Origin of the sequence: Maridesulfovibrio pacificus (SeqCode) (genome assembly GCF_048612815.1) — a bacterium.
GTDB classification, from domain to species: domain Bacteria; phylum Desulfobacterota; class Desulfovibrionia; order Desulfovibrionales; family Desulfovibrionaceae; genus Maridesulfovibrio; species Maridesulfovibrio pacificus.
Window position 1 is genome coordinate 1,525,172 of record NZ_JBLZNE010000001.1, and the last position, 57,671, is coordinate 1,582,842.

The window sequence follows — 57,671 nt, forward strand, 5'->3', positions numbered from 1 at the left end:
GAAGGATTTGACGTTCCCTTCTGCTTCGATGCCCTCAGCTTCCTCGCTGAAGGTGCAACCGAAAATGTCTGCATTGTCGCTCAGGACGGCAAGCTGTATACCCCTAAATTTACCAATTCTCTGGCAGGCACAACCATTGCCCGCGCCCTTCAGCTCATTGAAGACGAAATTGAAGTTGATTTCAGGGCCATCTCAGAAGAAGACATCCTGCTGGCCCGTGAGGTCATCATCTGCGGCACATCAATCGATGCCGTAGGGGTTGTTCGCTACAATAAAAAACCCATCCACGATGTCCGCCCCGGTCCCATCTGCAAACGCATGCGCGAATTGCTGCAAAAAGACCTACAGGAAACAGGGACACCGATTATTAAGAGCTAAGAAAAACAGGCCGTGAATCTCGATGGATTCACGGCCTGTTATTTTTTAAATATAAACATTACTACTTACGCGCAGTCAGCAGCATAAGTGAAAGATAGTTCGTTTTTTCAGGAACCTCATTGATATCCAGATAAATGGCCTCGCCATCCAGCCCCAGACGGGTGTAAAATTTTACGTCCATCTTATCCATTTCCTTAACGGTATCGCGCAGTTCAGGGAAGTTGCGATAGGCTTTGAGAATCACGGCATTATCCACATTATCCAAAGACTTGGCGAACTTTTCAGGATCGGCAACCCCGGATGTAAGAAGTAGGTTTTGACCAGACTCAACCAGCACCTGCTGCGATCTTGCTGCAGCGGCCTGATACGAAGTAATGCCCGGCACAACCTCAAATTCCACATCAGGACACAGCTGCTTCATGGTCTGCATCATGTAGCCGAAAGTGGAATAAATCAGGGGATCACCAAGGGTCAAAAAGGCCGCTGTTTTACCACCTTTGAGCATATCGCAGGCGATACGGCAGTTTTCTTCCCATGCCTCGCTCAGAACATCCTTATCGCGAGTCATTGGGTAACCAAGCTTAACCACCTCACAATCATCGCGCACAAATTCAGAGGCAATTTCAAGGGAATGGGAATACTCGTTTTTAGTGGAAGAAGCAGCGAAAACCACATCAACTTTCTCAAGTACCCGCACCGCCCTAACGGTCAGCAGATCAGAATCACCGGGACCGACCCCGATACCATATATTTTTCCAGAATTACTCATTTACTTCTCTTTGTTATTAAAGAGGAAGTCCGCAAGAATCTCCACGGCTTCCACATTTCTGGGACCGGGCCGGGAAAAGACCGACTCGTCCACCTTTAAAATTCGTTCATTACGCACCGCATCAATTAACTTAAAATGACTGCGTTCATCTGGCCTGACCGGAGAAGGATTCATCCGTCCGCTCTGATAAACATAAGTTCGCGGGTTAAGCCTCATCAGCTCTTCCTCGCCCATACGCACAATCTTTTTATGATTGCTGATGCAGTTAATTCCTCCGGCATGGCGGATTATGTCATTAACTATCGATCCCTGCCCTGCTGCCAGCAGATTGGGATAACGTATTTCAAAAAAAACTGACGGCAGCGCGGATGAAGTAACGTTCTTTTGCAACACCGCATCCAGCCTCGCATTCATGGACTCAACTAAACCAGAAGCTGACTCGGGTTCCCCGGTAAGCATACCGAGTCTACGTACCATAGAAAACATTTCCTCAAACGAGGCAACCTTGAACATAGCGCAAGGAATGCCCCTTGTTTTAAGCGGTTCGAGAGCTGTTGCCGCCTGAGACCTTCCGGCCATCTGCAAAACAAGATCAGGCTTCAGGGCTACGATCAGTTCCGGGTTAGGCCGCATGTGCGTACCTATGGACGGCAGCGACGCAATCTGCTCCGGGTAATGGTCTGCAGCTGTCCGGGCCACCAGCCTATCCCCAAGGTCCATAGCGTACAAAATCTCATTGAATGAGCCGTAAAGGGCCACAATACGCTTTGCCGGAGCCTGCAAGGTCACCTCATTACCGAAATCATCAGTAATGGAAAGCGCTGCCTGCCCCGCGGACGCAGTTCCTGCTAAACTAATCAGTAGCAGGAGAAAAAAGAACCTGCGGAACGCCGAGACGCGGATGCTCAACAACCGCCACAGATGTTTCATAAACATTTGAAATATTATCCTCTGTCATAACTTCCGCAGGCGAACCGTCCAATACCAAATTTCCCTTACGCAGAAAGACAAGACGGTCAAAATACAGAGCTGCGAGATTAAGATCATGGATCACGCAGGCGATTGTTGCGCCATCGCGGTTCATACTTTTCAGCAGATCAAAAAGCTCGATTTTCCCAGCGACGTCCACACCTGATGAAGCTTCATCCAGCACCATAATCCGGGCCTGCTGCGCTACAGTGCGAGCCATGAGCACCCGCTGAAATTCACCTCCGGAAAGCTCGGCAACCGAACGCTCAACCAAATGACTTATACCGACTCGCTTTATGGCCTCGACGCAAATACTTTCGTCTTCGGCATCATAACCGAAAAAGCCGGAACCGTGAGCATAACGCCCCATCATGACCATGGACTTCACGGTCAGCCCGAAAGCGGGGTCCACCCTTTGCGGGAGTACAGCCATGATACCGGCCAGTTCTCGTGGGCGGTATTCGTTGACCTCCCGTCTCTCAATCTCAATCCGGCCCTCCAGTGGAGAAAGCACCCCGGAAATAGATGAAACAAGAGTCGTCTTGCCGCTACCGTTGGGTCCAAGGATGGCGGTCATGGAACCAGTGGGCAAATCGAGGTTTATCCCGTGCAGGACTTCACGCCCTGCATATCCGGCTTTCAGATCCGTGATCCTGATCATGCGCTGCCTCCTTTAAAACCGGAACGCAGTACAATGCAGAAAAACGGCCCGCCGAGCAACGCAGTTACAACGCCCACCGGAAGTTCTTCACCACCGGAAAGCAGCGAACGGGCAATGACATCAGACCAGACCAAAAGTAATCCGCCCAAAAGGGAAGAAGAAATCAGCAACGGCCTGTGCTCCGCGCCCTGAAACATACGCACCAGATGGGGCACAATCAGTCCCACAAACCCGATGATCCCTGAAACAGCCACCGCCGCCCCGGTCAATAGACCTGAACCGATCAGCAGAGCCATACGCACCTTGGAAACATCCATGCCAAGATGGCGGGCCTGAGTCTCACCTAGTGAGAGGATATCCAGCTCGCGGGAATAATAAACCAGCGGAATCATGCCAGCGATAAAGTACGGCAGAAACAGCTGCAAGTGATCCCAGCCACGCCCCTGAAAGCTGCCCATGATCCAAAAAACAATAGAGGTAACGGACTCTTCATCAAGGGACTTAAGCAGGGAAATTAGCGCAGAAAGAAAAGTCGCCACCACAATCCCGGCAAGGACCATGGTTTCCCGGCGAAGCCTTCCACCGATGCGCCCGAGCATGAGCACCGCACCGAGTGCAGCCATCGCTCCGGCAAGAGCTGCCAGCGGCAGGAAAAGATTCCCGAATCTGGTCCAAAGCTCCGCACCCAGCATGGTCGAGCCGGAAAAAATCGCCAGACTGGCCCCGAAAGCCGCCCCACTGCTCACCCCAAGAGTAAACGGGTCAGCCAACGGGTTACGCAGGATTCCCTGATAGACAGTCCCGGCTACAGCCAAAGACATGCCCACCAGAAACGACAGACAAACCCGGCTCAAGCGTAAATCAATAATAATAAAAGAAAGGGCCTGATCTACCTTTTGTGCGCCGATTCCAAGAACGGATTTGAATACCGCAAGCACCTGCGTCGGCTCAGTCCCGTAGGCCCCGAAAAGACAGGCGGCAAAGATGGAAATCGGCACAAGAAATGACAGCACACAAACTGCCAGTGCTCTTCTATTGCCTGAAAAAACCATCTTCACCGCCCGATTTAATTAGTGGTCACCAAGGTGCTTGAAAGCAACCTTGAGGTGGTCAACCCAGATATCCAGAACCTGCGGGAATTCGGCTGTCCCCTTGAGTACGGGAACGCACTTATAGCCCAGCTTGGACAATTCGGATTTCCATGAGTCAGCTTCATCACCAGCCATATCGTTACGGGCATGGTCACCGGCAACAGACATGTAGGGCATGAGATAGACTTTCTTAGCCTTGCTCTTCTTGAGCAAAACTTTCACATCATCAAGAGAAGGAGCACCTTCAACAGTGCCTACAAAAATCTTGGGATCAACTTTGGAGAAGTAATCCTGAGAAGCGGGATAGTAGATGTTGGCAGCATGGTGGGTGCCATGCCCCATCAGCACAACAGCATCCTTGGCCTTACGATCCTTGGGGATGTTGGCGATAATGGCTTTTACGGTACGCTGCATGTCTTCGTCAGAATAAAGAAGCGGCTTACCAACAGTCACTTTGGTCATGCCTTTAGGCATACCTTCGAACCTTTTTACAGTGTCGTAGATACCTTCAAATTCTTCACCGGGGATGGTGTGCAGGGACTGCACTGCCACATGAGTAAAACCTTCATCCATCATTCTGGTCATGGCCATTACCGGAGAATCAACTCCACGGCCTTCTTTAGACAGAATGTTCCTGATAATCGCGGAAGAATATGCCCAACGCACAGGCACGCCGGGAAAAGTCTCTTTCACAGCCTTATCAATGGCATCAAATGCAGGCTTGGTTTCAGGCATGCTGGAACCGAAAGCTGCAATCAAAATACCTTTTTTAACAGGCTTTGCATCGCCATGTCCGGCCATGGCAAATGAAGGGATTAACAGAAAACAAACCAGAAGAAATGCGGGGATGAACTTGAATTTGTCCCCAAAACGGTACTGCATAACAGTCTCCTCAAATTTGGGGGGCTTAAAAATAGCGGCACCGCACACATAAAATTGCGCAGTGATTTCTGACAGGTAAAAGCCCCGTTATCCGTCAGAATGATCGTGATTTGCACCCGGGCAGGTCTTCCGACTCGTCCCATTTCACCCGGCCTTCCCGAAAATTTATTCAGTGGCACACAGGACCGGATTTATTCCGGCCACACGGGGTAAAACCGTTAAGGACTCACGGCGGCGGGTCCGTTCCCGACTTTAACGGGATTCCCTATTAAGCTCGTGAGAGCGCCTCAGGCAAAAGCTAAATATGATTGTTCACTTAGTATGTCAATATCAGCGTACAGCTAGCGGCCCATCACCGATTCCGGGCCAGATGCGGATCATCCCAAGCAAAGCGCGCAGTGTGGTCCATAATCCGGCCACAATCCAAATCCAAAACAACATCTGCTGCGGATGAATCCAATCTACCACAAAAAGAACCGTCGCACTCATCAATACTGCCGTAAGCATGGCATTACGCAGATAGCGAAAATCTCCTGTTCCCAGATGAATTCCGTCCGTGGCAAAAGAAAGCGCATTAATGGGCTGCAGGAATGTAACCGCCAGCCATGCCGGTCCAAAAACCGCAGCAGCTTCTTCCGGTACCAGCAACCAGGCCACAGGCTCTTGACCCAGATACATACCGATAGTCAGCAACACACCGGTCCCAAAACTCCATTTGCAAACCAGAGAGGCAACTTTACGCGCTGTAGCCCGATCAGCACGGCCCACAAAATAGCCTACCAGCGACTGCCCGCTGATGGCGAAAGCATCCAGAAAAAGGGCCAGAAAAACGAAGAACTGGCGAATAGCCTGATGCGCGGCCCCGGATTCCGCTCCGGCTTTGGTGGCAAAGCGGGTACAAAGCAGCAGGAACAGACAAACGCAGCCAGTGCGAACGAACATATCTCCGCCGATAACAAAAAGCCTGCGGGCATCCGCAAGGCTGAATCCGGTATTAAAGCCGTAATGCTTGCGCACTACCAGCACAGCCCAGACCGCTCCGATCCACTGGCTGATGGCACTTGCCAGCGCAGCACCACCGACTCCCATAACCGGAAACGGCCCCTTGCCGAAAACAAGGCACCAATCCAGTACAACGTTGATGGCATTCATACCCAGCGCAATCCACAGCGGAGAGCGCATATCCTGATAACCGCGCAAAGATCCAAAACAGGAAAGCACCACCAGTACCGCCGGAGCCCCCAGCAGACGGTAGCTCATATAATCCACGGCCAGATCGCGGACAGCACCTTCACCGCCCATCAATCCGGAAATGCTCCCTAAAAATGGAAAGACTGCAAGCATCAACACCAGCCCAATTACGGCAGAAAGGCCCGCCGCCATCCAGCCAAGGGATGAAGCTCTTTCCAGATCGCCCTTACCAAGGGCATGCGAAACCTCGGTCTGGGTGCCGATTCCAAGAAACCCGAAAACCCAGAATACGGACGAGAAGACAATGGTCCCGATACCAAGTGCAGACAACGCTTCAGGTCCTAACTTGGCAACAAATGCAGTATCCACCAGACCGGTCAAAGGCTCAGCGACCATAGAGAAAAGAACCGGAATTGCCAGTGTCAGCAATGTCCGGTTCGGTTTAATTTCAAATGGATGTTGTTTCTTTGTCATTACTTTTTAATATTCTCTTCAAACCAAGCTTCAAAAAGATCCATTGCTCGTTTGCCATACAGTTCCTTGCGGACGCGCTTAGGTGCACGTTTTTTAAGTGCAGGCATAAGTCCGAACTGAACGTTGGAAGGCTGAAAATTCTTCTTGGCTTCGCGCAGATGCCCGAGCAGTGCTCCCATGGAAGTTTCCGGCGGAGGTGCGGGAAGTTCGTTGCCCTTGGACTGCTCGGCGAGCATACGCCCTACCCAGAGACCACAGGCTGCGGATTCAAGGTAGCCTTCAACCCCGGTAATCTGTCCGGCAAGATGAATACGCGGGTCAGCTTTGAGGGCCAGCTTTTCGTCCAGAACTTCAGGGGCATTGACGTAAGTGTTACGGTGAATGGAGCCCATGCGCAGGAATTCAACATCTTCAAGACCGGGAATCATACGAAAAATGCGTTTCTGTTCCGGGTACTTGAGCTTGGTCTGGAAGCCAACAAGGTTGAAGGCGGTCTTATCCTTGTTTTCTGCACGAAGCTGAACCACAGCGTAAGCCTGCTCTTCAGTACGAGGATCAATAAGACCTACGGGCTTGAGCGGTCCAAAAGAGAGGGTCTGTTCGCCACGGTCAGCCATTTCTTCAATGGGCAGACAGCCTTCGAAATGGATTTCCTTCTCGAATTCGCGGGGAACAACGCGCTCGCCTTCTTTCAGTTCCTTAATGAAAGAGTAATACTGCTCCTCGGTCATGGGACAGTTCAGATAGTCATCATCTTCAGGCTTGTAGCGGGATCCGAAAAAAGCCACATCCATGTTAACGGAATCACGGCTCACGATAGGCGCGATGGCATCATAAAAGTAAAGACGCTGTTCGCCGATTTTTGCGATCAAGCTCTCGGTCAGCCCTTCAGAAGCCAGCGGCCCTGCGCAAACAATTATTTTGGAAAAGTCAGCAAGTTCAGGATCATCAAGGGATGCAATTTCCTTACGGACTACGGTGATGAATTCATTCTGCTCGATTTCTTCAGTGACCAGCTTGGAGAATACCTCACGATCCACAGCCAAGGCGGAACCTGCGGGAACACGGGCCTGCATTGCAGCTTTCATGAGTACGGAATCAAGAGCTTCCATTTCCTTCTTGAGAACGCCGATAGCAGTATTCAGCTCGCCGGAACGCAAAGAGTTGGAACAGACCAATTCAGCCAGACCGGGCAGATGATGGGCCTCGGAATATTTATCGGGCTTCATTTCATAAAGAACAACCTGAATTTCAGCCTTTGCCAGCTGCATTGCACATTCACACCCAGCCAGTCCGCCACCGATTACAGCAATTTTATCCACGTATATTACTCCAAAGTCGATTGTATTTTTCAGTTATCTCAATTAATAAATGATAGATGTGTTTCGCGATCCTGCAAAATTATATCTAACTCACCATTTATGACCGCACCAATCTTAAAAATCAAGAATCTGACCACATCTTTCGCCACTCCGGGCGGAATCATTAAAGCTGTGGATAATGCCAGTCTGGACTTAGGGCAAGGAGAAACTTTAGCCATTGTCGGTGAATCCGGCTGCGGAAAGACCGTCCTATCCCTCTCGGTAATGGGCCTTATCCCAGATCCTCCGGGACGAATCACCGCAGGACAAGTGCTCTATCGCGATCAAGACCTTGTACAACTATCTGAACGGGAAATGCAAAAAGTCCGCGGCAACAAACTTTCAATGGTTTTTCAGGAACCCATGACATCGCTCAACCCGGTTTTCAAAATCGGAGACCAAATCGGCGAAACTCTGCGGTTGCACAAAGGGATGGATAAACATCAGGCCGCCGAAGCAGCAGTGGAAGCCCTCAAGCTGGTCGGAATTCCTAATCCCCATAAACGGATCAGCAACTTTCCGCATGAACTGAGCGGAGGGATGCGTCAGCGGGTCATGATCGCCATGGCGCTGGTCTGCTCACCGGAAATCCTGATTGCCGACGAACCAACCACCGCACTGGATGTGACCATCCAATCCCAGATTCTACGACTGCTGGATAACCTTAAGAACAAAATGAACGGCTCGCTCATGCTCATTACCCACGATCTCGGAGTGGTAGCACGGGTAGCCACCCGGGTTGCGGTTATGTATGCCGGACAGATTGTGGAATCCGCGTCCATCTCGGATACTTTTAAGGAACCTCTTCATCCATACACACAGGGACTGCTTAATTCAGTGCCACGGCTTGGCTGCCGCACTGCACTGACTCCCATTCCCGGTAACGTCCCTGCCCTGCTGGACTTGCCAAAGGGATGCCGTTTCCATCCCCGATGTGACCGGGCTTTTGATCTTTGCCGGGAGCAGGAACCTCAACTTTTAAATAAAGACGGCAGACAGGTGCGCTGCTGGCTGCATACATAGCATAATGAATGAAAACATACTGGAAATAAAAGATATTAAACGCCACTATCCCGTCAGTAACGGACTTTTCTCCCTGTCCAAATCTACGGTGAAAGCTGTTAACGGCATTACCCTTGAAGTAAAAAAAGGAGAAACCCTCGGTCTTGTAGGCGAATCAGGATGCGGCAAATCCACCCTTGCCCGATTACTCACCGGGCTGGAAAAGCCGGATCAGGGCAGCATAAATTTCAAAGGCCGCAGGCTTGACGAATGGACCGCAACTGAGCGCAGTACCATGCTTCAAATGGTCTTTCAGGACCCGTACTCTTCGCTCAATCCCCGCCAGAGAATCGGAAAGATTATATCCGAGTCCATGCGCATCCATAAATCAGGTAGCAAGGATGAAATCCAGCAACGGGTCGAAGAATTGCTGGTACAGGTAGGATTAAGACCTGAACACCACAAACGTTACCCCCACGAATTTTCCGGCGGCCAGCGCCAACGTGTGGCAATCGCACGGGCCATTGCCATGAACCCGGACCTGATCATCTGTGATGAACCAGTATCCGCGCTGGATGTGTCAGTGCAGGCGCAGGTCCTCAACCTGCTAAAATCAATTCAGCGGGAATTCGGCCTGAGTTATGTTTTCATTTCCCACGACCTTTCGGTAGTCAGCCACATCAGTGACCGGGTGGCGGTCATGTATCTTGGGCAGCTCATGGAGATTGCTACAGCCGAAGAGCTTTATCACAATCCCCAGCACCCATACACCCAAATCCTCCTCGAGGCTGTCCCGGTTCCTGATCCGGCAGTTCAAGGGGAAGATGTAATCATAACGGGTGATATGCCCAGCCCTATATCACCACCTACAGGCTGCCCCTTTCATACCCGCTGCCCCAAGGCCATGGATATCTGCTCGCAGACCCAGCCGGAGCTGAAAGAAACTGCAAGCGCACACAAAGTTTCCTGCCACCTGTATTAAAGAACAAAGGCCGGAGCATTTGCCCCGGCCTTTCGTATTAAATTTATATCACTTGCAGTTACTTGGAATTAGAACGTTCATTATAAGCTTTTGCCAGTCCGCCAGTTGAAGTTTCGCGGTAAAGGCTTGGCAGGTCATGTCCTGTTTTCTTCATAACTTCCACGACTTCATCAAAAGGAATGCGATGAGAGCCATCGGAAAGAATGGACATCTGAGCACGTGCAAGCGCACGGGTGGAAGCGCAGGCATTACGTTCAATGCAAGGGATCTGCACCAATCCGTCCACGGGATCACAGGTCAGGCCCAAGTGATGCTCAAGACCCATTTCCGCAGCATATTCAATCTGGCGCAATGTTCCGCCCATAAGCTGTGTTGCTGCAGCTGAAGCCATAGCACATGCAGAACCGACCTCACCCTGACAGCCGACTTCTGCCCCGGAAATGGATGCATTAGTCTTAATAACATTGCCGAACAGTCCGGCAGTAGCCAGTGCACGGAGCAGATCATTCTCTTTAAGATGCTCCTGAGTATCTTTAAGATAGCGTAAAGTTGCCGGAACAATACCGCATGATCCGCAAGTAGGAGCAGTTACGATTTCACCACCGCCTGCATTTTCTTCGGAAACAGCAAGGGCATAGGCAGTGGTCATACCGGTCAGCTGCATATCAGGACCGGCGTGTTTAGTGCGGCGATAATAAGATTTAGCCTGCCTGCGAAGTCCGATAGACCCGGGCAATACGCCCTCGGCTTCAAGACCGCGCTCAAGAGAAGCTTCCATTACTTCCCAAACTCCTCGCAGAAAATCCCAAATTTCAGGACCTTCACACTGTTCTACATATTCCCAGTAGGTAATACCCTTGTCTTCACAGTGAGCCATAATCTCAGTAATAGTGATCAAACCGTAGACGGGATCTGCGCTGGATGATGCAGCACCTTCTTCACGGATGGCCCCACCACCGACACTGTAAACTTTCCAAATATCGATTACAGCACCGGAACTATCCAAAGCTTCAAACTGCATTCCATTCGGATGCTCTGGCATTTTCTCTTCAGCTTTCCAGATCAGCTCAGTTTTATCATCACCAAGAACACTAAGAATCGCCCAGTCGGTAAGGTGCCCCTTACCTGTAGCGGCAAGACTTTCAAAAAGCGTTACCCTGAATCGAGATGCATCAGAATGTTTCTCCAGAAACCTTTCCGCAGCCATACGCGGTCCCATTGTATGACTTGAAGAAGGGCCCACTCCAATACGGTACAACTCTCTTAAAGACTCCATCTCTCCTGCCGCCTTGTAAAAATTTATAATTCATCCCCTGAAAACGCATTGTGTTTACCACAATCAGAAACGCTTATATTACGCAATAGCTAAAATTGACAACCAAAAAATACTGATTACGTGATCAATAGACCGTCAAACAGATTAAAAAGGATACAATTCATATAGTTCAACGAAAACAGACCTTAAAATACATGGTTATCATAAAACACGATACCCAAAAAAAAGCCCCCGGTCATGAGACCGAAGGCTTATACTACATAAAAGCAGAGATCGTTAATCAATCAACCCCTCAGGCAGGGTCTCAACAAATCTCCTGATTTCATCGCGGACTTTCCGAAAACTATCAAGCTGCTCTTCATTAGAACCGCCCCGCTCCGCGATTTCTTTTGCCATTTTCGGCGGGTCATCAAAGCCGACATGAACAACTTTGCTGCCGCCGGGAAAATAGGGACAAGTCTCATGGGCATGATTGCAGACAGTGACCACGATATCAATGGGAACATCTCTAAGTTCATCAATATGGGTAGATTTATGCCCGGAAATATCAACCCCTGCTTCAGCCATAACCTTGACAGCCGATGGATTAAGCCCATGTGTTTCAATGCCCGCAGAATAAGCATTGATTTGATCTGATTTCAAATGTCGAGCCCATCCCTCAGCCATCTGGCTTCGGCAGGAATTGCCTGTACACAAAAACAAAAGATTTATCTTGTTGTTCATTCTTTCACCTGTTTGGATATTTTGCCAAAGAGGAAAACTCAATAAAAAACCATTCCATTTGAGTCAAGCGGACATAAAAGTTGTAACTAAATTGGCACAATCCGAATTACTATTCGCGCATACGAGCCTGTTTTCTTATATAATGAGGCAATCTGATCTTCCATCGATCCAACTCATATTGACTGAAAACAAACTCTCCCTGAGCCGGAATAACGGGAGAAATAGAAGTAACAGGAGTGCCGCCAAGAATCTTCATTACGATCTCACCGGCAGCACGCCCTTGCACCTCACCACTTAAGACCATTCCCCCAACGGCCTTATCTTTACCCACACTCATTTCCCAGAATGCAAAAACAGGAACCGGAGAATTTTCTGAAGTCCATGTCAATACTTCCTCCCCATCAACATTGATCCCTTCATCAAAAAGACTATGGTATAAACCAATCACAATAGCGTCATATCCATTTTTGCCGGAGTTTATCACGGCCTTACTCCATTTGCCGTAATCTGAATAAGAATTTACATCCGCCTTAATTCCACTAATCTCCATGCTCTGTTGATCATGAAACACAGACGACCTGAAAACTTCCGAAGTAGTTCCCTTATCAAGCAAAATCAAAACTTTCTTGCTGTTAAAAAGAATCAATTCCTTTAAATATCTTATTGTTCTCTTATAAAGAGGACGCTCAAGCACTCCGGTAACATTTCCCCCCAACGGGCCATAATTACGGGGGTTATTGTTAATACCCATATAAACTACAGGAGTATCAGTTTTTAAAAATCGCTGTTCAAGAAGCATCAGGGCGTTATCATCTGAAATCACGACAACGTCCGGCTTGACTTCCAAATAATATTGCCATGCTAAATCAGCCTTTTCCTGATACCGAGACGGAGCAACCCGCTTGGTATCCATCTGAAAATTATATAACTCAACCTGATCCTTAAATATGGACTCAAGTCCAGCTCTTTGCTCCTGATCCCATGCATATCCATCATGATAACTCTCAATATAAAGAACCTTGGGCTTCGCATGCGCAGTAGCAGCACAAATGAACATTAAGATCATCATAAGTGCACTGATTTGTTTTAACATACCGCTCCCGGACTAAAACACATAATTGTTTCCATTAATTAACAACCCAGACGGTGCACCCTACAGCAGACTGAACAACTTTAGTTGAAACGGAACCGAACAGGAACTCCTCCGCTTTGCTAACTCCGCGCCTCCCGATGACAATAGTTCCATACTCGCCTTCTTCACGGATACGCAAAATATCCATTCCTATGCTGCGTCCGATAGAACAGATGTCTGTTTCATGAAACGGAGATTTGCAACTGGCAAAGTACTCTATTTTGACTTCTTCAGGATTTACTCCCATTGACACGAGATTCTTCTCGGCCTCTGCCAATTTCACCATCATAGCCTGTTCATTTTCGCCGCACTGTTTTTCCCAGGCCGCGTCATCGGGAAAAATATCTTTATCCGGCAGTCTTTCAACATATAGCAGTACGATTTCTTCACCTGAACAATTACGGGCAATATTCCCGACATATTCCACCGCCTTGAATGAATTTTCAGAACCGTCAAAGGCAATCAGCATCTTCATGGCTTTCATAATGATTTCCCCTCTGCAGATTTAAACTGCACAATTCTGCCTACAAATTACGTATTTCCTTCAAACTGTTATTCATATCCAGCATCAATTCATCAACACTCTCATAAAAAACTGAGCTGGAAGATGAAAAATGCATGAGTATATTATTTAATGACTGAGGAATGTAATCATAAATTTTTTTCAAATTTACGACGCGATTCCCGATAACCACCGAATAGTCCCCCGGAGCTATGGATGAAAGCATAGACGGATCAATGTTATGATCCTTCATGGTCTGCGGTATTATATTAGCTTTTCCCGCCAGGTAAATGAGGATACTTCCAAGTCCGAAGACATCAAGGCCAAATGGATTTTCATAAAGTTCAAAAGCGTAATCGAAATCTATCCACCTGTAATCTCCGGTATCATACTCGACCCAGAGATGATCACGACGAATATCACCGTGCTTTTCATCATTATCGTGCAAAAACTTAATGGCTTCACAGGCCCCGATATACTTCTCCAAAATATCCGGAAAATGCTCATGAAAATACGTTTTATGATCCACCGGGATATTATGTACCCAGACATCAAGGCGCTTACCGCGGATAATATCCAGCACCCGCACATTATTTCCCGCAGAGTCCTCTGCCGAATATCCCTGCATGAAACGCATATCGCCCTTAACCAATTCAAGAATACGCGCTTCCTTACGCGGACTTCGAAAACACTCAATCTTGAACGGCCCGATATTCATGGGAAATTTTTCATAAAACGCCAGCTTCAAAATCTGGGGCTGCTTATCTTCCAGCCGCTTGCATCTCTTGACCCAATACTTGGGATCATCAAGACCAAACCTGCGTTCCATTTCATTTTTAGAGACAAGAAAATGCTCATTACCAAGCTGGATAACATCACTGAAATCAATATTCATGAATTCAGAGGTATCAGTATACAGTTTCCCGAAACGGGAGCTGCTGTAGTCAGGCAGATGCGTCTTGATCAGATCCCGGACTTCCTTGCTCATATCCACTCCCACGATTCAAGCTGTTAGGCTAAATCCACTTCTGTCCTTACTGTGAATTTAACACACCACCATCAGTAATGAAAGGAAAACAGAAAATAGAAGAGGATGATTATTCAGAAGCAACGGGAATTTATGGGACTCCGCCCCTTGCCTGTTATCCATTTGTACTTTAAGTTGTATGATTCAGATAAACACTTCAACCACAACATTCTCAACAGAGGATTTCTTGAACGAAAAACACTATTCACTGGATGAATTGGGCTGGAAGGACTGCTTCAAGGACCAATTGGATACTGATGACTTTGAAATGATTCCCGCTCGGGTTACAATGACTCACAAGGGACATCTGGTTGTCTCCACCGGACATTCCGAACTACTGCTGAAAATAGCAGGCAAAGGCATAGGCAGCTTAAACGAACAACCCACGGTAGGTGACTGGCTGCTTATGGACCGCGAAACCATGGTCCCGGTAAAAATTCTTGAACGCACCAGCTTGCTTCAACGCATGGCTCCCGGTCAGGAAGTTAAGTTACAACCCATTGCCGCCAATATCGATACACTTTTCATTGTCTCCTCCTGCAATACCGAGTTCAACCTGAACCGCATTGAGCGCTACATCTGTCTGGCCCTAGAGGCCGGGGTAAATTTCGTGCTTGTGCTGACTAAGGAAGACCTTACAGAAGAAGCGCAGGAATACCGCGAGCAAGCCAAACATCTTTTCGAATCCATGCCGATTGTGACTATTAACGGCAAGGACCCGCAAAGCGTGCAGAGTCTTCAGAAATGGTTCAAACCCGGTGAAACAGTGGCCCTGCTCGGCTCGTCCGGTGTGGGCAAAACAACTTTGCTCAACACCATAAACGGCACCGAAAAAGAAAAAACCGGAGCCATCCGCCACGGGGACGACAAGGGCCGCCACACAACAACCACCCGCTCATTACATGTAATGCCAAGCGGTGCCCTGCTTATTGACGTCCCCGGCATTCGCGAGTTGCAACTGCATGACTGCCATGCCGGTATTGACCGGGCCTTCAGTGAAATTGTGGAAGCCGAAGAAATGTGCCGCTTTTCCGATTGCAGCCATGAACGTGAACCGGGCTGCGGAGTACGCGATGCACTTGAGAGCGAGACTATCACCCGGCGCAGGCTTGAAAATTATCTGAAATTAAAAGAAGAAGCCGAAAAAAATACTACAGAGATTGCAGAACGGGCCAAACGGAAATCCGGAAAGAAGAAAATGTATTCTCGCAAATGGAAAAAATGAAACCAAAAGGGCAACCAATCAGGTTGCCCTTTCGCTATCCAAACAAAAACACTGTGTTTAAGACAATACTTCCCGCAAGGCCTCATCTGCATCGGGAAAATTAAACGTGAATCCGGCAGAAATCAGTTTTACAGGCATTACAAATTGTCCGCTCAAAAGAACCTCCTCAGCCATTTGGCCAAGAACAAGCTTGAGCACAAAACCGGGAGCACGAAACCAGACCCGTTTACCAAGTACACTGCCGAGAGTGTCAGCAAACTTATTAAAGGTCAGTGGACGAATGGAGCTGAGATTGAAAATGCCCTTGCATTTCTCATTTTCAATCAGAAAAATAATGGCCCGGACTTCATCTTTAATATGAATCCACGATACTCCCTGATGCCCTGCACCAAGATAACTGCCCAATCCCGCCTTAAAAGGACCTACCATCTTAGCCAGCGCACCGCCGTTTCCAAGAACCATAGCCGTACGGATAATTGCCCGCCTCACCCCGTGATCTTCAACCGAAGCTGTGCTCGCTTCCCATTTTTCAACTACATCGGAAAGAAACAGGCTACCTTTTGAAGACTCTTCATTCACAGGCTCTGGCCCGCAATCACCATAGTATCCAATGGCAGAACCCTGAATGACAACTTTCGGCTTATTCTGCACCTTTGCAACAGCTTCACTTACCGCTTCGCCTGCATCTACACGGCTACCAAGAATGGATTTTTTCTTAGCTGCAGACCAGCGCCCGGAAGCGATATTGTCTCCGGCAAGATTAACTATGGCATCCGCACCGTCTGCATATTCCAGCCAACCAGCTGAAGTTTTACCATCCCAGACAACGTTACGAACTCCGGAAATTTCAGAAGGACGACTGGAACGGGTCAAACAAATAACCTGATAGCCCTTTGCAACTAATTCCTGACTTAACCTTTTTCCGATAAATCCGGTTCCACCGGTAATCACGACTCGCATGGTTCCTCCTTGCCGAAATCAGCACAATCCATCTAATATGAAGCACTCTTCTGTAATATTATTAATAAACCATCTCCAACTATTTTTGTCCAGAATTACAAAGAATACTTCCCCTTAAAAACAAAAATCCCGGACAGCAAAAGCTGTCCGGGATATAATAAAACAGAGTTGCAGCAATAAAGCTAGGCAGCTTTAAGAGCTCTGCTGATAAAATTCAAGATTTCCTTATAAAGACTGGGAGGACTGTACGGAGTAAGCAGATTGGTCCTAACCGCACCAACAAGGTTACACTGTACAACCGCTGCTGTTTCCGAGACAGGCAGATTGGGGATGGAACCGTCCCGAACACCTCGGGCAACACAGTTTTCAAGCAGGACTGGAATCTGGACAAACTTATGAACCATTGCGTCCCGATCTTCCCCGGTTTTCAAATCACTGTACGGTGAACATCTGATCAGCACCAGAAAATCCTCATCAGGATCAACGGAAAATTCAAGATAGCGACGGGCAAATCTATATACGGCATCGAAACCGTTCTCTGCCTGCACCACTTCATCCTGCAAAGCGAGGGTCAAACGTTCAGCAACGTCAAAGCCAGCCGCACGGAAAAGCTTTTCCTTGTTCCCATAATGATGAGAAAGCAATCCCACTGCAACACCGGCACGGTCTGCGATCTTCTTGAATGTAGTACCACTATATCCAAGTTCCCCGAAAAGCTCTTTAGCCGCCTTTAAAACTGTATCCTTTTTGGTCATTATAAAGTCTCGTTATTTCAATTTGTTGAAATTTATCGACACAGAAAAATCTTTACACGTAAAATCAAGTAAAGGTCAACTCAGAAAGTGAACACACCCCTAGCAACAACTTTAAGTATTTAATCCCTATTCTCCAAAATACTTACCACTAACCTTTGCCAGAAAGAACAAAAGCCCCTCCGGTGGGGGAGGGGCCTATGCTTTAAGGAATGGAAACGGAAGGTGTTTTACTAAGCTGATCTATAAAAACCTGACATCCGAAACATGTCCGCACGTCATGGGTTTTTATCTTGATCAATGCCGATGTCCATCAGACTCGGGGAGAGATGCGGGCTTCCCCCCGTGTTGTGTCAAAGTAACTCTTACAATTTGCTGCTGCGGTTGAATCGTCATCCAACTTTATCAGGTGAAGCTTTCAAACTTTCTCCCTAAGACCCCTACAGTCGCCGGAAGCAGGAAACTTACTAAACCTGAAGGCTACATCAGCCTCTTGCAGACATCTACCCTGAACTCGTTTTCAGAGCGACATCAACTGAAAACAGTATCTACGTTCAGTTATGCGTCCTGTCAACATTTTTTTTAGAACTTTTTGATTTTCCAATCAGCTTTTCATATAACTGTCTGTTTTATTGGTATTTTTTAAAATAAATATTGACTAAGACAGCTCTCTACATTCATAATTAATGACATAATATACTGAAAAAACACCACTGATCGAACATTCAATCAGCCTTAAGCTGACAATTTCGTCCATAAATATTTCCGCTTGTTGCAGCAACTGCCCGCTTCAAGTATTATCCTCTAAACATCCATAGAAGGAGAACAGACATGATTTTTACCAAGATATTAATTCCCGTTGACGATTCCAAACACTCTGAAAATGCTATCAGCTATGGAGCTTCCCTCGCGGAAATGTCTGGCGGCAAGCTTATTGTTCTTCACTGCCACCGCCCTGTTCCTACCGGACTCGGTGAACCAAATTTCCAAAAGGCCATCGACGATGCAACCCGTGAATCCTACGCAATCCTTGAACAAAAGACCGCCCCCCTGAAAGACAGGGACATCAATCATGAAGAAAAAATAATCGGCGGGTCCATAGCAAAATCAATCAAGACTGTTGCAGATACAGAAAAATGCGACCTGATTATTATGGGCTCAAAAGGAAAGTCTGATCTTGAAGGACTGGTTGTCGGCAGCGTAACCCATAAAGTCCTGCACACTGCCGAGATCCCTGTTCTGGTCATTAAGTAGGCAGGCGGAAAAATTCAACGAAACTACAATCTATAATTAAAATGAGATTGTAATTAAAACTATTTTCAATTAAGTATTTCAAAAAAATATTCGTGTAATTTTATTATTCCCAGCATACGGAGAGTTTAATGCGGCTTTTGACACGATCAGACTTTGACGGCCTTGCCTGCGCTGTCCTGCTCAAAGAAATTGGAATCATGGATAACTGGATGTTTGTCCATCCCAAGGATGTTCAGGACGGACGCTACCCCGGTGACCCCAACGACATCGTTGCCAACGTTCCTTATATCGAAGGTTGCGGATACTGGTTTGACCACCACTCCAGTGAGGACGAACGCCTCAATATGAAACTGGACTACAAGGGAATGTCTAAACCGGCCAAAAGTGCAGCCCGTGTCATCTGGGAATACTTCGGCGGTCATGAAAAGTTCGCTGATAAATTCGATGAAATGCTCCACTATGTAGATAAAGTGGACAGCGGAGACATCACTGCCGAGGAAGTAGCCAACCCCAAAGGCTGGATACTGCTCGGCTTTATTATGGACCCGCGCACCGGACTTGGTAGATACAGACACTTCAACGTCAGCAACTACCAGTTAATGGAACACCTCATCGACTACTGCCGAGAATTACCTATCGATGAAATTCTCAATCTGCCCGATGTCAAAGAACGCGTAGACCTTTATTTTGAAAGGGACAAACAGTTCCGTGGAATGCTGAAAGACCGGACAGAGATGTTCGGCAATGTCGCTATTCTCGACCTGCGTGAACAGGAAGAAATCTACCCCGGCAACAGATTCACCCTCTACTCCATGTTCCCGGAATGCAACATAAGCATCCAGATCATTTGGGGCAAAATGAAGCAGAACACCGTATTTTCCGTAGGTCACAGCATCCTTAACCGCACCAGCAAAGTCGATGTAGGTAGCGTAATGCTTCAATTCGGCGGCGGCGGACACAAGCAGGTCGGAACCTGTCAGGTACCCCATGATGAAGCCGATGCTGTTCTCGGCCAGATGGTCGCTATGTTCATGGATAAGAAATAACCATCAGGAACCTGATCGCTGCGATCAGGTTCTTTTTTCGGTATATTGTTTATCTAAGATTGACATGAATACAAAAAAGTCAATACAAGATAAACATGAAACAACCTTTTATCGAAATATTCGCACCTGAGGCCGCAAACAAAATTGAACTGCCGTTGCTCCTATCAGAGGTAATCGCAGGATTCCCCTCCCCTGCTGACGACTACATTGATAAAAAGATGGATCTCAATGAGCACCTGATCAGTAACAAGGCGGCAACATTTCTCATCCGGGCCTACGGGGACTCCATGATCGATGCCAATATCAAAGAGGGGGACATACTTGTTGTCGACCGCTCCATGGACGCTCATAACAACTCCATCATCATAGCCACCTTCAACGGAGAGCTCACTGTAAAACGGATCAAGCAAAGAGAAGGAAGGCTCTTCCTTATCCCGGAAAATCCGGACTACCCTCTGCTGGAAATAACCGAAGAGACTTCTTTTGAAGTTTGGGGAGTCGTAACCTACATCATCCACAAGGCTGTGTAATGAGAATCTTTGCACTGGTGGATTGCAACAATTTCTATGTTTCCTGTGAAAGACTCTTCCGACCGGAAATCAAACACCGTCCGGTTGTGGTTCTTTCTAATAATGATGGCTGTGTAATTTCCCGGTCACAGGAGGCAAAAGACATAGGCGTGCCCATGGGTGCCCCGGCATATAAATATCAATCATTTTTTCTACAGAATCATGTTGAGATATTTTCATCTAATTACGCTCTTTACGGCGACCTCTCGCAACGAGTGACTGCTACCTTAGCTTCCCTCACTCCAGACCTTGAGGTCTACTCCATCGACGAATCTTTCCTTGAATTTCCGCCCTGCATGCTTCGCGAACTACCATCTATCGGCAAAGAGATCAGAACCAGAATTCTCAAATGGACCGGAATCCCGGTCTCTGTCGGATTTGGCTCCACCAAAACTCTGGCCAAGATTGCCAGCCGATTTGCCAAAAAGTATCCACAAACAGAAGGAACTTTCAGTCTTTGCGCCAGAAATGATCTGGACCGCCTGCTGGACAAAGTTCCGGTAACTGATGTCTGGGGCATAGGCAGACGGCACGGGAAAAGATTAATCACGCGAGGAGTAGGTACAGCCAGAGCCTTTAAAGACCTTCCGAACCTCTGGCTTAAAAAAAACATGTCCATTACCGGATTGCATACGGCCTTTGAACTGCGCGGAACCCCCTGCTTTGAATTGGACAATTCACCGAAGTCCAAAAAAACTATTTCCTCATCCCGTTCTTTCGGACGCCCTGTTTCGAACCTGTCCGACCTTGAAGAATCCGTTGCAGCCTATGTTGCCCGGGCCGGGGAAAAACTGCGAGAGCAGCAATCCCTCACCAACGGAGTCATGGTTTACCTGACCACCAACCGTTTCAACAATCTGCCACAATACTCCAACTCCGCCACCCGCATGCTGCCCATTGCCACGGACTACACCCCGGAACTGATCAACACCGGACTGCAATGCATCCGTTCCATATATAAGGAAGGATTCAGCTATAAAAAGACAGGGGTAGTTCTGCTCGACCTTTGTGGAAAGTACAACCGCCAGTGCAATTTACTGGAACTGGATCACAAAGCCGAATCAACCAAGAAAGAAGCAATTATGGACCTCCTTGACTCAGCTAACACGCGTTTCGGCAGACGCACCCTGAGCTATGCTTCCGAAGGCCTCGAACAACCGTGGCAGATGAACAGGAAGCATAAATCCCCCGCCTACACTACCAACTGGGACGAACTGCCAAAGATTGGCTAGACACCAGAAATCAAGGAACGACAATGATTCCTGAACGGAGAACAAATCTTCAGCTTCCCGAAAATTCGAAAATGTTCTCCCGATCCTGCTTGCCCATTCGAAAACTTTAGGGCATTAAACGAAGTGAAAGTAAAACTCAAAAGCCCGTAGTTGGGAACAAACAGAATTACTGTCTACAAAACTATGAATAAAACATTTACCAGCATCAGGACCAAGGCTACCTTGATCGGACTGCCCCTGATCATCGCAGCCCTGCTTACCGGCTGCGGCACAAAAAACGAAGCCGCAGGGCTCCATCAGACAGGAACCGTCGCCTTCATGCTTAACAAGGACAAGGCTGCCTCTGTCTACTTTGAAAAGGCAATCGATGCCAATCCGGAATACGGTCCCAGCTACATCATGCTCGGCGACTGCTACCTCCGTGAAGGCAAATACAAAGAAGCTGTTGAAGTCATCAGCAAAGGACTCAACCTTGAACTGGATCAGGGCCACATCAGGCTTGCCCACAGGAAACTGGCACGGGCCTACAAAGAGCTCGGAAATTCAGACAAGGCACTTGAGCACATAACAATCTATACCCGCATGTCTGTCTGGCAGGAGAAATTCACTCCGCAGAAAATCTCTGAAACAGAAACTTTTGTCGCGGACTTAAATCTCCCGGATGAGCAAAAGAAACTTGCGGTAGACAAAATTATGGAAGAATCCACAAAAGCAAAAGCCGGACCTGCTACTGAAGAAAGTCAGGAAGAAGAAACCGACATTCTAAACATGATCAGCTTTGGGCTTATTTAGTTTTTTGCGCAAGAGCACCTTAAATCCCGCATTTTATAGTATAAGATGCGGGATTTTCTTTTTAAAAGTATTAATGACTGAGCATATTCGTAATTTGACGAAATGCACGTGTTTGTTTTATCAGGGCAAGCTGAAATGAATTCTGGCGGAGTTCATGATTAAAAAAACTGAAGCAGTCCTTTAAGGTCAACTTTCAACAAAACCACCAACCTAACTCCGCTTACTGGTTATAATTTTGTCCTAAAAATCAGAGCGGGCCCTATTATACCTACGTAAGTGTTAGTTATATTTAACTTGACAGAAGCCTTATTTGGCTTAAAACGGTTGCGTATTTTTTTGAAAAAAAAGTTTTAACAAACATAATATAGAATTAACCAGAAAGACTCAGGAGAGTCATTTTGAATCCCAAAACAGATAAAGTACTTATTGCTAACCGAGGCGAGATCGCTGTGCGTATCATGCAGGCATGTAAAGATCTCGGACTCAGTTTTGTCAGCGTATACACGGCAGAGGACAAGGATTCCGGGCACGTAACCCTCGCAAGGCAGCTCGGAGGCGAAGAAGCGATCTACATGATCAGATCCTACAACGATGCAGGAGATATCCTCTCTGTTGCAGATGAAACCATGTGTACCGCTGTACACCCGGGCTACGGCTTCTTCTCTGAAAACTTTCGTTTTGCCCGCAGGGTAACCGAAAGGGATCGTCCCATGACCTTCATCGGGCCTTCCTGGTGGGTAATTCGCGACCTCGGTGACAAAATCAACACCAAACGTCTGGCTAGAAAGCTCGACGTTCCCACCATCCCCGGCTCTGACAGAGCTATTTACGATGAACTGGAAGCGGAAGAAATCGCATCCAACCTGTTTAAATTTCAGGCAGAACAGGGTGTACGTAATCCCGTTGTTCTCGTAAAGGCTTCCGCAGGCGGCGGTGGTATGGGTATTGACGAAGTTTACTCCATCGAGGAATTCCGTCAGGTGTACCGCCGTATCAGAAACTACTCCCTGCGTACCTTCAACGACGAAGGCGTACTTATCGAGCAGCGGATCTTCGACTTCAACCATATTGAAGTTCAGATAGTTTCCGAACGCTCCGGCAAAAAACACGTTCACTTCGGCACCCGTAACTGCTCCGTGCAGAGCCCGGGCCGCCAGAAAAGAATTGAGGTTGCCCCCGGATTCTGCCCCGACAGCATAGCCTACTCTTTTGATGCTAAAAAAGTTCTCAAAGACGTTGTGGAACACTCCCTGAGCATGGCCCGTGAAATCAACTATGACAACGTGGGAACATGGGAATGGATTGTAACCCCCAAAGGTGACCCCTTTCTCATGGAAGTAAACACACGTATTCAGGTTGAAAACGGTGTTTCCGCCGCCATTTCACGCATCAAGGGCAACCCGGACGTAAACCTGATCAAAGAACAGATCAGACTCGCCCTCGGGGATGAACTGGGCTACACTCAGGACGACATCACCTTCGAAGGTGTGGGAATCGAATACAGAATTATTGCCGAAGACACAGACGACAAATTCGCTCCGTGGGCAGGCGAAATCGAGAACCTCCGCTGGGATGACCATGATTGGCTCAGAATGCACACCCACATCCCCAAAGAACTGCCCTACCAGATTCCCACAGAATTTGACCCCAACCTGGCTCTGGCCATCATCTGGGGCAAGGACCTTGAGGAATCCAAGAAACGCGGACTCGAATTCCTTGATGAATTCGTTCTGGAAGGCAAGGACAGAAAGGAAGTTTCCCTGAAGTCCAACCTTAAGTTTCTGGCCAAGAAAACAACAAACATACTGGAATTCTAATAATACATTATGGATATTGAAAAGAAACTGGACGGGTTGGTCAAGAGAGTCCAGTATGCGCGTGACATTCTCGGTGATGCCGAGGACAGACGCCTTACTGCATTCGCAAACAAGCTTGATGCCTTCCTTGAAACCAGCATAAATAAGACTCAGGAAGAACTGTGGGACAAGCTCAACACTTACGATGAGAGCCTCGCAGTACTGGAAAAAGACATCGACAAAACCCTGTCCGCCATGGACAAGGTCCGTATCGTACGTCATTCCGAAAGAATCTGCCTCGAAGACATCCTTGAGAACGTCTACGACAACTACACTGTCGTAGGTGGTAAGGATGACATGAGCATTGACCCCGGCATGGTTATCGCCCGTGCCTACATCACCCGCCGCGTGGGCAAAAAAGTCCACAACCAGCCGGTTATGGTCGTAGGTCAGGAAAAAGGCCACGGTCAGGAATTCCGTAACGGCGGCTGCATCAAGCCGTGGGGTAATGCCAACGCCCTGCGCTACATGAAAGTTGCTGCACGTGAGAATATTCCCATTCACACCTACGTATTCACCCCCGGCTCCTATCCGGTGGAAGATTACCCCGGTGCAGCTCAGCAGATCGCGGAAAACATCTATGAAATGTGCGGCCTTGATGTGCCCGTCATTTCCGTTATTTCCGAAGGCGGCTCCGGCGGTGCGGAAGCAATCGCCATGGCCGATAAGCGCCTCATGCTTTCCCACGGTTACTATTCCGTTATCTCCCCCGAAGGTGCAGCTGCAATTGAAGGCCGTATCCGCGGCGGAGAACGTGCTCCTTCCGAGCTGATCGAAACTTGCGCCAAGTCCCAGTGCATCACTGCGGATGACAACCTGCGTTTCGGTTACATCGACGGAATCATCCGTGAACCCGCACTTGGTGCGCGTCCCGAACATTTTGATTTCTACAAGATGGTCCGCTCTGAAGTAATTCGGGCTACCGATGAAGTGGTTCTGAGCGTTAAAGGCCTGCGCCTGTTCAGTAAGGCCGCCATCAAGAACCGCAATAAAAAAGATCTCACCGACGAATCCGTATTCGTCCGCTGGCAGATCAGCCCCAACGCCAAAGACAGGCTGCTCTGGAAGCGTTACAAAAAATACCGCCGCATGGCACAGGATGCTTTCGACGACAAACGTTCCTTCCTTGAAAAGCTCAACTCCGCAAAAGTTGATGCCATGGCTGCAGCGTACTCCACAGTTCGCTACGACATGATCAGGAAGTACCAGTCCAAGATTCAGGCCCTTGCAGATGAAGCCAAGGACGAAATGCATGTTGTGACCAACAAATTCGACAAGCTCAAGCACATGCTCCTCGGCAAGATGGGCGCAAGCACCAAGAGCGTGTCTGAAGTTGAAGCGGCCCTGACCAAGCTTTCCGTTGATGCGGAACCGGATATTCCGCCGTCTGATTACCGTCACTACATCAGCCCCCGCGCCAGCGAAGACAAGGAAATCACCTGTCCCAACGCTGAGAAGAACGGCTGCCTCGAAATCTGGTCCCGCGACCTTTTCGATGAATTCGCCGGAGTATGCCCCACCTGCGGACACCATTTCCCTATGGAATACCGCTGGTACATGGCTAACCTCTTCGACTGGGGCACAGTGCGTGAATTCAACAAATCCATCTGCTCAGCCAACCCCACCGGCTTCCCTAACTTTCAGGAAAGGCTGGACGGCGCAAAAGCAAAAACCGGACTGCAGTCCGGCTGCATCACCTTTGAAGGTGCCATCAAGCACACCAAGGTGACCTGCGCTACCCTCGTAGCCCCCTTCCGTGGCGGTTCCGTAGGTGCAGCAGAAGGTGAAAAATTCATCCGCGCCCTTGAGCTGGCCGGTAAGAAGCGTTACCCCTTCCTCGCATACGTTCACGGTACTGCCGGTATCCGTATTCAGGAAGGAACCAACGGTCTTATCCAGATGCCGCGTGTAACCATGGCTGTACGCCGCTACATCGAGTCCGGCGGACTCTACATTGTTCTTTACGATACCAACTCCTACGCCGGTCCGGTGGCAAGTTTCCTCGGATGCTCCCCTTACCAGTACGCTGTGCGCTCTTCACGCGTCGGTTTCGCCGGTCCTGGTGTTATCAAGGAAACCACCGGTATGGACATCCCGCCGGATTACCATTCCGCATACAACGCGCTTTCCAGAGGTCACATTCAGGACATCTGGGATCGCCGCGACATCCGCCGCAACCTGCATCAGGCATTCCTGACCGTAGGTGGCCGCAACCTCTATTACAGATAGAGCCACTACACTCTATTCCTCATACCCCAAACACCCCCTGTTCCTTATGGAGCAGGGGGTGTTCTAGTTTGTAGCTGTCATAAATCATGGGAGTGGTGTATAAATAAATGAAGAATGAACCTTTTAAGCAGGAGGCAGCAAATGAAATTTGCAATAAAACTATTTATTCTGACACTTTTGGCAGCCTTCCTACTCCCTCAGATTTCCATCGCCCAAAACATGGCCGACGGCCTGCAATGCCCTTCCGGATGGCAAAGATCCAAAAGGATGCCTCCGCTGTGGGACGTCAACAACCTTCTCAAACAATGCTATCCACCGACAAATGATGCTGTAATTCAATTATACTCAAAGGTAACCTCAGCTTCGCTGACTACAGAACTTAATAAATGGACTCTGTATTTAAGAAGCAAAGGCTTGCCTTACCAACGACTTTTAAACGAACAGCCGGGGCACGTATCCGGCTATCCGGCAGTACTCAGATTTTTTTCAGGCTATGACCGTGACGGAAAATGGTACGACTCTTACCTTGTGGTTTCACGCTATAAGGGAGTGAACTATATTTTCATAGGCTACGCAATGAAAGGGCATGACCGGGTTAGAATTCAGATGAGAAATGCCATGAACGCATGGCATTATCCCGGAGTTTCAGGGCCTACGAATTCAGGTTATTTCAGCACGAACAACAATCAGCAGAACCTTCCCAATTACGGCCCGAATATCAGTCAAAATAACAATGCCAACGTGAACATCAATCCGACAGTCAACGTTAACAGACCGGGATGTACACGGCAGACCAGTCAGAGTTCCACTTACACAAACACAAACACAAACAATGACTCCGGCAACTCATACTCAAACAGTCAAGACACAAACTATTCCAACTCAGGAAACACATATCAAAACAAACAGGACACTAAGCCGGACAATCCTCCCGCCAACTCAAACAACAATAATAACCAGAACTCCGACCGACCCAGTGACAATAAATATCTGGATTATATTCTGGATTAAACACCGCATTTACAGCAAAAAACACCCCCTGCTCCATATGGAGCAGGGGGTGTTTAAATCGAATCAATTAAATTCTGTCTATTCTACTTGCTGCTACCGCCACCAACATTTGAAACAGTTGCAGAAACTTCACCGGATGTATCAACGGTTTTGCATGCTACACACGAAAGGCAAAGCAACAAACCAAGAGCAAGAACAGGTAATTTTGTTTTTATAAAATTAAGACAATTAAACATCATATTCTCCTGAACAAAGTAAGAAGTTCTTACTTCTTACCTTTCTTCTCCTGAGCAATGCGCTCCATATCTTCGTCATAAGAAGCTACATTCCAAGGAAATGATTTACGGGCGGTCATGACCGCAAAATTCTCAACTTCCTGTACCCACTGGCGATAATCTTCAAGAACCCTTTCACCCAGCGGTGTGAGGCTACAGCCTTTGCGGCCACGGGTTTTAAGGACCAGAGAATCCCCGAGGACTTCCTCGGTGTTTTTGAGCCTTCCCCATGCTGCACGGTAAGACATTCCGAGCGCCTTAGCTGCTTTATTCAACGAGCCCTGTTTTTCAATCTGTTCCAACAGTTGCGCCCTTCCAAGGCCGAAAAGCATACCTTCTTCTGTTTCCAGCCATAAGTTCAATCGCACTCTAGGACAGAAATTTTCATCGCTCGCCATTATTCAGCCTCCTTATATTTACATTCGCTTTCTGTTTACTTTTTTTGATAACATAAACAAAGCAGCGCACAAAGTACATGCCTCAAACCAATGAGAATAAATCTATAACCTGCGCAATCAACTGCAAGAGCAAAAATAATATTATAGCTGTTCAACTCTTGCTTTTCCTGAAACTGTAACTAAACTCCTAGCTCCGCAGCCAAATCCGCCTTTCCTCTGATTTTTTTACGCCGGATCTGCTATATAAGGCTGACTACGTTTGAATTTATACGGAGTTTTTCCCGCTTATGAATATGACCACCGCAGACATGACCAACTCTCCATACAAAACCATATGGAATCTGTCATGGCCTCAGATACTGATGATGCTCTTCCACTTGATGATCGGTCTTGTGGATGTCTGGGTTGCGTCCAAACTGGGCCGTGAAATTCAAGCCTCAATGGGCATGATCAGCCAGTCGCTTTTCTTCTTTCTGGTCATCGCCATGGCCACTGCCAACGGATCAGTAGCGGCAATCAGCCAGTCCATCGGTGCTGGCATGATGCTGAGGGCTAAGCGATACGTTGGTCTGTGCTTCATCATCGGAGCCATATTAGGACTGATAATTTTCACTATAGGTTTTCCATACAGAAACGGAATCCTGACAATTTTGCAAGTCCCCGATGAAATGCGCCATGTGATGGAATATTTCATTGAAGTATTCCTTTACCTCGTGCCCATCTATTACATGCTGATCATTACCAACGCGGTCTTCCGGGCCCAGAAAAAGGTAATGCTGCCCCTGTACAGCATGATTATCGTCACTACAACCAACACCATCGGTGACTTGGGACTGGGAATGGGCATGTGGGGTTTCCCCAATCTCGGATACAAGGGACTGGCTTGGGCAACCTTCGGTTCGATAACCATGGGCGCCATATTCAACGTCATCGTGCTCATCAAATCAGGCGACCTGCGGCGCAAATGCATCGCTCCGTTACGCTGGATGAAAAGCGCTTTTCCCTACCTTTTCAAGGTAGCGTGGCCTAGCGGTCTGATGCAGTTGGTCTGGCATTCCGGATACATGGTACTCTACTCCATCACTGCCAGTCTGCCTGAAAACAACGTCATCGCACTGGCAGGCATGACTGCGGGTATCCGCATTGAGTCTATCCTGTTCCTGCCCGCATTTGCTTTCAACATGACAGCTTCGATCATTATCGGACACTACCTTGGTGAAGGCAAAGCTGACGAGGCAAAGAAATTCGGGTATAGGATATTGTTTCTGGCTATCGGATTCCTGAGCATTACAGCACTGCTGCTTTGGCAGGTAATTTATCCGGTAACCGCCATCATCGCCCCGGAACAGGTGGTCCTTGATGAAGCTGTAAACTATCTCTATTATAACATGCTCGCTATCCCGTTTACCCTGACCTCAATGATCATGGCCGGAGCCTTAAACGGAGCTGGAGCGACCCTCTACAACCTGTTCATTTTCGCCATCACAGTCTGGGGATGCAGACTGCCGCTGGCCTATTTTCTGGGGCACGAAGTACTGCATTCAGCCACCGGAATCTGGATGGCCATGCTCATCTCGCAAGGAGTACAGGCATCCATAATTTTTTACACATTCTCATGTAGAAACTGGCAGAAGTTCAGCATGATCAAGAAAAACAATAAAAGGACCAGTAATGAATAACGAATTCAAGCCCATCACCCTTGAATGCCAAGATGAATTTGAAAAAGCTCTTGCAGCCTGCCCGCAACGAACCTCTGATTTCACCTTTGCCAACATCTGGGGCTGGACCGAACATTACGGTCTTGAACTGAGTTGCGGAAAATCAGGGCTCATCCACGTACGCCAGACCAAACCTGAAGTAATCAACTGGGCACCCATTGGAGACTGGTTCAGCGCGGATTGGGAAAAGTGTGAGCTAATGAACACCCCCGGAACCAAATTCACACGTGTACCGGAAAAGCTGGCCCTGCATCTCAAGAAAATTTTCGGTGATAAAATCGAAATCACAGAAAACCGCGACCATTTTGATTACATCTATTCCGTTCAAGAACTGATTGAACTCCGCGGCAACCGTTTCCACAAAAAGAAAAACCTCTACCGCCAGTTCATGAAAAAGTACGACTACGAATACCGTGAAATCACCCCTGATTGCGTGGAAGAAGTGCTGGAAATGCAGCTGGAATGGTATCGTTGGCAGGAAGAAAAGAACTTCTCGCCCGCCCTTGTCGCCGAGAATGAAGCCATTGCCAAAGTTCTAAAGGAAATGGACACCATCAAACATCTCACCGGCGGAACCCTGCGAATCGAAAACCGCATCATCGCGTACACCATTGCCGAGCCTTTAGGTGAAGACACCATCGTGATCCATTTTGAAAAAGGAAACACCTATTTCAAAGGCGTCTATCAGGCCATCAACCAGATGTTCCTCGAAAACAACGCCAGCGACAAAAAATTCGTTAACCGTGAGCAGGATCTCGGCGAACCCGGACTGCGCAAAGCAAAAGAATCATACAATCCAGTACATTTTATGAAGAAGTATGAGCTTGTAGTTTTGTAGTTTGATTTGATACGCTTTTTTATGAAAAGACTTTTGCCTCCGGCGGCTTAAACCCTTTGAAAAGGGTTTAAGAATCCCAAACTTTTTTAGTATGGCTTCGCCGCTTCGTTATATTCTATTGTCACTTGATTTAATATGCTTTTTAATCAAACTGAACGAAAAAGATTCGTAGTATTGGGGCTGGATGGACTTCCGGCCTCTCTTGCTTTGAAGTGGTCGAAAAGGCTGCCGAATCTAAGCCGTATTGCAGGAAAATGCGAGCCAATCAACGCCGAATTACCGGAACTTTCCCCGGTAAACTGGACATCATTCTTTACTGCCCAAAAGCCGGAAAAACACGGACTTTACGGATTCACATCCATTGATCCACAAACCTACACCCTTTCCATCAATAACTTCGAGCAGGTGCTTTGCCCGACAATTTTTGATGCACTTGGCAAAAACGGATTAATCAGCAAGGTCATCAACCTGCCCAACACCTACCCCGCCAAGCCGCTGCGGGGTATGCTCATTTCCGGCTTTGTTGCCGATTCTTTTAAGCAAGCAGTTCAACCTCCCTTCCTGCTCGGCCCACTTCGCGAAGCAGGCTATCAGCTCGAAGCAGACACCAGCCGGGGAATAATGGACCCGGATTATCTTTTTGATCAGGTAGCACACACTCTTGAAGGCCGTTTAAAAGCGCTTGAATTACTTTGGAATGATCTTGCATGGGATTTATTCACCATTGTCTTTACGGAGACTGACCGCCTGTTTCATTTTTTCTATCCCGCTTTCGAAGACGACAACCATCCCCTAGCCTCCAAGGCTGCTGAATTTATGCATAAGTGGGACCATGCTATCGGTATAGTACTGGATAAATTCGAAGCTCTTCCGGGAGATAAAAAGCTTATCAGTTTTGCGGATCATGGCTTCGCTGCCCTTGAAACAGAAGTAGATCTGAACACCTTTCTATTGCAACAAGGCTATCTCGAGTGCGCGCAGCCCGCAAAGGACCAGTGGGATTCCACAATAATTGCGCCGAGCAGCAAAGCATTTGCCCTTGATCCCGGAAGAATATATATCCATACCTCTGATTTTACGCGTGGTCATATCGATCCGGCACAGGCAGATAAAATCGCTGCTGAAATAGCTAACAAACTCATGAAGCTTGAGTTTAACGGACAAAAGGTAATGGAGCAGGTTATCACCAAACATGAGGCATACGGCGACAACCCCATCGGCTACCCTCCGCACCTTATCTGCACCGCAAAACCCGGATTCGATCTTAAGGCTAAATTTGATCGCGCTGAAATATTCGGTTTCCATGGCAGAACCGGAACTCATACGGTGCAGGACGCATTTTTCTACAGCTCCGATGGACAGCAGATAAGCACCATGCACCAGACCGGACAAATCATACTTGACTGGTTTAATATTACTCTGCCAGATTGACAAATTCACAACTAACTTCCATACGAAGCGGCAAGACCTATTAAAAAGTTTACCTTCCCCAGCCGCCGGAGGCATACATACATCATGATAGATTTCAAAAGCGAATTGAACCCGGCACAATACGAAGCAGCTACACACCCTCAGGGTCCCGTGCTGGTAATTGCTGGTGCAGGCAGCGGCAAAACCCGTACAATTGTATACCGTCTGGCATGGCTGGTAGAACAAGGTATCCCGCCGGAATCCATCCTGCTGATGACCTTCACCCGCAAGGCCGCGCAGGAAATGCTTCAGCGTACCGAACTGATTCTGGGCAGAAATCTGCACGGCACTCAAGGCGGAACTTTCCACGCTTTCGCTTATTCCGTACTGCGTCAAAACGCGGCTGAAATCGGCTTTCCCAACGGCATCACACTTATGGACCGCAGTGACTCTGAAGCCGCAGTCAAAGAAGTAAAAGACCAGCTTAAATTCGGTAAAGGCGACCGCTCATATCCCAAGAAATCCACCTTGCTGGATATGATCAGTAAATCTCGTAACAAAGAACTTTCCATTGATACGCTGGTCAATTCCGAAGCTTTCCATCTGGCAACCTACGCTTCCGAAATGGAACAAATCTCCAAGGGCTACGCTGTTTATAAAAAACAGCACGGTTTGATGGATTATGACGACCTGCTTTTTTATCTTGAAGAACTGCTGACAAAGGACAAATTCCTGCGCAACTCCCTGCGTTCACGCTACCAGTACATCATGGTCGATGAATATCAGGATACCAACCTTGTGCAGGCCCGCATTGTCGGTTTACTGGCCGGGAAGAACGGGAACGTCATGGCTGTTGGTGATGATGCCCAGTCCATCTATTCCTTTCGTGGCGCAGATGTAACCAACATCCTTAAATTTCCTGAAATTTTCGAAGACGTAAAAATTGTACGTCTGGAACAGAACTACCGTTCCACCCAGCCCATCCTTGATCTGACCAACGCTATTCTGGACGGTGCTGAAACAAAATTTGATAAGAAACTTTTCACTGAACAGACTTGGGGCGACAAGCCGCAACTCATGGTTCCGCTCAGCGATTTCAGCCAGTCAAACCGCGTGCTGGACCGGATCATTGAATTACAAAAAAAACATGGTCCCGAAGAAGTTGCTGTACTTTTCCGCGCCGGATACCAGAGTTACGGGCTGGAAGTTGCCCTGAAACGGTTGGGCGTAGGCTTCAAAAAATACGGCGGCCTGAAATTCAACGAAGCCGCACACATCAAAGATGTTCTCGCTTTCATGCGTCTGGTCAGCAACCCGGCTGATATCATCGCATGGCAACGCACTCTTGGCCATATCAAGGGAGTCGGCCCTAAAACCGCCACTAAAATAGCACAGGCTGTTATTTCTGCAGACCAAAAGGCACTCGGTAAATATACGAAGAAATACCAGTTACTGCAGGATATCCTGCGTGACCTTGATGGCTTGCGAAAGAAGAACTCTTCTCCGGCAACCTGCCTTGAGATCATAGTGCCGCTCTACAGGCCGTTACTGGTGGCTCAGTACCCGGACGATTACCCGCGCCGCGAAGCTGGAATCGAGCAGCTCAGCCAGATTGCGTCCAACTACGATGATCTGGAATTCTTCCTGACCGACCTCTGCCTTGATCCTGATCAACACAACGAGGAAGAAAAAAAAGAAGATGTGGTTACTCTCTCCACCATCCATTCCGCCAAGGGGCTGGAGTGGAATGCGGTCATCATCATTGACCTTGTGGAAGACCGTTTCCCTTCCCGTAAATCCATGCAAAAGCCTCAGGAATACGAGGAAGAACGCCGTTTGCTTTACGTGGCCTGTACCCGAGCACGCAAGGAACTGATCATGTGTGCCCCGGCATCCATCAACCGCAAAAACACCGATTTCTCCGAACCTGCGGTGCCCAGCCCGTTTCTGCGTGAGCTTGATACCGATCTTTTCGAAGATTTGCAGGAATCATATTCCGGCGGCATGAATGTAAAGAAGAATACTCCAGTGCAGCCTGATCCCTACTCAGCTCCTTCGGTGACTACCACCAAAAAGCCCTCGCCCATGAAACTTGGCCATTGCAAGCACAAGATATTCGGACGCGGCAAGATCATCGAACGCATCGAGCCCAACAAGCTGCGCATCAACTTCCCCGGCTTCGGCCCAAAGGTCATTGTCGAAGATTTTGTGGAGATGTTGTAAGTAATGACAAAATTAAATTCAGAACAGGATTTCCTGACCCTGATCGACAAATATTTTCCATCCGAAAACGGGCATGTCACACTTGGACGCGGGGATGACTGCTCTATCCTTCGTTCCGGCACAGACCTGTGCATCAGTAAAGATCTGTTTCTGGAAGATGTGCATTTCAGACGCTCGTACTTCTCTCCGGCAGACATCGGCTACAAATCACTTGCGGTGAATATCAGTGATATTGCTGCAATGGGAGGACAGCCATGCGGATTTGCACTGGGTTTAATTATCCCACCCAGCCTGGAAAGCGAATTCTGGGAACCCTTCTTTCAATCTATGTCCGCCCTTGCACAGCTGCACGGATTGATCCTGGCTGGCGGCGACCTTTCCGGCGGTCAGTATCTTGGAATTTCAGTTACTGTCTGGGGAGAAGCTGCGGGAGGACGTTTTATTTCTCGTGGTAATGCCGTGCCGGGAGATGTTTTATTCCTGCATGGCCCGTCAGGTATGGCCCGCACCGGACTGCTGGCACTTGAAGAATCAAACGCAAAAGCTGCTGATTTTTACCCTGAATGTGTGCAAGCGCATCTGCGCCCGCCCATGCGTGTAGCAGCCGGCATCAAACTGGCTGAGTCGGAACACGTAAAAGGACTGATGGACCTCTCGGATGGTCTGGCCCGTGACCTGCCCCGTTTTCTGGGCTGCTGTGAAGGTAATTTGGGCGCTGAAATTTCACTTGATGAATCGCAGTTGCACGAAGAAATCATCCGCTACACTGAATCAAAATCAATTTCCGCTACGGAACACGCTTTTCTCGGCGGAGAGGATTATGCCTTGTTCGGGGCTGCATCAGCTGATGGATTTGCAGAACTGAAAGCAGAAATCCCCGGCTTGCACCAGATAGGCACAATCACCGGGGACACCAAAATTTTACTTAACGGCAAAGAATACACTGCCGGTGGTTTTGATCACTTTTCCAAATAATTACCAGCCTAATGCAGTAATATATTCATACATTACCCAGAAATGGCAGAAACTTCCGGCCATGACAAACACATGAAAGATTTCATGGAAGCCGAAGAATTCCGGCCACGGATCGGGCCGTTTCATTGCATAGATAACTGCACCGATTGAATACATGATCCCGCCGGCAAGCAGCCAAAGCAAGGCTCCGACCTGTAAAGCCTGAATCAAGGGATAAGCTCCGACAATTACCAGCCAGCCCATGGCGAGATAAAATCCGGTAGACAACCAGCGCGGCGCATTCAACCAGACCATTTTTGTAATGATCCCGGCCAATGCCATAGTCCATATTGCGGCAAACAATGACCATCCCCACGCGCCTTTGAGTCCAACAAGACATATCGGCGTGTAGGTTGCGGCGATATAAATGTAGATCATGGAATGGTCGAGCTTACGCAGCCACATGATCCCCCGCTTGGAGAGTGGCAACCAATGATAAAGAGTGCTCGCAAGATAAAGCAGAACCATCCCCCCGCCAAAAACCGAAAAAGTAACCACGTGCATTACGCTGGTCGGATTTACCGATGAAACCAGCAACGCAACCAGCCCGGCAATAGCGAGGCAAAAGCCTATAAAATGAGTTAACCCGCTCATGGGTTCGCGTACGTATTGCAGCATAATATCCCGTCCTTGAATAGCGTTGGATAACTAAATTCGGCCCTGACATTTTTTCCCAAAAAAACAACTTGCAGAAGATATTGCAAAAAGCGGGCAAAAGCCCATATTCAAACGATCGTTTAATCTTAATACATAACATTACACAAAAAAAGCCCGTAACACCAGCGGTGTTACGGGCCATTATCATCTATAGAACGTACAGAGCGGCTCTTATGATATAATCAGGACTATTCGGAAAGCATGCGTACTGCGCAGAATTTTCCGCACATAGCGCATTCTTTTTCATCTTTATGATCTTTTCTACGAGCACATGCCAGAGCGGGGTCAATTGCCAGTTCAGCAATACGGTCCCAATCAAGTTCCTTACGTGCGATAGAAATATCTTTATCACGCTGAACAGCATCCTTGCGTCCAAGTGCAACTTCACCACACTGGGCAGCAACGAGGGAGGCTTTAACACCGTTCCAGACGTCATCAATTTCAGGCAGGGTCAGGTGTTCTGCGGGGGTGAGGTAACAAAGAAAGTCCACACCGTTCATAACAGCAATGGCACCACCTATTGCACCTGCAATGTGGTCATAGCCGGGAGCGGAGTCAGTTACCAGAGGTCCGAGAACGTAGAGAGGAGCATTGTAGGTCGCTGCCTTGATTCCACGAATCTGAGATTCAACGAGGTGCATGGGCACGTGGCCGGGACCTTCGATCATTGCCTGTACGCCGTACTCGTGAGCACGCTTGGCGAGCTTGCCGAGCATGAGAACTTCTTCCCACTGTGCGGCATCACCGGCATCTTCACCTGCGCCGGGACGGAGGCCGTCACCAAGGCTCAGGGTAACGTTGTGCTTGAGGCAGATTTCGAGAAGACGATCATAGTTGGTGAGCAGAGGGTTTTCCTCATCATGATCACGCATCCAGCGGGCAAGGATGGAGCCGCCACGGGAAACGATTCCCAGCAGACGCTCGCCTTCTTCAGTTGCCCACTCTGCACCACGGCGGGTCAGGCCGCAATGCAGGGTCATGAAATCTACACCCTGTTCAGCTTCTTTTTCCACTTCAGCAAAAAGTTCATCGATGGAGAAACCTGCGGGATCTTCATCACGTGCAACATACTGCTGCGCCATAGCGTAAATGGGTACAGTACCCAGCGGCAGGGGGCAGCTATTGAGCATATCGGTCCTGATTCCGTCAAGATCACCGGCGGTGGAGAGGTCCATAACGGCGTGTGCGCCTGCCTTCCATGCGGTATCAAGCTTCTTCATTTCCTTTTCACGGTCATTCTTAAAAGGAGAAGTACCAATGTTAGCGTTAATTTTAACCTTCGCGGGCTGCCCGATAAGGGTGGGAGTTACATTCTTGTGGTTGGGGTTCCCGAGCAGAACCATAGTCCCATCTTCAATGCCCTGAATAATGGTCTCTTTGGAGAGCCCTTCGCTCTTGCAAAGTTCATCAATGCTGGAATCAAATATGCTTTTGAGAGCTTTATTTTTTGAAAACATCTGATTTCCTTATAACGTTATTTAGGATTGTGCATTTTTCGTATTCTCAATGGTGTCTGTACAGGCAAGTCCATACCCCAATTTACCAACGGGTACAATGGAACTTTTTACCCCGAAAACAAATAAGGGTACAACTTCCATCTAAGTTGGCAGTTCCGCTAATATTACTCTTTCATTAATTCTCTACGGTTAAAGTCTGTCATTTCGGAATTTTATCATGGAAAATTAAACAGATACAAAATCAAATTTGCATTTATGTCTAAATTCTAGTAGATCAGCAGATCATATTTTTTGCGACACATAATATTTCAAGGGGGAAATTTAATATGCGCAATTGGAGAGGACTGTTATTACTTACAGTTTTATTTACACTGCTCTGCCAGCCCGCATTTGCGGCTGACTCCAGCCTCGGCCCGGCCAATGCAAAAGTATTCGGTCTGTTTACACTCATTCCGCCGCTTGTTGCCATTGTTCTGGCCTTTATTACCAAAAACGTTGTTCTTTCACTTTTCATCGGTGTATTTTCCGGTGCTTTCATGCTCGAAGCCAAAGGTTTTGACATTTACAACGGTTTTGTTGGTGGTTTCCTGCGTCTGTCCAACGAGATTCTCGGCTCTCTTGCCGACTCTTGGAACGCAGGTATCGTACTCCAGTGTCTCGCCATCGGCGGTCTCATTGCACTGGTTTCCAAAATGGGCGGGGCGAAAGCAATTGCTGACGCTCTGGCTAAAAAGGCAAAAAGCCCGCGCAGTTCCCAGTTTGTTACTTGGGTGCTCGGCCTTTTTATCTTTTTCGACGATTATGCAAACTCCCTCACCGTCGGCCCTATCATGCGCCCGGTAACTGATAAAATGAAAGTTTCCCGCGAGAAGCTGGCTTTCGTCATCGACGCCACCGCAGCACCCATCGCCGGTATCGCACTGATATCCACCTGGGTTGCCTACGAAGTCGGCCTCATCCGCGACGGTCTTCAGGGAATCGGCTACACCATGAACGCTTACGGCGTTTTCGTAGAGACCATTCCTTATCGTTTTTACAACATCCTTATTCTGGTTTTCATCCTCGCGACCATCTGGTTCATGCGTGAATTCGGCCCCATGTACAAAGCTGAACAGCGTGCCCGTACTACCGGTAAAGTCCTTGATGACAATGCTAAACCCATGGTTGCAGATGAGGCTACCGAACTGCAGCCCGCAGAAGATGTTGATCCTAGCATCTGGTACGCAATTATCCCCATCGGAACCCTGATTGTTGCAGCCTTCCTCGGCTTCTACTTCAATGGTTACAATGGTATTATGGGCGGTGACGATGCTGCACTGAAGCAGATTTTCGAAGATGCTCCCATGAGCTTCTTAGCAATCCGTGAAGCTTTCGGTGCCTCCGATGCTTCTGTTGTTCTTTTCCAGGCAGCTCTCATCGCAGGTATTGTTGCTCTGGCCATTGCCATTGGCAAGCGCATCCTGACTGTGGATGAAGCTCTCTCAACCTGGGTACAGGGTGTTAAATCCCTGAACATCACCGCAGTTATCCTGCTGCTGGCATGGTCCCTTTCCGGTATCATCAAGGAACTCGGAACCGCGGCCTACCTCGTAAACGTGCTCTCCGACACCATTCCGACTTTCCTGCTGCCTTCCATCATTTTTGTGATGGGTTCCATTATCTCCTTTGCAACAGGAACTTCTTACGGAACCATGGGTATCCTCATGCCGCTCTGCATCCCGCTTGCTTTCGCGCTGGTACCCGAGCAGGGCTACGTAATCCTGAACATCGGTGCGGTTCTTACCGGAGCTATCTTCGGCGACCACTGCTCTCCCATCTCGGACACAACAATCCTGTCCTCCATGGGTTCCGCATGTGACCATATTGACCACACCAGAACTCAGCTGTTCTACGCCGTCCCCGTTGCGATCATCTCCATCCTGTTCGGTTACATCCCCGCAGGACTCGGAATGCCCGTACTGATGGTACTGCCGTTGGGCGTTTTAGCTGTTCTTGCAACAGTACGCTTCATCGGTAAGCCTGTTTCGAACTAATCGAATCAGCACATAAGCAATCAAAAATCCCTCCCTCCGATTCAATTCGGTGGGAGGGATTTTTTGTTTAACGCCATTGACACCTTCCATCTTCAAAGTTAAAGTGAATTCACATTCACATATTTGGAGAGTAATTAATGAGTAAAAGAATGGACCGCCTTTCAAGGCGCGAACAGATTGCTGACGAAGCCCTTAAGCTTGCTGCCAAAGGGGTTTCCGCCATTACGGTGAGTAATGTTGCCAAGGCTTGCGGCATCGTGCCTGCGGCCCTTTACCGTCACTACAAGAACAAAGACGCAATATTCGATGGAGTGCGTGAACTGATCCGCAAAAAACTCATCGACAACGCCAAAACCGCCATGGATGAAGGAGATACTCCTTTGGATGTGCTGAAACAACTGGCCCTGCGTCATGCAGACCTGCTGCATAAGCATCCCGGTATTCCGCGGCTGATATTCTCGGAAGCTGCTTTGGATCAAAAATCTATCCGGCGTAAGGCAATATACTCTCTGATGACCGAATACCGTGCGGCTGCCGGAGAAATAGCAGCTAAAGGACAGGAGCTGGGTCAGATTCGCAAAGATATAGACCCTGCGGATATCGTGTTCATGCTGCTGGGCACTGTAGTACCGCCTTCATTCCTCTTTCATATTTCCAACGGTGAATTTGATCCCCGCGAACAGGTCAAACGTAACCTGCAGTTGTTTGAAGAAACTGTTGCTGTAAAAAAGGAAGACTGATTATGAAATCCGGCCTGAAATTTTCTCATATAATCGTAGCGATCCTGCTCTCCACTCTGCTTTGCGGCTGCAATGAAACGGAATCAAAGCTCTGGCAAGGCTATGTTGAGGGAGAATTTGTATATGTTTCTTCCCCGATAGGCGGACAGCTGGATGAAATCAGCGTGCGCAAAGGACGGACAGTTGTAACCGGACAACCGCTTTTCACCCTTGAACGGGAATTTGAGAAGTCCGGGGTCGATGAAGCAGAAGGAAATCTTGATAGGACAATCAGCGACCTTGCCGACAAACGCAAAGGACGCCGCCCTTCCGAAATAGCCTCCATTAAAGCCCGACTGAGAAAAGCAGTAGCAGCGGAAAGGCTTGCCGCTACAGAATACAAACGGCGCGCTGATCTTTATAGTACCAGAACCATCTCAGAAGAGGAACGGGATCAGGCTCGCACGGATTATGAACAAGCCACCCAACTGGTAAAAGAAATCAAATCCGAACTTAAAACGGCAACACTCGGCTCCCGAAGTGATGAAATCAATGCTGCAGAATCTTCAGTACGAGCAGCGCAGGCCAAGCTTGAGCAAGCCCGCTGGAACTATGATCAAAAAGCACAATCTGCGCCCCGATCCGGATTAGTATTTGATACCATCCGCTATCAAGGTGAATGGGTTGCAGCCGGAAAACCGATCATTTCCATCCTGCCGCCGGAAAACCGCAAAGTCCGATTTTATGTGCCGGAACAAATTGTAGGCGGCTTCAAAATCGGTGAAGAACTGCTGGTTAATTTCGATGGGCTGGCAAAACCGATCCCGGTAACTTTGAGTTACATTTCAGCGCAGGCCGAATATACGCCCCCGGTCATATATTCCAGCCAGAGCAGAGCCAAACTGGTCTTCATGCTTGAAGCAGTTCCGGCAATTGACAAAGCCTTACAATTCAAGCCCGGACAGCCTGTGGATGTAAGCAGAACAGCGGAGGGATTTGAAATTGATAACGGATTCTTAACCCGCATCAAAAATTACTTCCGGAGCAGCGATGACTGAGCAGACTGTCATAAACGTATCCGGTGTGACCAAATCATTCGGCCCCAAGACTGTGGTTAAGGGTCTGGATATGCAGGTCCGCAAGGGTGAGATATTCGGATTTCTCGGCCCCAACGGTTCGGGCAAGACCACCTTTATCCGCATGCTCTGCGGCTTGCTGCGACCGGATTCAGGTTCGGGCACCTGCCTTGGTTATGACATCATTGAGGAAGCTGAATTCATCAAACCCAAGGTAGGCTACATGGCCCAGAAATTCAGCCTTTACGGTGACCTGACCGTAAAAGAAAATCTTGATTTTCTTGCCCGTGCCTACCAATTGCCCAACCGCCGCAAGCTTGTTGATGGAGCCATAGAACGCATGAATATGGGCAGATTCACCAACCAGCTTGCCGGATCACTCTCCGGGGGCTGGAAACAACGGCTGGCCCTGACCGGATGTACCCTGCATAATCCGCAACTGCTGCTCCTTGATGAACCTACCGCCGGGGTGGACCCTTCCGCACGCCGCGATTTCTGGGATGAAGTGCACAACCTTGCAGCGCAAGGCATCACCGCGCTTATCTCCACCCATTACATGGATGAGGCTGAACGCTGCCATCGCCTTGCATATATCGCATACGGAGATCTGCTGGCAAAAGGGACTCTGGATGAGCTGGTCAGCAATTCCGGCCTGCACACATGGACTCTTAACGGTCCTAACCTGAACGAACTAACCACGAAATTACGCGCCAGTGAAGGTATTGATCAGGTGGTCGCTTTCGGTAACACCCTGCACATCAGCGGACGCGATAACAATTTAATTGAAAAGGGAATCCGCACCCATGCCGGAGCGGAGAATAGATTTGAACCTTGCGAAACAAGTCTTGAGGAAGTTTTCATCGACCTCATGCGGGGGATGAATCCATGAGTTTACGCTTGTTCTCATTCAAAAGGTTTATGGCTATGGCTGGGAAAGAATTCATCCAGATGCGCCGGGACCGCCTGACTTTTGCCATGATGATCGGCATCCCGCTGATTCAGATTATCCTCTTCGGATTCGCCATCAACTCCGACCCGCGCCATCTGCCCCTTGCCGTGCTTTCCGGCGATAATTCACGCTACTCAAGATCAATTGTAGCCGGAATGCAGGCCAGTACCTACTTTGACGTGGACCGCTTCATAAATTCACGGGCCGAGGCCAAACGCTTACTGGAACTTGGCGAAGTGCAATTCGTGCTGACCATCCCCGAACAGTTCGGACTGGAAATTGAACGCGGAGAACGTCCCGTACTGCTTCTGGAAGCTGATGCTACCGACCCGATGGCTACGGGCAATGCAGTGAATTCCATGCGAGAAATAATAAACCGGGCCCTGGCGCGGGACCTCAAGGGATCACTCAGTTACTTGATTCCCGAAAATAGCGCTGTAGACCTGCGCATCCACGCAGATTACAACCCTGAAGCAATCAGCCAGTACAACATCGTTCCCGGCCTGATGGGGGTTATCCTGACCCTGACACTGGTCATGATTACCTCACTGGCAATTACCCGCGAGACCGAACGTGGAACAATGGAAAATCTGCTGACCACTCCGGTCCGCCCGCTGGAAGTAATGATGGGCAAGATCATTCCTTATGTCATGGTCGGCTACATTCAGATGATGCTGATCATGGCGGCATCCATATTCCTTTTCCACGTACCCATCAACGGCAACCCGCTGATTGTGTTCACATATTCAGCCATTTTCATTGCCGCCAACCTGACCGTAGGCGTGACCATCTCCACCGTAGCCCGCAACCAGTTGCAGGCCGTGCAGATGTCCATATTCTTCTTCCTGCCCTCGCTACTACTCTCCGGCTTCATGTTCCCCTTCCGAGGCATGCCGGACTGGGCACAAAACCTAGGCTCCATCCTACCGCTGACCCACTACCTGCGCTTAGTGCGCGGAGTATTGCTCAAAGGAACAGGCTGGGAAGAATCCCTCTATCACCTCTGGCCCATCGTGGTTTTCTGGATAATTGTTATTATTGTCGGGTTGAAGAGGTATCGGCGGACTTTGGATTAATATAGCCACTTCGAGAAGCAGATTTTGTTTAATAAGCCCTCACCCTGTGAGGGCTTTTTTGCGCCACATCACAAACACCAAGTCAAATTTAATTTTAAGATTGACACCTATTTTTAAAATTCGTAGCACATAAACACAATCAATCTATAATTTTTAACTGGAGTTTGTAATGAAATTTGTAAAACCAACCACTATCGTGTTGTCCTGTCTGCTCGCGGTTCTGTGCTGCTCAACCGCATTCGCCCATGAATTCATCATTAAACCTGTGCAGTTTACAGCTGAAAAGGACCATGTTGTACCCTTCAGCGTTGTATCTGCGCATGTATTCATGATTAGTGAAGAAATGGAGCCTATCAATGAAGTTAAAGCCGACCTCATTCTGGGCGGCAAGACCACTCCTTTGAAACTTGCTGAAAATGAAATGCTCATGACTTTGGACGGCCAACTCACCCCTAAGGCAGAAGGCACCGCCATTATTGCAGGACATCGGAACGGCATAATCTGGACCCAGACTACTCAGGGTTGGAAACAGCAGTCCAAGAAAGGTTTGAAAGGTGTTATCGGAAGCGGAAAATATGAAAAATTCTGTAAGACCCTGATCACTGTGGGTAAAGCTGACGGCAGCTACAAAAAAGCAGTCGGACACAAGCTTGAAATCATGCCCATGAGCGACCCCACTCAGGCTAAAGTCGGTGATGAAATCGAATTCCAGACCCTGCTGGACGGCAAACCTGTTTCCATCGAAAGCATGACCGCGACTTATGACGGATTCAGCATGACCCCCAACACCTATGCCTACTTTACTGAACCTTACGGAAACGGCCTTGCGAAAGTAAAAATTTCTGCTCCCGGAACATGGATGGTCCGTGCACAGTATAAAAACGCTAACCCCACTGCCGATTACGACAGCCATGTCATGCGCGCAGTGCTGGTTTTTGAAGTGAAATAAATGAGATTACTAAAAATTATTCCGGTCGTAACACTTGTTGCGGCCGGAGTTCTATACCTGAGCAATATCGCGTGGGCCCATGGGGTAGCTTATGAAATGGTCGAAACCTCACCGGCTGTGACATTCAAATCCGGATTCTCATCCGGAGACCCCATAGCCTACGGACAGGTGCTCATCTATGCACCGGATAATGCTGAAGTGGAATTCCAAAACGGGCGGACCGACAGGAATGGCGTATTTTCTTTCCTGCCTGACCGTCCCGGAATATGGAAAGTGGAAGTAGACGGCGGACTTGGCCATAAACTTATTTTTGATGTGGAAGTCGCCGGATCTGAGAAAAACGAGCTTTCAGCCCATGAAAAAGAAGCCCCATTGCAGGGTTCCATTGAGATCAAGGCCTTGCTGGGAATCAGCCTTATTTTCAACCTTTGTCTTGTTGCTTCCTACCTCCGGGCAAGACGAAAGACTACGGCGATGAAAAATGCTGACGGCTAGCCCTGATAATAACCGGGGAAAATATACACCCCGTTAGCCTGCATCCAGAAGCCCTGTTTGCCATTCTTGCTTTTGTACAATCTGCTGAGTCCCGCACGGATGTACACTTCTTCCCCTCCGGCGAGCAGGGCTTCCAATTCATCCATTCTGCCCTGTTGCACATATTCCATTGCCATACGGTGAAAGCACAGATCCGCAATTGGTGTAAGGCGAAACGTTTCGCCGGCCTTGTCAGTAAAAGCGAGACGCAATTTTACATCTTCACCTGAATTTATCACCGAAAGACTAACAGACTTAGGATTAATTCGAATGGTCCTGATCGAACGGGAGCAAGGCGATTCTACTGGAACGCACCTGTTCTTGGCTGTGACAATACCTTCAAAAGCTTCTTCTATTGAATCGACAGCGCTACGTTCCAACAAATCTTTAAATGTCTGCTCATCAACACAATCTAGCCAGACATCATTTTCAAAAGTACAATCTTCCACATGAGGAGAATCTGGATTCTCGTGTGGGATGACATCAGCTGAAACAATTATTCCCGGCCGGATATTCCTGAACTCGACAAAATCCAGGTTCTCATAAGGCAAAGGACGGTAACACGTGCAATCATCCTCATCCAGTAAGGCCATACAAACTTTATCACTATCATTAAAGCGTGTTAAATCAGTCAAAACCAGCATGTAAAAAATCCTTTATCTCAAAAAATAATAACTGACACCCTCGATCAAGCATAGAAAGCACAAATAATCAAAAAAAGTCAAGTACATCAATACCTGAAGGAATCTAAAAATAAGTCATTATAACGTCTCAGTCGTAATGCAACAAAAAAGCGGAGCCAAAATGACTCCGCTTTTAAAATTAATGCTGCATAATATGTCCGGCCTGATTAACCATCCCTTGCATCTGGGCTGGATTCAAACCGGAGTGAGACAGATCCTTAACGATGCCTGCTCCCATGGATGCAGCTTGCAGACCTTGCTGCAATTGCTGTTGTTTTATGAGCATATCCTTACGCATACTCCTCAGTTTTTCCACCTCATCACCGGAACGGACAATGCCGTTGGGAACCCCGATCAACTCCGCATAGTCATCCACGGCCCGGTCCATATCCACCTTATCCAGAACTTCGGGATTAGCCTTGGCCAGATTGCCTACAAACTGGGCCAACGACTGGATAGACTGGGTGCCGACCATTTTCTGGGCCTGTGCCAGCACCGAGATGTAGTCAATCTTAATATCCGCCCCTTCGAGTGCAGAAGGTGCTTCCGGCAATTGACCGGAACGCATCAGTATGCCGAAAACCCTGTCTATAAGCGGATCAAGCAGTTCCGTGTGCTGACGCTCAATAACCGGACCGAGTTGGATAAGTTTTTCCTCATGCCGCTCGGCCACCTCAGCAGCGGTGATGGTTCTACGATTGGTACCGGCCATCATCATGAAGATGTCGTTGTAAAAGCCCTCACGAATTGCGGTGCGTACATCCTGAATCTTGTTGCTGACCCCCGCAAGATCCGGACGAACCTGATAAAGCGGGGAAACCGAATCCTGCTGGTTCTGCTCCACCGGGTTCTGACCGCCGGGCAGCAGATTCAACCGCCTTGAGTACATGGAAGGAACTTTCATGGGCGGCCTGAGAGTCAAATGCACGGCCTGAATCTGACTTTTACTCATCTCCATGAGCATCTTTACATCCGCCAAAACATCCATGGCCGGAGAACGTCCATAAACATCCATAGCTGAGGTATCCCAGCGCGGAGCCATATACGGGTTCTCCATAAAACCGCTTTCGGAAAGCACATGCCCACCGTGACCATTAAGCAGAAACACGGATTCAAAAGGCATATTCATTGTATCCATCAGCTCTACGTCGAATTCATCGCGCGGCTGGACCACATGTAAAACATCGAACCAATGATCGCGATTCATGTTCAGGCTGCTATGCACCGTGGCAGGCAGGTTTTGCATGCCAAACCTTTTCTCAAGCTGACGGGCGGTCATCTTGAATTCACGGTAGACCGTATCCACCCGCCCCTGAGCATCCGTGGCGAGACAATACTCCCCGGCGGTAAGAGTACGGAACCTGATTCCGCGCTCATCATCCGGCTCACAATAAAGAATCCCGGTACCGAATCCGGCAAGTTCCGTATAGAGAGAATGGATGCAGGAATAAAAATTACTGCGGGCCAATGCCCGGTACATTGTGTTTTCCACCTTGGAAATCCATTCCCGCACAGACTTATGCCGCGATAAATCGCGATCTGAAATACCGAGCCTGAACCACGGCCTTGCCGGAGAGGTCAATCCGCCCTGCAAGCCAGCCGCAAGAATACGCAAGGCTCTAGTGGCAGTGGAATCAATGATCTTACCGGACCTCACCCGCCCGTCATTCGGACGATGCCCGCTATAAACACCCTTGCGCGGCAGAATGTAATCACTGATTTCCTGCCAGTGCGATTCCCAGCTGTTGCGCTCCTGGCGCAAACCCTGCAAACGCCGTAAATATTGATTATTTTCAATGTGTCTCATGTATTAATTATCTCCGACAATCCTCACTATCTTCTTGCACTTTGGGCACTTAACCTGAACCTCAACAACTTTGCCTTTCATTAAAAGCCTGCGGCAGACCGGACAACGGTGCTCACTCATTTCATTACTCCTTTAGAACGATTCAAAAATTCCTTACTGATTGTAGCCTTGGCTGCCACTCCGTCAGGTCCGGTCAGGATTGTCTTCTTACGCCCGAGCGCATGCACCTTACGCATACGTCCTTCAGATTCTCTGCGCCGTGCCATCTTAGCTTCAAACTCAGCATTCTGACGATCCACCTCCCGCTGACGTATATCGTTAGGATGCAACCATTCGCCGTTAATCCTGCTATATCCGGCATTCTGCATTTCACCGGGGGTATACCAATGTCCTGTCTTTTCCGAGAAAGTCCAATCTTCCGGGGCACGCCAGTCCGCAGGGGCGTTGAGCCCTTCTGTGGAAGATGAAGGATTGGTTCCATAGGTATAACGATGCCATTTGAAATAACCGTTAAAACCGGGGGAACCGTTGGCAAACCAGACATTGGACTGCCCTTCCTTTGCCGCAGGAAGATCAGGTCTATAATAATTAACCATAATTCCCCTACTGACCGAGCTTGGTCTTTTGGGCCTGTAAATTCTGGGTAGCCGTTGCCAGCTGTCCGGTATCGCCCTGCCCGCCAGTCAGCACAGTGGCACTGCGCCCTTTTTTCATACGCTCCATTTCACGCATTCTTTTGGCTTTCAGCTCCTCCTCACTCTTGGTGATAGCTTCCATCTTTGGTGGTTCAGGTGCCGGTGCCACCGGGGGTGCCGGTGGCGGTGAAACGGGTGAAATTGGTCCTTTTCCTCCTCCGCCTCCCATAATCATTCTCCTTGTTTAAAATTTAAAGCTTCGGGCATTTCGCCCTCTTTATTCCTAACCGCACAAAAGATTGCGGCATCAACGCTTTTATCTTCAGCCGCCAGATAAGCGGCCTGTGGCAGAATTCCCACTTTATTAAAACCGGACCGCTCTGCCATACGGCAGGCCAACGGATTGGTTACGGGTATCAATCCCTTTACGCAGTCGAAAATATATCCACCTGCCACGTCAGTAACTGACAACAAATGTCGCAATACCCCACGCCCCATCAACAAAGTCCCTTTACCGTGAAATCCGGGCATAATCGCGATATGCACAAAACATGATTTCGTGGTGAAACCGTTCAGCCAGAATAATCCGGCAGGTTGCTGATCCTTGAACCCGAAAAAGAAATGCTGATCTTCACGGAGGACGAGATTCTGAAAATCGCGGAAATTTCCCACGGTTCCATCATAAAATATTACCGGGAGTTGCCCGGCTTTGCGCATGGTTTCCCAGAACCAACGCAAATGACCATCCGCAAGAGACTGCGTGCCGTCAAAATCCCTGAATTTATAAAATGTGACGCCTCCGTTCACTTCAAATCCATACATCAACCCGCTCCTGTAAAAATGTCGTAATCCATCAAGGCCTGCATATCCTCCTGCTGTTCCAGCACATGGCTTGCCTTGGGAAAAACAGCTCCTAATGCGGGGTCCAGAATGCGGGCCATGCAGTCGAGCATGTCATCGTGCGGAGCCACAGGAAAAGCGAGATATTCGTCATCAATAAACTCACGCACAAGATCCCTTTCCCGTCCTTGATGATCCATGAACCGTGCCTGCCATGGAAGATAGAACCGCGCCTGCTCAAAAAGCGGGACCAGCTTCCGTATACGGTCAGCCTTGGGAACATTCCCGCCCAACGGATCAATGGCAAAGCGGTAATTCTGCTCATTCATCACGTAGCGCATATGCTCCACATCAGCCTGCTGACCGTATTTTTCGTAGCCCACCGCCAACGGCGAATAGGTTCGGTGCAAGCGGAACAAAGCCCGTGCACGCTCGGTAAGATTCAACCGATCGCGGATACCATCAATAAGATAATAATTGCGGTCCGGTCCCAAGCCGACAACCAGCATTACCGTGTAGTCACTGCCGGATTTCTTCTCACTTGCCGGGTCCACCAGAAGATAGCGATTGAACTGCTGCCAACGGATTTTACCCTTGCTGTCACGAGGGTCCCATCGGCTGATCCATTCTCTTCGAAATCCTTGCACATCATCAGCGCGAGGATCCTGCATCATCTGGCAACCGAACACATACGGCCCCATCTCCCGCCGTTTGGTCTGCAATTGTTCCTTGGTCAGCAGCACCGGCTCACCCTCCATAGTTCCGTCCGCAGTTGCCGGATATACACGGGCGATCGCAGCTTCACGCTTCATCATTTCACGGTAAGTATCGTTGAAATGATAGCGGGTTCCGATATAACGCTTAATACCTTCGCGGGTTCCAAGGTTGATTGACAAAGCCCAAGCCTCGGTGGTCTTGAAAATCATATCCGGCGAAGAAACCGACTCACGCGTGACCACATCATCATAAATGAGTCTTGAAAAATGCTTGCCAGTGGGCTGACCGTCCACCAATCCCCATGCTTCAACAGTTGCTTCTTTGGGGTTGGATTTACGCTTAACAATAATCCCGTCCTCTTCCGACCATTTGGGAGAATCCTTCTTAGGATTGGCCCAAAGCACATCGGAATAGCACTGCTTGAGCAATTCGTTACGCTCGAATTCCTGTTTGATCTGGCGCAGAAATCCCTTGGCAACAGGACGTGTATGACTGAAAATACCCACCGTGACTTCCGGGTCCCGCAAGATATCCTGTACAGTCAGGGCAAAAGTAATAATGGTCGATTTGTAGTGCTCGCGGGACCAGAGATCGAGGTGACCGTCCGGATTAGCCTGCACTTCCCGACAACGTTCAAAGACCCATTCGTTGTTAGCGTCTCCGCGCCCCAGCAATCTGGTAAGCAGAAAAAAAAGATCATTACGCCCGAGTTCAGCCATAACCAGCAACGGCTCTTTCTTTGCTTCAGCTTCGCGCAGGATCTCGGCATACCACTTATTTGCGCTGTCCAGATCCGTAAACTTCATCAAGCTTCTCCCTTAACTCCGGGCTGATGCTGCGGTTTTTCTTTACACTTTTTGCTGCTGCGCCCTCTTTTTTGGCATCACCGATGCCCCACGCTTTGCGCTCCATGTCATGCCGCTTGTGCATGATGTCGAGCTTGGCTTTCAGGTCCTTAACCATGTCAGAATCATCGCCCTCTACTGCCAGTGCGAATACCTCCCGGAACCGATCCAGTTCCTCTTTTTGTTTTTTTATGACTTCGTTTTTCGTCACTGTTTTCTCCAAAACATTTAGTTGATGCGCTTCGCGCTATTATCAGGTGATTTCGCCTCTGGCGGCCAAAGGGGATAATACCCTTTGGAATCCTTAGTAATTTATTTGGATTCCTTTCATCAGGCTGTGCAAAGGCGGTAATCATTGCTAATGCATCCATTTGTCATTGGGCAGGCAGGAGATTTCCGCCTCCGCCCGCTTCATGCATCTGCGGCAAAGCAGTGACTCGTGGACAATCTTGCGTCCGCCAAAGCTAACCTCGATCCTTAAGGTCTCCAGTACATCGGTACAGCCGCAACGTTCACAGCGTTTCCCTTCAAACATCCCGCCGATCCATGCCGAAGCTTCCGCCAATATTGACATCCCGATCATTTGAAAGCCTCATAAGTTACGCGTGCAGCAACTCCCGCCACAACCGCAGCAGTTCCCCATACGGCCCTTTCAAGATTGCGAAATTTCTCAGCGTGGGTATGGCAACGCCTTGCCCCGTTAATCTCTGCAATATCCTCCTGAATGGACTTGACCCGTTCATCGATCCGGATGAGCAGGTCTTGTAATTCACTCCTTTCCTCAACCATTTTTCTCCCTCCATGTTTTCGCAACTTTCTCGGCGCTGCGCCCGACTACGTACCCACCAAGCCCAAGTTCCATCAGTGACCAAAGCTGCGCAGGAAGTTCCAAATGCGGAGCCTTGGCCCAAAACAAGGCAAGATAGGGATACAGAAGGTAATTGTTGGCCACGATGGCGACGATGGTCAGCATCAGAATAGGACGCCATGAACGCTGCAACCAATTCCCGGACATTTCCGCCAGCATGATCTTGACCCTTGACTCAAGGTCCGCCAGCTCACCCCGATTCTGCATTTCCATAAGCCGGAGCTTGGCTTTCTCACGCTCTCCGGCATCGGGCCAGATCTTGTCGATTATGGTCGAACCGAGATCAAGAATTGAACCGATCATCACGACACCTCGACTCCACTTTTGCCGACCCTCACTGAACCGGAATAAATAGGATTAACCTTGTGTCGCTTGTAATCGAGAAGGGAATTTCCGCTTTCCAGCCAGTCAGGATGTTCCTGAATAAAGGCTGCATAGTTTTTGATGGTTCGCCTCGTCTCGAGCGGATAGAGCGCAGCGAGTGTTTCTGCCTTGAATTCTTTCATTATTTCGTCCTCCTTTACCTATAAGATAATTGGCCGGGCGGACCTGAATCAGAGGACTGGGGTCCGCCTTCAGGACTTTTTGAGATTAAGGCAAAAAAAAATCCTCCCCGGCAAAACCGGGGAGGACAAATACAAACCCTATAAAATTTTTTATTACTCGAACCTATCGCACAAGACTATCCAGCCCTTGAACATGATTTCCATCAGGAAAAATTTCTTCATATCGACGTGCGTATTCCGCAGCCTTTTCATTCTGTCCGAGTTGCACAAAACAACGAATGGCACCATAGAGAGCATTCTCGTAGTATGGTGTATTATGATGTTCGCGAATGATCCTACGGTAAGAACGTAAGGCTCCGTTTACATCATTCAGATGGTAAAAATACAATCCCCCAATCTGAAGAAGGACCTCACCTTTCACATTCTGTCGCGAAGTAAGCTCTTCTGCGATGAGCAGTGCTGTTTCAGCATCAGCGGCTTTTCCGGCATCGGCCAGATAATGGGCATAATTTATGATCCAACGGGCAAGAATTTCGTTAAGCTGCGCCTGCCCTCTTAAGGATGCGGGAATCTCAATTGAAGTCAGCAAAGATAATCTGTCCCGGGCCTGAGACAAACCTGAAGACTTACTGAATGTAAACACCGGTAATGGCTCACGCCCCGCATAAGTTGCAGTCATCTGCCTTGCTTCAAGCACGGCAGTGGTTCTTTCCGACTGCACCCCCACTCGTCCTTCATCCAGAAAATAAAATCCGGCGTTACCTTTCTGAGTCAGGGAAATATCAGTCCCCCTAATGCCGATTAATGAACGGGGTGTGGCTATATATGACCCCTCACGTTTACTTAGTATGGCCCTCAGCACACCACGATAAAAGGTTCCGATAAGAGTCCGCTTATCATTCTTTATTTCCCCGCCGAGCATAAATTCACTGTTCTCACCAAAACTCATGATCGATCCCGCATCCAGACGCAAAACCGCCTTTCCCTCCGGTCCGGTACGCAATATATCCCCAACCTGCACTTCCTGACCTATCTGCACCTGAACAAAAAAATCCTGATTACAACGGCACAACTCAACCCTGCCGGTTATTTTCTCGAATGAAGCAGCATAAGCCACAGTATTAATCATCCAGAATAGTAGAATAAGTGTAACAAGAAGTGCACGGTGCATGGCAATCTCCCTTTCATAAGTAAATTGAAGAGAACCGCAAATCACGAAACCCCATATAGAATGCTCAACAATAACACATCACGCTCATGGAGACTACGAGATACAGAAGCTAAACCTTCTCAAAAACTTAGGCAGAGCTAATTGATAACATAATCATATTTCCCCCTTTTCATTTCGATCACATGGACACATAAGAGCAATGCTTTTTTGATAAAAAGAATAACGTCACATTACCATAGAGTTTTAGTCTGATTTATGACACTAACAGGAATGAAAATCGCTATCATACCAACTAGCGTAAAATATGAGGAAAAACTAATGAGCCTAAAAATTCGTCTTACACTCTCCGTCATCACCATGTTTGTAATAATTTTATGTATGTTTGCCGGGACTACATACGTAGCTTTCAAACAAAAAGATGACGGACTTGTAATAAACCTTGCGGGCAGGCAGCGTATGCTCTCCCAAAAGATATCAAAAGAAGTCATGCTTTATATGCTGGACAGCAGCGAGGAACACAAAAAACTTGTCCATAAAACAGAGCAAGTATTTTCAAAGACACTTGCTGCTTTGACCAATTCCGGACAAGCCCCGCTGACTCTCAATGTAAACGGCCCAGCAGCTTCTATCCCTAAACCTGATGCAACTGTGGCTGTGCAGCTCAGAAAAATTGACTCCGTATGGAAGAGCTACTCCGAAATGGTCGACAAAATTCTTGACGGCTCACAACAAGTTGCCCCTGACGCCCTTTCCGCCAAAAGCCTGGAGCTTTTGAAAGAAATGAATAAAGCAGTGGTCATGCTGCAAAAAAATGCCGAAAACAATACCAGGGTGCTGGTCTTGATGCAGGTTGGATTCACAGTACTGGCAATCATATGCGTCTTAGCAGTACTTGTCATGCTGAGAAAAAGAATATCAAGCCCGCTGGAACGTTTAAAAAATTACGCACTGGCTGTTGCCGGCGGAGACCTTGATGCCAAGATTTCGGGGAATTACGAAGCAGAACTTCTGGAACTGAAAAATGCTATCAGCGATATGGTCAATACAATCTCACAAACTATTGCTGAAGCAGTAGAAAAGGGTGAACTGGCTGAAGCAGCCTCACGTAAGGCAGAGCAAACACTTGTTGAAGTTCAACAAAAGCAAAAAGAAGTGGAAGAACTGCTGTCCTCTATGGAAAGTGGAGCTGAAGAAGCTAGCAATATTTCCAATGACGTATTCGAATCATTAAGTGAATTGGCTGCACAGGTTGAGCAGGTAAACAGAGGTGTCGATGTACAACGCGACAGACTTACCGAAACTGCAACCGCTATGGAAGAAATGAACAGCACAGTGCTTGAAGTAGCCCACAACGCATCAAACGCCGCAGAGAGTGCTGATCAATCACGCAAGAATGCCCAAACTGGCGCACAAGGGGTATCTAGAGCCGTTTCCTCCATTCACCAGATTCAGACACGTATCACAGGCTTGAAAGAGACAATGAATACTCTAGGTCAACAAGCCGACAGCATCGGTCACATCATGGACGTAATTACGGACATAGCCGACCAGACAAACCTTTTAGCCTTAAATGCAGCAATTGAAGCTGCCCGTGCTGGAGAAGCCGGGCGTGGTTTTGCGGTAGTTGCAGATGAAGTACGCAAACTGGCTGAAAAAACAATGGATGCAACCAAAGAAGTTGAAACAGCAATTTCGAGCATTCAGGCAAATGCCAAGGAAAATATCAACGCAGTTGAACTCGCAGCCGGCGATATAACCGAAAGCACTGATGCAGCCTCTGAATCCAAAAAATTCATGGATGAAATCGTTGACATAGTCGATGAGACAGCTGGTCTTATCCAGTCGATTGCCGCGGCCAGCGAGCAACAGTCTGCGACATCCGAAGAAATAAACCGTGCACTGGGAGATATTTCCACAGTTGCCTCTGAAACAGCTCAGGGAATGAATACTTCAGCCGATGCCTTACAGGAAATCAGCGACAACGTAGAACGATTAAATTCAGTAGTACAGCAACTGGCTGTTTCCAAATAGTAAACAAAAACGACCTGCAATATCTCATGGTATTGCAGGTCGTTCTCTACATCCTAACCAGAACCTTCAATGCTCCCTTGCCCATAGCGCGCTCAAATGCATCGTTGAAATCAGCAAAATCGTACTCCGCTTCAATCAAGCCACTCACATCAATCATGCCCTGCTCCAACACATTCATTGCCAGACCGATATCACCGCAACGGGAACCGACAATGGAAATCTCATCAACAACCAGCTTGGCGAGGTTAATTGAGCTGGGCAGATGCGAAGTAGTCTTGGCAACGACAGTTCCTTCCGGGCGCACAAAATCAAGGGCATAATTAATGCCTTTCTCGCTCCCTGTAGCTTCTACCAACAAATCAAATTTGTCCCACTTTTCAGCCAGCGCAGTTAGCTCTTCAGGATCATTGATACAATAGGTCTTCACACCTTGGTTCGCCGCAATAGCAAGCTTGTCCTCATGCTTACCCACCAACAGAACATGGGGATTATATAGTTTCAAAGCCAGCGCGGTCAGTAATCCCAGCTTCCCATCCCCAAGCACCATGACCCGCATATCCCCGGTCACATGAATCTGCTGACTAACCTCCAATCCGGCAGCAAGCGGCTCTGCAAAAACAGCAGCCCGGTCCTCAACGTTATCCGCAACCACACAAAGATTTTCCGCAGGTGCTTTCAAGTACTCGGCAAATGCACCATCATGATTGACTATACCGATAACAGTTCGGTTGGGAGCATGCCTATGGTCTCCCTTAAACACTCCTACCGGACAGTTAATATCTGCCACAACGCGCTTACCGATCAACTCCGGCCTATCGGGGCATTCTTCTACTTCCGCCACAAATTCATGCCCGGGCACACCTGCAAATCCGTAATAGCCCTTATATAATTCAATATCCGTATTACAAATTCCGGCCAACCGAACCTTAAGCAAAGCTTCGCCGGGAGCAAGCTGCGGTTTATCCCGTTCAACAAAATCAATTTTCCCATTTTCAAAATATATTGCGCGCATGTAAACCTCAAAATTTATACACAATTAAACGCTAATAACGACAACGGACAAATTAAACTGCCATCATATGTGATTTTTTTCTCAAAAAAAAGCTGTGCATTATACAAAATATATATTTTTTAATCGCCCGATTGTGAACCATAGAACTTTAACATTAAAAATTGATTTAAATTCAAAAAAATGTACGAGTCAGCCATCCTTAAAGATCTATTATTTTCAATCTCGGAGGCAGACATGAAAATCAGTCATAAGATATTGCTACCACAGGCCGTTGCAATTATTTTCCTTGGATGTTTGAGCGTTATCATTATCAGTTCATCATTTAAATCCATGAAAACAATGCACATAGCAACCGTCGTGAACAGTGCCTTCGAATCAGTTTTAAACAAGGTTGAAAGCTCAGCAAAATCTGCACAGGAAACGGCAGCGCTATTTGCAGGTTCCCCCGAAATTATAGAGGCTTTTACGATTGCCCACACCGGTAACATCAGTGATGAACGTTCAGAACAATCGCAAGCCGCACGCGAATATATCCGCGAATTCATGCATGACGAGCTGACCAATTACAAATCAGTCAGCGGCAAAAAACTACGCCTACATTTTCACCTGCCCAATGGACGAAGCCTTGTCCGCCTCTGGCGGGACAAGCAAGCCAAACGATCAGGCCAATGGGTAGACATCTCAGATGATATTTCCAGCTTTCGTCAGACAGTCCTTGATATAAACCGGCAAGGACGTCCTTTGGGCGGAATAGAACTTGGTCGCGGAGGATTTGCCATCAGAGGTCTTGTTCCTGTGAAGGACAGTACGGGCAGAATTCTCGGATCCGCAGAAGTCCTGAACAGCTTTGCCCCGATCCTGCAAAGTGTAAAAGACGCTGGAATGTCTGCCATGCTTTTCATGAACAAAGATAAACTTAGTACGGCAACATCCCTTAAAGACACCTCCAAATACCCTATTTTCGGCAGCGATTATGTCTTTGTCAGCGGCACTAACAAAAATAAAGATTTTTCAATCATAACCAAAGACCTTCTTGATAAAAGCCGTAATGAACGAGTTGTTATTCAGCTTGAAAACTCGGCAATCGCCACCCTGCCTGTCCGGGATTATCTTGGAAAACAAATCGGCGTACTGGTCGGCATCATCGATTTGAATGAAATGGCAGCCCTTTCCGGCAAAGCAAATAAAGTTCTTTTCGGCTGTATTGCCGCCATGCTCATCATCCCCCTTATGATGATATACTTTACACTGCGCGGACAGGTAGTAAAACCAGTTGAAGCAATCAGAAACAAAATAAAAGACATCAATGAAGATCGAGCTGACCTTTCCAGCCATATAAACATCAAGTACAAAGATGAAATTGGAACCATGACTGAAGAGTTCAACTCTTTGTTGGGCAAGATTTCAAAAATGGTTAATGAAATGCAGCTCTATGTTGATGTGGTCAACTCCGTCCCCGACCCCATCTTTGTTGTAGATAAAGACTTTAATCTCATCTTCGCTAATAAGCCGGTTATTGATTTCACAGGTATGACAGAACACGGCCTGAAAAGCTCAAAATGCCATAATATTTTCAACTCCGACATCTGTAATACAAATAGATGCCCGGTAGAGATGACCCGCAAAAGCGGCATAAGGGAAATCGCAGAAACAACTCAGTTAACGGACCGAAACGGCAACAAGATTTATGTTCAGCCTGTCTCCGATAGTATTAAAGACTCAAACGGGCAAATCGTTGGTTACTTTGAAGTCGCCCGCATCGTAACGGAACTGGTGCTCAAAGAGAACGACATCAACAAACAACTGCAAAAAATCAACGATGTCCACGAATCTGTGCGAGAAGCATCAAGCAACATCTTTAGCCGCTCTGAAGAAATGGGCCGC

The 57,671-nt window shown here is 48.1% G+C and carries 57 protein-coding genes and 1 riboswitch (2 of these 58 running past the window's edge); of the genes, 26 read left to right on the top strand and 31 right to left on the bottom strand.

The window, feature by feature from the left end:
- A protein-coding gene (locus ACNI23_RS07120; RefSeq protein WP_420247501.1) for an aminotransferase class IV crosses the window boundary here: on the top strand, window positions 1–378 show its end. 573 nt of this gene lie to the left of the window's left edge; the window shows 378 of its 951 coding nt (coding positions 574–951); its start codon lies beyond the left edge, outside the window; its stop codon occupies window positions 376–378.
- Between the two features lie 61 nt (window positions 379–439).
- On the opposite strand, the gene cobI is transcribed toward ACNI23_RS07120, so the two are convergent.
- The 7 genes from cobI to trmFO form a co-directional block, all read right to left on the bottom strand.
- Window positions 440–1,147 (bottom strand): precorrin-2 C(20)-methyltransferase, encoded by a 708-nt coding sequence (gene cobI, locus ACNI23_RS07125; protein WP_420247503.1) that lies wholly within the window; start codon window positions 1,145–1,147, stop codon window positions 440–442.
- On the bottom strand, window positions 1,148–2,083 hold the full coding sequence (locus tag ACNI23_RS07130) for an ABC transporter substrate-binding protein (RefSeq protein ID WP_420247505.1): 936 nt from the start codon (window positions 2,081–2,083) through the stop codon (window positions 1,148–1,150).
- A complete protein-coding gene (locus tag ACNI23_RS07135; protein ID WP_420247507.1) occupies window positions 2,001–2,777 on the bottom strand; it encodes an ABC transporter ATP-binding protein in 777 nt (258 codons plus the stop codon). Before ACNI23_RS07135 ends, ACNI23_RS07130 begins: the two co-directional genes overlap by 83 nt.
- Window positions 2,774–3,829, bottom strand: a complete 1,056-nt coding sequence (locus tag ACNI23_RS07140) for a FecCD family ABC transporter permease (protein WP_420247509.1) — start codon at window positions 3,827–3,829, stop codon at window positions 2,774–2,776. Before ACNI23_RS07140 ends, ACNI23_RS07135 begins: the two co-directional genes overlap by 4 nt.
- Before the next feature lie 18 nt (window positions 3,830–3,847).
- On the bottom strand, window positions 3,848–4,750 hold the full coding sequence (locus ACNI23_RS07145; RefSeq protein WP_420247511.1) for a sirohydrochlorin cobaltochelatase: 903 nt from the start codon (window positions 4,748–4,750) through the stop codon (window positions 3,848–3,850).
- Window positions 4,751–4,852: 102 nt separating this feature from the next.
- A riboswitch (cobalamin riboswitch) is annotated at window positions 4,853–5,055 on the bottom strand.
- Between the two features lie 25 nt (window positions 5,056–5,080).
- The gene (locus tag ACNI23_RS07150; RefSeq protein WP_420247512.1) at window positions 5,081–6,415 is read right to left on the bottom strand and encodes an MATE family efflux transporter; all 1,335 of its coding nucleotides are present in this window, start codon (window positions 6,413–6,415) and stop codon (window positions 5,081–5,083) included.
- The gene (gene trmFO, locus ACNI23_RS07155) at window positions 6,415–7,737 is read right to left on the bottom strand and encodes a methylenetetrahydrofolate--tRNA-(uracil(54)-C(5))-methyltransferase (FADH(2)-oxidizing) TrmFO (RefSeq protein ID WP_420247513.1); all 1,323 of its coding nucleotides are present in this window, start codon (window positions 7,735–7,737) and stop codon (window positions 6,415–6,417) included. The genes ACNI23_RS07150 and trmFO overlap by 1 nt, the downstream gene beginning before the upstream one ends.
- Before the next feature lie 99 nt (window positions 7,738–7,836).
- On the opposite strand from trmFO, the gene ACNI23_RS07160 reads away from it, so the two are divergent.
- Together ACNI23_RS07160 and ACNI23_RS07165 are read left to right on the top strand one after the other, a co-directional pair.
- Entirely contained in the window at window positions 7,837–8,799 is a 963-nt protein-coding gene (locus ACNI23_RS07160; protein ID WP_420247514.1) for an ABC transporter ATP-binding protein, read from the top strand.
- A 4-nt stretch (window positions 8,800–8,803) separates the two neighbouring features.
- A complete protein-coding gene (locus tag ACNI23_RS07165; protein ID WP_490722699.1) occupies window positions 8,804–9,760 on the top strand; it encodes an ABC transporter ATP-binding protein in 957 nt (318 codons plus the stop codon).
- Between the two features lie 58 nt (window positions 9,761–9,818).
- Here ACNI23_RS07165 and ACNI23_RS07170 read toward each other — a convergent pair whose 3' ends face one another.
- The 5 genes from ACNI23_RS07170 to ACNI23_RS07190 form a co-directional block, all read right to left on the bottom strand.
- Window positions 9,819–11,036 (bottom strand): L-serine ammonia-lyase, encoded by a 1,218-nt coding sequence (locus tag ACNI23_RS07170; RefSeq protein WP_420247516.1) that lies wholly within the window; start codon window positions 11,034–11,036, stop codon window positions 9,819–9,821.
- Window positions 11,037–11,312: 276 nt separating this feature from the next.
- Window positions 11,313–11,759, bottom strand: coding sequence for an arsenate reductase ArsC (locus ACNI23_RS07175; RefSeq protein WP_420247518.1), 447 nt, complete (start codon window positions 11,757–11,759; stop codon window positions 11,313–11,315).
- Between the two features lie 109 nt (window positions 11,760–11,868).
- Window positions 11,869–12,852: an ABC transporter substrate-binding protein gene (locus ACNI23_RS07180; RefSeq protein WP_420247520.1), complete on the bottom strand. Its 984-nt coding sequence runs from the start codon at window positions 12,850–12,852 to the stop codon at window positions 11,869–11,871.
- Between the two features lie 34 nt (window positions 12,853–12,886).
- Window positions 12,887–13,375, bottom strand: a complete 489-nt coding sequence (locus ACNI23_RS07185) for a universal stress protein (protein ID WP_420247521.1) — start codon at window positions 13,373–13,375, stop codon at window positions 12,887–12,889.
- 40 nt (window positions 13,376–13,415) lie between these two features.
- A complete protein-coding gene (locus ACNI23_RS07190) occupies window positions 13,416–14,381 on the bottom strand; it encodes a serine/threonine protein kinase (protein WP_420247522.1) in 966 nt (321 codons plus the stop codon).
- Window positions 14,382–14,607: 226 nt separating this feature from the next.
- Here ACNI23_RS07190 and rsgA point away from each other — a divergent pair, with 226 nt between their 5' ends.
- Complete coding sequence (gene rsgA, locus ACNI23_RS07195; RefSeq protein ID WP_420247523.1) at window positions 14,608–15,645, top strand: ribosome small subunit-dependent GTPase A; 1,038 nt, start codon at window positions 14,608–14,610, stop codon at window positions 15,643–15,645.
- A 57-nt stretch (window positions 15,646–15,702) separates the two neighbouring features.
- Here rsgA and ACNI23_RS07200 read toward each other — a convergent pair whose 3' ends face one another.
- Window positions 15,703–16,605, bottom strand: a complete 903-nt coding sequence (locus ACNI23_RS07200; protein WP_420247524.1) for a TIGR01777 family oxidoreductase — start codon at window positions 16,603–16,605, stop codon at window positions 15,703–15,705.
- Window positions 16,606–16,787: 182 nt separating this feature from the next.
- Window positions 16,788–17,360: a TetR/AcrR family transcriptional regulator gene (locus tag ACNI23_RS07205; protein ID WP_015852193.1), complete on the bottom strand. Its 573-nt coding sequence runs from the start codon at window positions 17,358–17,360 to the stop codon at window positions 16,788–16,790.
- An 828-nt stretch (window positions 17,361–18,188) separates the two neighbouring features.
- On the opposite strand from ACNI23_RS07205, the gene ACNI23_RS07210 reads away from it, so the two are divergent.
- From ACNI23_RS07210 to ACNI23_RS07245, 8 genes are all read left to right on the top strand, one after another.
- Window positions 18,189–18,611 carry a universal stress protein gene (locus ACNI23_RS07210; protein WP_420247526.1) on the top strand — a complete coding sequence of 141 codons (423 nt, stop codon included), beginning with the start codon at window positions 18,189–18,191 and terminating at the stop codon, window positions 18,609–18,611.
- A gap of 128 nt (window positions 18,612–18,739) precedes the next feature.
- The gene (locus ACNI23_RS07215) at window positions 18,740–19,657 is read left to right on the top strand and encodes an exopolyphosphatase (RefSeq protein ID WP_420247527.1); all 918 of its coding nucleotides are present in this window, start codon (window positions 18,740–18,742) and stop codon (window positions 19,655–19,657) included.
- A gap of 95 nt (window positions 19,658–19,752) precedes the next feature.
- Window positions 19,753–20,187, top strand: coding sequence for a LexA family protein (locus ACNI23_RS07220; RefSeq protein ID WP_420247528.1), 435 nt, complete (start codon window positions 19,753–19,755; stop codon window positions 20,185–20,187).
- Window positions 20,187–21,458 carry a Y-family DNA polymerase gene (locus ACNI23_RS07225; RefSeq protein ID WP_420247530.1) on the top strand — a complete coding sequence of 424 codons (1,272 nt, stop codon included), beginning with the start codon at window positions 20,187–20,189 and terminating at the stop codon, window positions 21,456–21,458. Before ACNI23_RS07220 ends, ACNI23_RS07225 begins: the two co-directional genes overlap by 1 nt.
- A 183-nt stretch (window positions 21,459–21,641) precedes the next feature.
- Window positions 21,642–22,250 (top strand): tetratricopeptide repeat protein, encoded by a 609-nt coding sequence (locus ACNI23_RS07230; protein ID WP_420247531.1) that lies wholly within the window; start codon window positions 21,642–21,644, stop codon window positions 22,248–22,250.
- A gap of 398 nt (window positions 22,251–22,648) precedes the next feature.
- Window positions 22,649–24,067: a biotin carboxylase N-terminal domain-containing protein gene (locus ACNI23_RS07235; protein ID WP_420247532.1), complete on the top strand. Its 1,419-nt coding sequence runs from the start codon at window positions 22,649–22,651 to the stop codon at window positions 24,065–24,067.
- 9 nt (window positions 24,068–24,076) lie between these two features.
- The gene (locus ACNI23_RS07240; protein WP_420247533.1) at window positions 24,077–26,335 is read left to right on the top strand and encodes a carboxyl transferase domain-containing protein; all 2,259 of its coding nucleotides are present in this window, start codon (window positions 24,077–24,079) and stop codon (window positions 26,333–26,335) included.
- 141 nt (window positions 26,336–26,476) lie between these two features.
- Window positions 26,477–27,346: a hypothetical protein gene (locus tag ACNI23_RS07245; RefSeq protein ID WP_420247535.1), complete on the top strand. Its 870-nt coding sequence runs from the start codon at window positions 26,477–26,479 to the stop codon at window positions 27,344–27,346.
- A gap of 265 nt (window positions 27,347–27,611) precedes the next feature.
- Here ACNI23_RS07245 and ACNI23_RS07250 read toward each other — a convergent pair whose 3' ends face one another.
- Complete coding sequence (locus ACNI23_RS07250; RefSeq protein ID WP_015852203.1) at window positions 27,612–28,019, bottom strand: winged helix-turn-helix domain-containing protein; 408 nt, start codon at window positions 28,017–28,019, stop codon at window positions 27,612–27,614.
- A 287-nt stretch (window positions 28,020–28,306) separates the two neighbouring features.
- On the opposite strand from ACNI23_RS07250, the gene ACNI23_RS07255 reads away from it, so the two are divergent.
- The 5 genes from ACNI23_RS07255 (at window position 28,307) to thiL (ending at window position 35,183) form a co-directional block, all read left to right on the top strand.
- Window positions 28,307–29,698: an MATE family efflux transporter gene (locus ACNI23_RS07255; RefSeq protein WP_420247536.1), complete on the top strand. Its 1,392-nt coding sequence runs from the start codon at window positions 28,307–28,309 to the stop codon at window positions 29,696–29,698.
- Window positions 29,691–30,575 (top strand): DUF2156 domain-containing protein, encoded by an 885-nt coding sequence (locus tag ACNI23_RS07260; RefSeq protein WP_420247537.1) that lies wholly within the window; start codon window positions 29,691–29,693, stop codon window positions 30,573–30,575. Before ACNI23_RS07255 ends, ACNI23_RS07260 begins: the two co-directional genes overlap by 8 nt.
- A 135-nt stretch (window positions 30,576–30,710) precedes the next feature.
- Window positions 30,711–32,006 carry an alkaline phosphatase family protein gene (locus ACNI23_RS07265; RefSeq protein ID WP_420247538.1) on the top strand — a complete coding sequence of 432 codons (1,296 nt, stop codon included), beginning with the start codon at window positions 30,711–30,713 and terminating at the stop codon, window positions 32,004–32,006.
- 84 nt (window positions 32,007–32,090) lie between these two features.
- Window positions 32,091–34,208 carry an ATP-dependent helicase gene (locus tag ACNI23_RS07270; RefSeq protein WP_420247539.1) on the top strand — a complete coding sequence of 706 codons (2,118 nt, stop codon included), beginning with the start codon at window positions 32,091–32,093 and terminating at the stop codon, window positions 34,206–34,208.
- Between the two features lie 3 nt (window positions 34,209–34,211).
- On the top strand, window positions 34,212–35,183 hold the full coding sequence (gene thiL, locus ACNI23_RS07275) for a thiamine-phosphate kinase (RefSeq protein WP_420247541.1): 972 nt from the start codon (window positions 34,212–34,214) through the stop codon (window positions 35,181–35,183).
- On the opposite strand, the gene trhA is transcribed toward thiL, so the two are convergent.
- Together trhA and thiC are read right to left on the bottom strand one after the other, a co-directional pair.
- Window positions 35,184–35,840: a PAQR family membrane homeostasis protein TrhA gene (gene trhA, locus ACNI23_RS07280; RefSeq protein ID WP_420247542.1), complete on the bottom strand. Its 657-nt coding sequence runs from the start codon at window positions 35,838–35,840 to the stop codon at window positions 35,184–35,186.
- A 227-nt stretch (window positions 35,841–36,067) separates the two neighbouring features.
- Window positions 36,068–37,336 carry a phosphomethylpyrimidine synthase ThiC gene (gene thiC, locus ACNI23_RS07285; RefSeq protein WP_420247543.1) on the bottom strand — a complete coding sequence of 423 codons (1,269 nt, stop codon included), beginning with the start codon at window positions 37,334–37,336 and terminating at the stop codon, window positions 36,068–36,070.
- 326 nt (window positions 37,337–37,662) lie between these two features.
- Here thiC and ACNI23_RS07290 point away from each other — a divergent pair, with 326 nt between their 5' ends.
- The 7 genes from ACNI23_RS07290 (at window position 37,663) to ACNI23_RS07320 (ending at window position 44,633) form a co-directional block, all read left to right on the top strand.
- A complete protein-coding gene (locus tag ACNI23_RS07290) occupies window positions 37,663–39,369 on the top strand; it encodes a Na+/H+ antiporter NhaC family protein (protein ID WP_420247545.1) in 1,707 nt (568 codons plus the stop codon).
- A 137-nt stretch (window positions 39,370–39,506) separates the two neighbouring features.
- Window positions 39,507–40,109 (top strand): TetR/AcrR family transcriptional regulator, encoded by a 603-nt coding sequence (locus tag ACNI23_RS07295; RefSeq protein ID WP_420247547.1) that lies wholly within the window; start codon window positions 39,507–39,509, stop codon window positions 40,107–40,109.
- 2 nt (window positions 40,110–40,111) lie between these two features.
- A complete protein-coding gene (locus ACNI23_RS07300) occupies window positions 40,112–41,146 on the top strand; it encodes an HlyD family secretion protein (protein WP_420247549.1) in 1,035 nt (344 codons plus the stop codon).
- Window positions 41,139–42,053, top strand: coding sequence for an ABC transporter ATP-binding protein (locus ACNI23_RS07305; protein WP_420247551.1), 915 nt, complete (start codon window positions 41,139–41,141; stop codon window positions 42,051–42,053). The genes ACNI23_RS07300 and ACNI23_RS07305 overlap by 8 nt, the downstream gene beginning before the upstream one ends.
- Entirely contained in the window at window positions 42,050–43,189 is a 1,140-nt protein-coding gene (locus tag ACNI23_RS07310; protein WP_420247553.1) for an ABC transporter permease, read from the top strand. The genes ACNI23_RS07305 and ACNI23_RS07310 overlap by 4 nt, the downstream gene beginning before the upstream one ends.
- Before the next feature lie 169 nt (window positions 43,190–43,358).
- Entirely contained in the window at window positions 43,359–44,138 is a 780-nt protein-coding gene (locus ACNI23_RS07315) for a DUF4198 domain-containing protein (RefSeq protein WP_420247555.1), read from the top strand.
- Entirely contained in the window at window positions 44,139–44,633 is a 495-nt protein-coding gene (locus ACNI23_RS07320) for a hypothetical protein (protein WP_420247557.1), read from the top strand.
- Here ACNI23_RS07320 and ACNI23_RS07325 read toward each other — a convergent pair.
- The 13 genes from ACNI23_RS07325 to ACNI23_RS07385 all read right to left on the bottom strand — a co-directional run bounded on the left by ACNI23_RS07325 (window position 44,630) and on the right by ACNI23_RS07385 (window position 52,744).
- Window positions 44,630–45,316 carry a hypothetical protein gene (locus tag ACNI23_RS07325; RefSeq protein WP_420247559.1) on the bottom strand — a complete coding sequence of 229 codons (687 nt, stop codon included), beginning with the start codon at window positions 45,314–45,316 and terminating at the stop codon, window positions 44,630–44,632. The genes ACNI23_RS07320 and ACNI23_RS07325 overlap by 4 nt on opposite strands.
- Before the next feature lie 178 nt (window positions 45,317–45,494).
- Window positions 45,495–47,162, bottom strand: a complete 1,668-nt coding sequence (locus ACNI23_RS07330; protein ID WP_420247561.1) for a portal protein — start codon at window positions 47,160–47,162, stop codon at window positions 45,495–45,497.
- A gap of 3 nt (window positions 47,163–47,165) precedes the next feature.
- A complete protein-coding gene (locus ACNI23_RS07335; RefSeq protein WP_015852220.1) occupies window positions 47,166–47,282 on the bottom strand; it encodes a Com family DNA-binding transcriptional regulator in 117 nt (38 codons plus the stop codon).
- Complete coding sequence (locus ACNI23_RS07340) at window positions 47,279–47,758, bottom strand: aminobutyrate aminotransferase (protein ID WP_420247563.1); 480 nt, start codon at window positions 47,756–47,758, stop codon at window positions 47,279–47,281. Before ACNI23_RS07340 ends, ACNI23_RS07335 begins: the two co-directional genes overlap by 4 nt.
- Before the next feature lie 7 nt (window positions 47,759–47,765).
- Complete coding sequence (locus ACNI23_RS07345; protein ID WP_420247565.1) at window positions 47,766–48,026, bottom strand: hypothetical protein; 261 nt, start codon at window positions 48,024–48,026, stop codon at window positions 47,766–47,768.
- 2 nt (window positions 48,027–48,028) lie between these two features.
- Window positions 48,029–48,619 (bottom strand): GNAT family N-acetyltransferase, encoded by a 591-nt coding sequence (locus tag ACNI23_RS07350; protein ID WP_420247567.1) that lies wholly within the window; start codon window positions 48,617–48,619, stop codon window positions 48,029–48,031.
- The gene (locus ACNI23_RS07355; RefSeq protein ID WP_420247568.1) at window positions 48,619–50,160 is read right to left on the bottom strand and encodes a hypothetical protein; all 1,542 of its coding nucleotides are present in this window, start codon (window positions 50,158–50,160) and stop codon (window positions 48,619–48,621) included. The genes ACNI23_RS07350 and ACNI23_RS07355 overlap by 1 nt, the downstream gene beginning before the upstream one ends.
- A complete protein-coding gene (locus ACNI23_RS07360; RefSeq protein WP_420247570.1) occupies window positions 50,129–50,410 on the bottom strand; it encodes a hypothetical protein in 282 nt (93 codons plus the stop codon). The genes ACNI23_RS07355 and ACNI23_RS07360 overlap by 32 nt, the downstream gene beginning before the upstream one ends.
- A 147-nt stretch (window positions 50,411–50,557) precedes the next feature.
- Window positions 50,558–50,782: a hypothetical protein gene (locus ACNI23_RS07365; RefSeq protein WP_420247572.1), complete on the bottom strand. Its 225-nt coding sequence runs from the start codon at window positions 50,780–50,782 to the stop codon at window positions 50,558–50,560.
- The gene (locus ACNI23_RS07370) at window positions 50,779–50,988 is read right to left on the bottom strand and encodes a hypothetical protein (protein WP_015852227.1); all 210 of its coding nucleotides are present in this window, start codon (window positions 50,986–50,988) and stop codon (window positions 50,779–50,781) included. Before ACNI23_RS07370 ends, ACNI23_RS07365 begins: the two co-directional genes overlap by 4 nt.
- On the bottom strand, window positions 50,981–51,370 hold the full coding sequence (locus tag ACNI23_RS07375) for a holin family protein (RefSeq protein ID WP_420247574.1): 390 nt from the start codon (window positions 51,368–51,370) through the stop codon (window positions 50,981–50,983). The genes ACNI23_RS07370 and ACNI23_RS07375 overlap by 8 nt, the downstream gene beginning before the upstream one ends.
- On the bottom strand, window positions 51,370–51,573 hold the full coding sequence (locus ACNI23_RS07380; protein WP_420247576.1) for a hypothetical protein: 204 nt from the start codon (window positions 51,571–51,573) through the stop codon (window positions 51,370–51,372). The genes ACNI23_RS07375 and ACNI23_RS07380 overlap by 1 nt, the downstream gene beginning before the upstream one ends.
- 163 nt (window positions 51,574–51,736) lie before the next feature.
- Entirely contained in the window at window positions 51,737–52,744 is a 1,008-nt protein-coding gene (locus ACNI23_RS07385; RefSeq protein WP_420247577.1) for a tetratricopeptide repeat protein, read from the bottom strand.
- 318 nt (window positions 52,745–53,062) lie between these two features.
- Here ACNI23_RS07385 and ACNI23_RS07390 point away from each other — a divergent pair, with 318 nt between their 5' ends.
- On the top strand, window positions 53,063–54,775 hold the full coding sequence (locus tag ACNI23_RS07390; RefSeq protein ID WP_420247579.1) for a methyl-accepting chemotaxis protein: 1,713 nt from the start codon (window positions 53,063–53,065) through the stop codon (window positions 54,773–54,775).
- 46 nt (window positions 54,776–54,821) lie between these two features.
- Here ACNI23_RS07390 and ACNI23_RS07395 read toward each other — a convergent pair whose 3' ends face one another.
- Window positions 54,822–55,787, bottom strand: coding sequence for an MDR/zinc-dependent alcohol dehydrogenase-like family protein (locus ACNI23_RS07395; RefSeq protein WP_420247581.1), 966 nt, complete (start codon window positions 55,785–55,787; stop codon window positions 54,822–54,824).
- Between the two features lie 234 nt (window positions 55,788–56,021).
- Here ACNI23_RS07395 and ACNI23_RS07400 point away from each other — a divergent pair, with 234 nt between their 5' ends.
- Window positions 56,022–57,671, top strand: partial view of a methyl-accepting chemotaxis protein gene (locus tag ACNI23_RS07400; RefSeq protein WP_420247583.1) — the 5' portion only. Its footprint extends 771 nt past the window's final position; the window shows 1,650 of its 2,421 coding nt (coding positions 1–1,650); it begins with the start codon at window positions 56,022–56,024; the stop codon falls past the right edge of the window.

What these genes read in the sequence shown, in the direction of transcription:
- ACNI23_RS07265 (WP_420247538.1), top strand. Translation starts at nt 30,711, where the DNA reads ATGCTTTTTAATCAAACTGAACGAAAAAGATTCGTAGTATTGGGGCTG.
- ACNI23_RS07140 (WP_420247509.1), bottom strand. Translation starts at nt 3,829, where the DNA reads ATGGTTTTTTCAGGCAATAGAAGAGCACTGGCAGTTTGTGTGCTGTCA.
- ACNI23_RS07315 (WP_420247555.1), top strand. Translation starts at nt 43,359, where the DNA reads ATGAAATTTGTAAAACCAACCACTATCGTGTTGTCCTGTCTGCTCGCG.
- ACNI23_RS07255 (WP_420247536.1), top strand. Translation starts at nt 28,307, where the DNA reads ATGAATATGACCACCGCAGACATGACCAACTCTCCATACAAAACCATA.
- cobI (WP_420247503.1), bottom strand. Translation starts at nt 1,147, where the DNA reads ATGAGTAATTCTGGAAAAATATATGGTATCGGGGTCGGTCCCGGTGAT.
- ACNI23_RS07135 (WP_420247507.1), bottom strand. Translation starts at nt 2,777, where the DNA reads ATGATCAGGATCACGGATCTGAAAGCCGGATATGCAGGGCGTGAAGTC.
- ACNI23_RS07385 (WP_420247577.1), bottom strand. Translation starts at nt 52,744, where the DNA reads ATGCACCGTGCACTTCTTGTTACACTTATTCTACTATTCTGGATGATT.
- ACNI23_RS07230 (WP_420247531.1), top strand. Translation starts at nt 21,642, where the DNA reads ATGAATAAAACATTTACCAGCATCAGGACCAAGGCTACCTTGATCGGA.
- thiL (WP_420247541.1), top strand. Translation starts at nt 34,212, where the DNA reads ATGACAAAATTAAATTCAGAACAGGATTTCCTGACCCTGATCGACAAA.
- ACNI23_RS07390 (WP_420247579.1), top strand. Translation starts at nt 53,063, where the DNA reads ATGAGCCTAAAAATTCGTCTTACACTCTCCGTCATCACCATGTTTGTA.
- ACNI23_RS07270 (WP_420247539.1), top strand. Translation starts at nt 32,091, where the DNA reads ATGATAGATTTCAAAAGCGAATTGAACCCGGCACAATACGAAGCAGCT.
- ACNI23_RS07250 (WP_015852203.1), bottom strand. Translation starts at nt 28,019, where the DNA reads ATGGCGAGCGATGAAAATTTCTGTCCTAGAGTGCGATTGAACTTATGG.
- ACNI23_RS07185 (WP_420247521.1), bottom strand. Translation starts at nt 13,375, where the DNA reads ATGAAAGCCATGAAGATGCTGATTGCCTTTGACGGTTCTGAAAATTCA.
- ACNI23_RS07350 (WP_420247567.1), bottom strand. Translation starts at nt 48,619, where the DNA reads ATGTATGGATTTGAAGTGAACGGAGGCGTCACATTTTATAAATTCAGG.
- thiC (WP_420247543.1), bottom strand. Translation starts at nt 37,336, where the DNA reads ATGTTTTCAAAAAATAAAGCTCTCAAAAGCATATTTGATTCCAGCATT.
- ACNI23_RS07170 (WP_420247516.1), bottom strand. Translation starts at nt 11,036, where the DNA reads ATGGAGTCTTTAAGAGAGTTGTACCGTATTGGAGTGGGCCCTTCTTCA.
- ACNI23_RS07220 (WP_420247528.1), top strand. Translation starts at nt 19,753, where the DNA reads ATGAAACAACCTTTTATCGAAATATTCGCACCTGAGGCCGCAAACAAA.
- ACNI23_RS07260 (WP_420247537.1), top strand. Translation starts at nt 29,691, where the DNA reads ATGAATAACGAATTCAAGCCCATCACCCTTGAATGCCAAGATGAATTT.
- trhA (WP_420247542.1), bottom strand. Translation starts at nt 35,840, where the DNA reads ATGCTGCAATACGTACGCGAACCCATGAGCGGGTTAACTCATTTTATA.
- ACNI23_RS07165 (WP_490722699.1), top strand. Translation starts at nt 8,804, where the DNA reads ATGAATGAAAACATACTGGAAATAAAAGATATTAAACGCCACTATCCC.
- ACNI23_RS07290 (WP_420247545.1), top strand. Translation starts at nt 37,663, where the DNA reads ATGCGCAATTGGAGAGGACTGTTATTACTTACAGTTTTATTTACACTG.
- ACNI23_RS07160 (WP_420247514.1), top strand. Translation starts at nt 7,837, where the DNA reads ATGACCGCACCAATCTTAAAAATCAAGAATCTGACCACATCTTTCGCC.
- ACNI23_RS07310 (WP_420247553.1), top strand. Translation starts at nt 42,050, where the DNA reads ATGAGTTTACGCTTGTTCTCATTCAAAAGGTTTATGGCTATGGCTGGG.
- ACNI23_RS07210 (WP_420247526.1), top strand. Translation starts at nt 18,189, where the DNA reads ATGATTTTTACCAAGATATTAATTCCCGTTGACGATTCCAAACACTCT.
- ACNI23_RS07225 (WP_420247530.1), top strand. Translation starts at nt 20,187, where the DNA reads ATGAGAATCTTTGCACTGGTGGATTGCAACAATTTCTATGTTTCCTGT.
- ACNI23_RS07245 (WP_420247535.1), top strand. Translation starts at nt 26,477, where the DNA reads ATGAAATTTGCAATAAAACTATTTATTCTGACACTTTTGGCAGCCTTC.
- ACNI23_RS07150 (WP_420247512.1), bottom strand. Translation starts at nt 6,415, where the DNA reads ATGACAAAGAAACAACATCCATTTGAAATTAAACCGAACCGGACATTG.
- ACNI23_RS07175 (WP_420247518.1), bottom strand. Translation starts at nt 11,759, where the DNA reads ATGAACAACAAGATAAATCTTTTGTTTTTGTGTACAGGCAATTCCTGC.
- ACNI23_RS07240 (WP_420247533.1), top strand. Translation starts at nt 24,077, where the DNA reads ATGGATATTGAAAAGAAACTGGACGGGTTGGTCAAGAGAGTCCAGTAT.
- ACNI23_RS07200 (WP_420247524.1), bottom strand. Translation starts at nt 16,605, where the DNA reads ATGCGAGTCGTGATTACCGGTGGAACCGGATTTATCGGAAAAAGGTTA.
- ACNI23_RS07355 (WP_420247568.1), bottom strand. Translation starts at nt 50,160, where the DNA reads ATGAAGTTTACGGATCTGGACAGCGCAAATAAGTGGTATGCCGAGATC.
- ACNI23_RS07300 (WP_420247549.1), top strand. Translation starts at nt 40,112, where the DNA reads ATGAAATCCGGCCTGAAATTTTCTCATATAATCGTAGCGATCCTGCTC.
- ACNI23_RS07180 (WP_420247520.1), bottom strand. Translation starts at nt 12,852, where the DNA reads ATGTTAAAACAAATCAGTGCACTTATGATGATCTTAATGTTCATTTGT.
- ACNI23_RS07340 (WP_420247563.1), bottom strand. Translation starts at nt 47,758, where the DNA reads ATGGTTAATTATTATAGACCTGATCTTCCTGCGGCAAAGGAAGGGCAG.
- ACNI23_RS07345 (WP_420247565.1), bottom strand. Translation starts at nt 48,026, where the DNA reads ATGGGAGGCGGAGGAGGAAAAGGACCAATTTCACCCGTTTCACCGCCA.
- ACNI23_RS07375 (WP_420247574.1), bottom strand. Translation starts at nt 51,370, where the DNA reads ATGATCGGTTCAATTCTTGATCTCGGTTCGACCATAATCGACAAGATC.
- ACNI23_RS07335 (WP_015852220.1), bottom strand. Translation starts at nt 47,282, where the DNA reads ATGAGTGAGCACCGTTGTCCGGTCTGCCGCAGGCTTTTAATGAAAGGC.
- ACNI23_RS07215 (WP_420247527.1), top strand. Translation starts at nt 18,740, where the DNA reads ATGCGGCTTTTGACACGATCAGACTTTGACGGCCTTGCCTGCGCTGTC.
- ACNI23_RS07190 (WP_420247522.1), bottom strand. Translation starts at nt 14,381, where the DNA reads ATGAGCAAGGAAGTCCGGGATCTGATCAAGACGCATCTGCCTGACTAC.
- ACNI23_RS07145 (WP_420247511.1), bottom strand. Translation starts at nt 4,750, where the DNA reads ATGCAGTACCGTTTTGGGGACAAATTCAAGTTCATCCCCGCATTTCTT.
- ACNI23_RS07295 (WP_420247547.1), top strand. Translation starts at nt 39,507, where the DNA reads ATGAGTAAAAGAATGGACCGCCTTTCAAGGCGCGAACAGATTGCTGAC.
- ACNI23_RS07380 (WP_420247576.1), bottom strand. Translation starts at nt 51,573, where the DNA reads ATGAAAGAATTCAAGGCAGAAACACTCGCTGCGCTCTATCCGCTCGAG.
- ACNI23_RS07365 (WP_420247572.1), bottom strand. Translation starts at nt 50,782, where the DNA reads ATGATCGGGATGTCAATATTGGCGGAAGCTTCGGCATGGATCGGCGGG.
- ACNI23_RS07130 (WP_420247505.1), bottom strand. Translation starts at nt 2,083, where the DNA reads ATGTTTATGAAACATCTGTGGCGGTTGTTGAGCATCCGCGTCTCGGCG.
- ACNI23_RS07305 (WP_420247551.1), top strand. Translation starts at nt 41,139, where the DNA reads ATGACTGAGCAGACTGTCATAAACGTATCCGGTGTGACCAAATCATTC.
- ACNI23_RS07370 (WP_015852227.1), bottom strand. Translation starts at nt 50,988, where the DNA reads ATGGTTGAGGAAAGGAGTGAATTACAAGACCTGCTCATCCGGATCGAT.
- ACNI23_RS07205 (WP_015852193.1), bottom strand. Translation starts at nt 17,360, where the DNA reads ATGACCAAAAAGGATACAGTTTTAAAGGCGGCTAAAGAGCTTTTCGGG.
- ACNI23_RS07395 (WP_420247581.1), bottom strand. Translation starts at nt 55,787, where the DNA reads ATGCGCGCAATATATTTTGAAAATGGGAAAATTGATTTTGTTGAACGG.
- ACNI23_RS07330 (WP_420247561.1), bottom strand. Translation starts at nt 47,162, where the DNA reads ATGAGACACATTGAAAATAATCAATATTTACGGCGTTTGCAGGGTTTG.
- ACNI23_RS07325 (WP_420247559.1), bottom strand. Translation starts at nt 45,316, where the DNA reads ATGCTGGTTTTGACTGATTTAACACGCTTTAATGATAGTGATAAAGTT.
- ACNI23_RS07320 (WP_420247557.1), top strand. Translation starts at nt 44,139, where the DNA reads ATGAGATTACTAAAAATTATTCCGGTCGTAACACTTGTTGCGGCCGGA.